Source organism: Brenneria sp. g21c3, from assembly GCF_040240345.1.
In the GTDB taxonomy this organism is placed as follows: Bacteria; Pseudomonadota; Gammaproteobacteria; order Enterobacterales; family Enterobacteriaceae; genus Brenneria.
Genome location: NZ_JBEIAB010000002.1, coordinates 403700 through 461370, shown reverse-complemented (window position 1 = coordinate 461370; position 57671 = coordinate 403700). Strand labels below are relative to the sequence as shown.

48 protein-coding genes and 2 pseudogenes (2 of these 50 running past the window's edge) are annotated in these 57671 nt (G+C 54.7%); 24 read left to right on the top strand and 26 right to left on the bottom strand.

The annotated features are described in order from the left end of the window. Both prfH and ABRZ28_RS04710 read right to left on the bottom strand, forming a co-directional pair. Nucleotides 1–454, bottom strand: the 5' portion of a protein-coding gene (prfH, locus tag ABRZ28_RS04715) for a peptide chain release factor H (RefSeq protein WP_330519619.1). The gene continues 164 nt to the left of window position 1, outside the view; 454 of the gene's 618 nt are visible here — the first part of the coding sequence; it begins with the start codon at nucleotides 452–454; the stop codon falls past the left edge of the window. Beyond that, nucleotides 454–1572, bottom strand: a complete 1119-nt coding sequence (locus ABRZ28_RS04710; RefSeq protein WP_330519618.1) for an RNA ligase RtcB family protein — start codon at nucleotides 1570–1572, stop codon at nucleotides 454–456. Before ABRZ28_RS04710 ends, prfH begins: the two co-directional genes overlap by 1 nt. Before the next feature lie 296 nt (nucleotides 1573–1868). On the opposite strand from ABRZ28_RS04710, the gene bsmA reads away from it, so the two are divergent. Next, nucleotides 1869–2171, top strand: a complete 303-nt coding sequence (bsmA, locus tag ABRZ28_RS04705) for a biofilm peroxide resistance protein BsmA (protein WP_330519617.1) — start codon at nucleotides 1869–1871, stop codon at nucleotides 2169–2171. Nucleotides 2172–2208: 37 nt separating this feature from the next. On the opposite strand, the gene ABRZ28_RS04700 is transcribed toward bsmA, so the two are convergent. From ABRZ28_RS04700 to nsrR, 4 genes are all read right to left on the bottom strand, one after another. Further along, on the bottom strand, nucleotides 2209–2607 hold the full coding sequence (locus tag ABRZ28_RS04700) for a DUF350 domain-containing protein (protein WP_319604489.1): 399 nt from the start codon (nucleotides 2605–2607) through the stop codon (nucleotides 2209–2211). A gap of 63 nt (nucleotides 2608–2670) precedes the next feature. Then, a complete protein-coding gene (rlmB, locus tag ABRZ28_RS04695; RefSeq protein ID WP_330519616.1) occupies nucleotides 2671–3402 on the bottom strand; it encodes a 23S rRNA (guanosine(2251)-2'-O)-methyltransferase RlmB in 732 nt (243 codons plus the stop codon). Between the two features lie 101 nt (nucleotides 3403–3503). Then, entirely contained in the window at nucleotides 3504–5960 is a 2457-nt protein-coding gene (gene rnr, locus ABRZ28_RS04690) for a ribonuclease R (protein WP_319604487.1), read from the bottom strand. A gap of 41 nt (nucleotides 5961–6001) precedes the next feature. Further along, nucleotides 6002–6427: a nitric oxide-sensing transcriptional repressor NsrR gene (nsrR, locus tag ABRZ28_RS04685; protein WP_319604486.1), complete on the bottom strand. Its 426-nt coding sequence runs from the start codon at nucleotides 6425–6427 to the stop codon at nucleotides 6002–6004. 754 nt (nucleotides 6428–7181) lie between these two features. Here nsrR and ABRZ28_RS04680 point away from each other — a divergent pair. Both ABRZ28_RS04680 and ABRZ28_RS04675 read left to right on the top strand, forming a co-directional pair. Then, a complete protein-coding gene (locus tag ABRZ28_RS04680) occupies nucleotides 7182–8738 on the top strand; it encodes a methyl-accepting chemotaxis protein (protein WP_319604485.1) in 1557 nt (518 codons plus the stop codon). Nucleotides 8739–9024: 286 nt separating this feature from the next. Continuing rightward, the gene (locus ABRZ28_RS04675) at nucleotides 9025–10572 is read left to right on the top strand and encodes a BglG family transcription antiterminator (RefSeq protein WP_319604484.1); all 1548 of its coding nucleotides are present in this window, start codon (nucleotides 9025–9027) and stop codon (nucleotides 10570–10572) included. Between the two features lie 92 nt (nucleotides 10573–10664). Here the strand turns inward: ABRZ28_RS04675 and ABRZ28_RS04670 are convergent, their stop codons facing one another. The 6 genes from ABRZ28_RS04670 to ABRZ28_RS04645 form a co-directional block, all read right to left on the bottom strand. Further along, entirely contained in the window at nucleotides 10665–12014 is a 1350-nt protein-coding gene (locus tag ABRZ28_RS04670) for a class-II fumarase/aspartase family protein (protein WP_330519615.1), read from the bottom strand. An 11-nt stretch (nucleotides 12015–12025) separates the two neighbouring features. Next, nucleotides 12026–13591, bottom strand: a complete 1566-nt coding sequence (locus ABRZ28_RS04665) for a PTS transporter subunit EIIC (RefSeq protein WP_330519614.1) — start codon at nucleotides 13589–13591, stop codon at nucleotides 12026–12028. 333 nt (nucleotides 13592–13924) lie between these two features. Next, the gene (locus tag ABRZ28_RS04660; protein WP_330519613.1) at nucleotides 13925–15079 is read right to left on the bottom strand and encodes a CdaR family transcriptional regulator; all 1155 of its coding nucleotides are present in this window, start codon (nucleotides 15077–15079) and stop codon (nucleotides 13925–13927) included. A 396-nt stretch (nucleotides 15080–15475) separates the two neighbouring features. After that, nucleotides 15476–16624: a glycerate kinase family protein gene (locus ABRZ28_RS04655; protein WP_319604480.1), complete on the bottom strand. Its 1149-nt coding sequence runs from the start codon at nucleotides 16622–16624 to the stop codon at nucleotides 15476–15478. Nucleotides 16625–16640: 16 nt separating this feature from the next. Continuing rightward, nucleotides 16641–17954, bottom strand: a complete 1314-nt coding sequence (locus ABRZ28_RS04650) for a GntP family permease (RefSeq protein ID WP_330519612.1) — start codon at nucleotides 17952–17954, stop codon at nucleotides 16641–16643. A 396-nt stretch (nucleotides 17955–18350) separates the two neighbouring features. Continuing rightward, a complete protein-coding gene (locus tag ABRZ28_RS04645) occupies nucleotides 18351–19346 on the bottom strand; it encodes a type IV pilus twitching motility protein PilT (RefSeq protein ID WP_330519611.1) in 996 nt (331 codons plus the stop codon). Nucleotides 19347–19366: 20 nt separating this feature from the next. Here ABRZ28_RS04645 and ABRZ28_RS04640 point away from each other — a divergent pair, with 20 nt between their 5' ends. The 8 genes and pseudogenes from ABRZ28_RS04640 (at nucleotide 19367) to ABRZ28_RS04605 (ending at nucleotide 24142) form a co-directional block, all read left to right on the top strand. Beyond that, on the top strand, nucleotides 19367–20080 hold the full coding sequence (locus tag ABRZ28_RS04640; RefSeq protein ID WP_330519610.1) for a YggS family pyridoxal phosphate-dependent enzyme: 714 nt from the start codon (nucleotides 19367–19369) through the stop codon (nucleotides 20078–20080). A gap of 68 nt (nucleotides 20081–20148) precedes the next feature. Then, on the top strand, nucleotides 20149–20970 hold the full coding sequence (gene proC, locus ABRZ28_RS04635) for a pyrroline-5-carboxylate reductase (protein ID WP_330519609.1): 822 nt from the start codon (nucleotides 20149–20151) through the stop codon (nucleotides 20968–20970). A 47-nt stretch (nucleotides 20971–21017) separates the two neighbouring features. After that, nucleotides 21018–21572 (top strand): YggT family protein, encoded by a 555-nt coding sequence (locus ABRZ28_RS04630; RefSeq protein ID WP_319604475.1) that lies wholly within the window; start codon nucleotides 21018–21020, stop codon nucleotides 21570–21572. Next, nucleotides 21569–21859 (top strand): DUF167 family protein YggU, encoded by a 291-nt coding sequence (yggU, locus tag ABRZ28_RS04625; protein ID WP_319604474.1) that lies wholly within the window; start codon nucleotides 21569–21571, stop codon nucleotides 21857–21859. Before ABRZ28_RS04630 ends, yggU begins: the two co-directional genes overlap by 4 nt. Nucleotides 21860–21876: 17 nt before the next feature. Next, a complete protein-coding gene (gene rdgB, locus ABRZ28_RS04620; RefSeq protein WP_319604473.1) occupies nucleotides 21877–22470 on the top strand; it encodes an RdgB/HAM1 family non-canonical purine NTP pyrophosphatase in 594 nt (197 codons plus the stop codon). Beyond that, nucleotides 22463–23605 carry a radical SAM family heme chaperone HemW gene (hemW, locus tag ABRZ28_RS04615; RefSeq protein WP_330519608.1) on the top strand — a complete coding sequence of 381 codons (1143 nt, stop codon included), beginning with the start codon at nucleotides 22463–22465 and terminating at the stop codon, nucleotides 23603–23605. Before rdgB ends, hemW begins: the two co-directional genes overlap by 8 nt. A gap of 16 nt (nucleotides 23606–23621) precedes the next feature. Beyond that, nucleotides 23622–23888 (top strand): annotated as a pseudogene (locus ABRZ28_RS04610) (type II toxin-antitoxin system ParD family antitoxin). Nucleotides 23889–24013: 125 nt separating this feature from the next. Beyond that, the gene (locus ABRZ28_RS04605; RefSeq protein ID WP_319604471.1) at nucleotides 24014–24142 is read left to right on the top strand and encodes an entericidin A/B family lipoprotein; all 129 of its coding nucleotides are present in this window, start codon (nucleotides 24014–24016) and stop codon (nucleotides 24140–24142) included. Nucleotides 24143–24247: 105 nt separating this feature from the next. Here the strand turns inward: ABRZ28_RS04605 and ABRZ28_RS04600 are convergent, their stop codons facing one another. From ABRZ28_RS04600 to ABRZ28_RS04590, 3 genes and pseudogenes are all read right to left on the bottom strand, one after another. Beyond that, complete coding sequence (locus tag ABRZ28_RS04600; RefSeq protein ID WP_319604575.1) at nucleotides 24248–24919, bottom strand: helix-turn-helix domain-containing protein; 672 nt, start codon at nucleotides 24917–24919, stop codon at nucleotides 24248–24250. A gap of 54 nt (nucleotides 24920–24973) precedes the next feature. After that, nucleotides 24974–25234, bottom strand: a pseudogene (locus tag ABRZ28_RS04595) (AraC family ligand binding domain-containing protein); the annotation flags it as partial. 202 nt (nucleotides 25235–25436) lie between these two features. After that, nucleotides 25437–26750: an MFS transporter gene (locus tag ABRZ28_RS04590; RefSeq protein WP_319604470.1), complete on the bottom strand. Its 1314-nt coding sequence runs from the start codon at nucleotides 26748–26750 to the stop codon at nucleotides 25437–25439. A 701-nt stretch (nucleotides 26751–27451) separates the two neighbouring features. On the opposite strand from ABRZ28_RS04590, the gene ABRZ28_RS04585 reads away from it, so the two are divergent. From ABRZ28_RS04585 to ABRZ28_RS04575, 3 genes are all read left to right on the top strand, one after another. Beyond that, complete coding sequence (locus ABRZ28_RS04585; RefSeq protein ID WP_319604469.1) at nucleotides 27452–28510, top strand: zinc-dependent alcohol dehydrogenase; 1059 nt, start codon at nucleotides 27452–27454, stop codon at nucleotides 28508–28510. A 109-nt stretch (nucleotides 28511–28619) separates the two neighbouring features. Continuing rightward, on the top strand, nucleotides 28620–29366 hold the full coding sequence (locus ABRZ28_RS04580) for an SDR family NAD(P)-dependent oxidoreductase (RefSeq protein ID WP_319604468.1): 747 nt from the start codon (nucleotides 28620–28622) through the stop codon (nucleotides 29364–29366). A 313-nt stretch (nucleotides 29367–29679) separates the two neighbouring features. Further along, nucleotides 29680–30855, top strand: coding sequence for a CaiB/BaiF CoA transferase family protein (locus ABRZ28_RS04575; RefSeq protein ID WP_319604467.1), 1176 nt, complete (start codon nucleotides 29680–29682; stop codon nucleotides 30853–30855). Between the two features lie 93 nt (nucleotides 30856–30948). Here ABRZ28_RS04575 and ABRZ28_RS04570 read toward each other — a convergent pair whose 3' ends face one another. The 3 genes from ABRZ28_RS04570 to ABRZ28_RS04560 all read right to left on the bottom strand — a co-directional run bounded on the left by ABRZ28_RS04570 (nucleotide 30949) and on the right by ABRZ28_RS04560 (nucleotide 35046). Next, complete coding sequence (locus ABRZ28_RS04570; protein ID WP_319604466.1) at nucleotides 30949–32232, bottom strand: MFS transporter; 1284 nt, start codon at nucleotides 32230–32232, stop codon at nucleotides 30949–30951. 163 nt (nucleotides 32233–32395) lie between these two features. Next, nucleotides 32396–33691: a CaiB/BaiF CoA transferase family protein gene (locus ABRZ28_RS04565; protein ID WP_330519607.1), complete on the bottom strand. Its 1296-nt coding sequence runs from the start codon at nucleotides 33689–33691 to the stop codon at nucleotides 32396–32398. Nucleotides 33692–33876: 185 nt separating this feature from the next. Further along, nucleotides 33877–35046, bottom strand: coding sequence for an acyl-CoA dehydrogenase family protein (locus ABRZ28_RS04560; RefSeq protein WP_319604464.1), 1170 nt, complete (start codon nucleotides 35044–35046; stop codon nucleotides 33877–33879). 684 nt (nucleotides 35047–35730) lie between these two features. Here ABRZ28_RS04560 and ABRZ28_RS04555 point away from each other — a divergent pair. From ABRZ28_RS04555 to ABRZ28_RS04525, 7 genes are all read left to right on the top strand, one after another. Then, a complete protein-coding gene (locus tag ABRZ28_RS04555) occupies nucleotides 35731–36879 on the top strand; it encodes an acyl-CoA dehydrogenase (RefSeq protein ID WP_330519606.1) in 1149 nt (382 codons plus the stop codon). Between the two features lie 8 nt (nucleotides 36880–36887). Next, on the top strand, nucleotides 36888–37652 hold the full coding sequence (locus ABRZ28_RS04550) for an electron transfer flavoprotein (protein WP_330519605.1): 765 nt from the start codon (nucleotides 36888–36890) through the stop codon (nucleotides 37650–37652). Between the two features lie 12 nt (nucleotides 37653–37664). Further along, nucleotides 37665–38624, top strand: a complete 960-nt coding sequence (locus tag ABRZ28_RS04545; RefSeq protein WP_319604461.1) for an electron transfer flavoprotein subunit alpha — start codon at nucleotides 37665–37667, stop codon at nucleotides 38622–38624. Between the two features lie 51 nt (nucleotides 38625–38675). Next, entirely contained in the window at nucleotides 38676–39965 is a 1290-nt protein-coding gene (locus ABRZ28_RS04540; protein WP_330519604.1) for an FAD-dependent oxidoreductase, read from the top strand. Continuing rightward, complete coding sequence (locus ABRZ28_RS04535) at nucleotides 39962–40246, top strand: ferredoxin family protein (RefSeq protein ID WP_319604459.1); 285 nt, start codon at nucleotides 39962–39964, stop codon at nucleotides 40244–40246. The genes ABRZ28_RS04540 and ABRZ28_RS04535 overlap by 4 nt, the downstream gene beginning before the upstream one ends. 78 nt (nucleotides 40247–40324) lie before the next feature. Next, complete coding sequence (fadK, locus tag ABRZ28_RS04530; protein WP_330519603.1) at nucleotides 40325–42007, top strand: medium-chain fatty-acid--CoA ligase; 1683 nt, start codon at nucleotides 40325–40327, stop codon at nucleotides 42005–42007. A gap of 13 nt (nucleotides 42008–42020) precedes the next feature. After that, a complete protein-coding gene (locus ABRZ28_RS04525; RefSeq protein WP_330519602.1) occupies nucleotides 42021–42575 on the top strand; it encodes a desulfoferrodoxin family protein in 555 nt (184 codons plus the stop codon). 47 nt (nucleotides 42576–42622) lie between these two features. On the opposite strand, the gene ABRZ28_RS04520 is transcribed toward ABRZ28_RS04525, so the two are convergent. From ABRZ28_RS04520 to licT, 7 genes are all read right to left on the bottom strand, one after another. Continuing rightward, on the bottom strand, nucleotides 42623–43078 hold the full coding sequence (locus tag ABRZ28_RS04520) for a GNAT family N-acetyltransferase (RefSeq protein ID WP_330519654.1): 456 nt from the start codon (nucleotides 43076–43078) through the stop codon (nucleotides 42623–42625). Nucleotides 43079–43585: 507 nt separating this feature from the next. Beyond that, nucleotides 43586–44794, bottom strand: coding sequence for a lysophospholipid transporter LplT (gene lplT / locus ABRZ28_RS04515; RefSeq protein WP_330519601.1), 1209 nt, complete (start codon nucleotides 44792–44794; stop codon nucleotides 43586–43588). Then, entirely contained in the window at nucleotides 44791–46950 is a 2160-nt protein-coding gene (gene aas, locus ABRZ28_RS04510) for a bifunctional acyl-ACP--phospholipid O-acyltransferase/long-chain-fatty-acid--ACP ligase (RefSeq protein ID WP_330519600.1), read from the bottom strand. Before aas ends, lplT begins: the two co-directional genes overlap by 4 nt. A gap of 329 nt (nucleotides 46951–47279) precedes the next feature. Beyond that, on the bottom strand, nucleotides 47280–48677 hold the full coding sequence (locus ABRZ28_RS04505) for a glycoside hydrolase family 1 protein (protein WP_330519599.1): 1398 nt from the start codon (nucleotides 48675–48677) through the stop codon (nucleotides 47280–47282). A gap of 75 nt (nucleotides 48678–48752) precedes the next feature. Beyond that, nucleotides 48753–50225, bottom strand: coding sequence for a glycoside hydrolase family 1 protein (locus tag ABRZ28_RS04500; protein WP_330519598.1), 1473 nt, complete (start codon nucleotides 50223–50225; stop codon nucleotides 48753–48755). 10 nt (nucleotides 50226–50235) lie between these two features. After that, nucleotides 50236–52149 (bottom strand): beta-glucoside-specific PTS transporter subunit IIABC, encoded by a 1914-nt coding sequence (locus tag ABRZ28_RS04495; RefSeq protein ID WP_330519597.1) that lies wholly within the window; start codon nucleotides 52147–52149, stop codon nucleotides 50236–50238. A gap of 113 nt (nucleotides 52150–52262) precedes the next feature. Then, on the bottom strand, nucleotides 52263–53108 hold the full coding sequence (licT, locus tag ABRZ28_RS04490) for a BglG family transcription antiterminator LicT (protein WP_319604451.1): 846 nt from the start codon (nucleotides 53106–53108) through the stop codon (nucleotides 52263–52265). An 802-nt stretch (nucleotides 53109–53910) separates the two neighbouring features. On the opposite strand from licT, the gene ABRZ28_RS04485 reads away from it, so the two are divergent. Further along, nucleotides 53911–54216 carry a hypothetical protein gene (locus ABRZ28_RS04485; RefSeq protein ID WP_330519595.1) on the top strand — a complete coding sequence of 102 codons (306 nt, stop codon included), beginning with the start codon at nucleotides 53911–53913 and terminating at the stop codon, nucleotides 54214–54216. A gap of 850 nt (nucleotides 54217–55066) precedes the next feature. Here the strand turns inward: ABRZ28_RS04485 and lysA are convergent. Next, a complete protein-coding gene (lysA, locus tag ABRZ28_RS04480; RefSeq protein WP_330519594.1) occupies nucleotides 55067–56329 on the bottom strand; it encodes a diaminopimelate decarboxylase in 1263 nt (420 codons plus the stop codon). 123 nt (nucleotides 56330–56452) lie between these two features. On the opposite strand from lysA, the gene ABRZ28_RS04475 reads away from it, so the two are divergent. Both ABRZ28_RS04475 and dusA read left to right on the top strand, forming a co-directional pair. Next, nucleotides 56453–57376, top strand: coding sequence for a LysR family transcriptional regulator (locus tag ABRZ28_RS04475; RefSeq protein WP_330519593.1), 924 nt, complete (start codon nucleotides 56453–56455; stop codon nucleotides 57374–57376). A 154-nt stretch (nucleotides 57377–57530) separates the two neighbouring features. Continuing rightward, nucleotides 57531–57671, top strand: partial view of a tRNA dihydrouridine(20/20a) synthase DusA gene (gene dusA, locus ABRZ28_RS04470; protein WP_330519592.1) — the start only. It continues 888 nt past the right edge of the window; the window shows 141 of its 1029 coding nt (coding positions 1–141); its start codon is at nucleotides 57531–57533; its stop codon lies off the right edge, out of view.

The window sequence follows — 57671 nt, the reverse complement described above, 5'->3', positions numbered from 1 at the left end:
CGTGCTGACTGCGTTCGCTTTGCACCTTCACGCTAATACCGCTGGCAATGTGCGTCGCCCGCACCGCCGATTCGGTCTTGTTAACGTGCTGACCGCCCGGCCCCGAGGCTTTGAGCGTGTCGAAGCGAATGTCGCCGGCCTGATGCAGAGGCTGAGAAGCGAAACGCGTCCCGCCGATAAACCAGTTTTTTCGCCCCGGCGTTTTCCGCCACGGACTGGGGCAAATCCACTGTATGGTGCCGCTCCATCGGTCAGCCAGTGCATCTGCGCCGGCCCCATTAAGGACGACCAGCGCGGAACGCAATGTGCCAGGTCGGCTGCCCGGCTCCGTTTCCACGACGTCAAGCGCCACATTCCGCTGCGCCGCCTCGCGGATAAGAAACTGCAACGCTTTCGCCGTCGCCAGCATACATTCGTCCGGCCCCTGCGCAGCGGAAAGTTGTAATAGCAACATTATTCTTCACCCCGCGTTTTGTAGGTCAACACCGGCTTTAAACGGGCGACCGGCTCGATAAGCCCGGCCGACACCATGGACGCTATCACGCTATCGATAGACTTATAGGCCTCCGGCGCTTCCTGAAAAATCAGCTGCTTATTCTGGCAAATCACCCGGCTGCCCAGCGCGGTGCGCGATAACGACCGCATATTGTCGCGCTGAGACAAGCGCGCTTTGCACGCCGAACGCATCCACTTGCGGCCGGCGCCATGTGCCAGAGAGTACAGGCTGACGGCATCGGATCGCGGCTGAACCAGGTAACTGTAATCGCCGCGCGAGCCCGGAATAATCACCATCCCCTGGTCGGCCGGCGTCGCGCCTTTACGGTGCAGCCAGCCGGCAATCCCGTCGATGGTCGCCGGCGCCACCAGATTATGGTTGACGTCCAACAGCGCTTCGCCGTCGGCGCGCCAACGGCTAAGCATACGTTGCGCTATGCAGTTGCGGTTAATACGGGCGAACGCCAACGCCTGCTGGTGCTGGTTCAGGTAATCACGCGCGTCCGGCGTATTTTCCTCCAGCCCCCAATGCCCGTGCTCGCGTAGCTGTTTTTCCAGAATGGACTGGCCTAAACCACGCGAGCCGCTGTGTACCAGCAATAACAGCGTCTTGCTGTCGGGCGTCAGGGTATTGAAGCGCGCCGGCTGATAAATCTGATCAACGCATTGCAATTCCGCAAAGTGATTTCCGCCGCCGATGGTGCCCAGCGAATGGCGAAACGCGGCAAACTCTTCGGGCAGATCCGCCACGTCATCCAACGGACCGTCAATATTGCCTAACTGTTTGTCGAGTTTATCCAGCGAAACTTTATTGGTTTTTAGGGTGGTGCGCCATAACGCCATGCCGCAGCCAATGTCATTCCCGACCAGCGCCGGATAAAAACGCCGACGAGAAAAAAATGCCGCCCCGATAGGATAACCGCGTCCGGGGTGTAAATCCGGCATACCGGAGACCCGAACCATATCAGGGAGTTGAGATGTGGTAATAAGTTGTTGGATTGCGTTGTCTTCAATCCAGGTATTTTCCGACGCGATGAGGTTCACCTGCGGCGAAATAAAACGAATGGCATTGCCCATAGATCAATCCTGCTGATCAATTTTAAAAAAAATGATGTGGCAGGCCAAAAACCGGGCTAAAACGCAAAAATGGAGTAGTGCGGAATTAATCCTGGCGTAGCCTGCAAAGTGCCAAAGAATAAGATTTCATCGTGACCTCCTTGCAGTCGTAGTGAGTGAGAATGGAAAAACGGCGGCATACTACCCCAGCGAACGGCTGTCCGCAACGATTTTTAACGCTCAATCTGCCGTTACTTTCGACAGGCAAAGCGCGTTACACTGAAAAGAAAGCTAACCATGAGGAAGCGGCTGTGACCATGTTGAAAACGTTTCTGAGCGTAATGTTGTCCTTGAGCCTTAGCGCATGCAGCCTGATTTCCGGCTCGCCGACGCCGCCTCCGCCGCCGGCAGAACAGGCGCAGCTTATTAACTACGCGCAAACCTCGACGCTGAAAAAAATCGGCACGGCATCGGTTACCGTATACGGCAGCCCGGATGACGCGGATCGGGCGATTCAGCGTCAGGCGGATGAAAAAGGGGCGCGTTACTACACCATTGTCATGAAGTCCGAAACCTCACACCCGGGAGTGTGGTTCTCCCGGGCGGTGCTGTACCGCTAACGAGCGTCAGCGGGAAGGTATTCGCCATAGCTGCGCGTTAGTAAGACATGCAGGCCGCATTCAGGATCCCGCCGCCCAACGAAGCGGTACACAGGAACACGCCCGAAGCGATTTCGTTATCCTGAATGTGTCGGCTCAGACCCGGCAGGTAAATACGCACGATGCCGTAAATCAGCAATTGCACCGCCAGCGCCACAATCCCCCAGGTGATGTAATCCAACAGACTCACCGAGTTGACCGCCGCGCTGGCCAGCGGAATAACATAGCCGATCAACGCGCCGGCGAAGCCGACCGCCGCCGCGCCATTGTTGGCTTTGATCAGCGTCCACTCATCATGAGGCGTGACGCGGGTGTAGATAAACAGGAATGCCAACACCATGACAAACCCAATGAAAAAATAAGAAGCAAAAGCCAATAATGCGTCAACAATAATCATGCCGTAACTTTCCTTTAGGTTGCCGTGATGCCGAATATCGCGTCGGCGCGGGTGACAGCGCCGTCAGCCGCGTTGACGCACCGCTTCAAACAGACAGATGCCGGTCGCGACGGACACGTTCAGCGAAGAGACGCTGCCCGCCATCGGGATGCTGATTAATTCATCGCAATGTTCGCGGGTCAGACGGCGCATCCCCTCGCCTTCCGCGCCCATCACCAACGCCAGCGGACCGTTCAGTTTGCTTTGATACAACGTATGGTCGGCTTCGCCCGCCGTACCGACGATCCAGACCTGATGCTCCTGTAATAAACGCATGGTACGCGCCAGATTGGTCACGCGAATCAACGGCACATTTTCCGCCGCGCCGCAGGCGACTTTTTTTGCCGTCGCATTCAGCTGCGCGGAACGATCGCGGGGGACGATCACCGCATGCACCCCGGCCGCATCGGCGCTGCGCAGGCAGGCGCCCAGATTGTGCGGATCGGTTACGCCGTCCAGCACCAGCAGGAACGGCTGCGCCAGCTCGTCCAGCAGCGCAGGCAAATCGTTCTCCTGATATTGCCGCCCTTCTTTCACTCTGGCGACAATCCCCTGATGGACGGCCCCTTCTACTTTGCTGTCCAGCCACTGGCGGTTGGCCACCTGAACCGTAATGCCCGTCGACTCCAGTTCAGTAATCAGCGGATGTAAACGGCGATCGTCGCGGCCTTTCAGGATAAACACTTCCAGAAAACGCTGGGGATCTCGGTCAAGCAATGCTTTAACCGCATGAATACCGTAAATAATTTCGCTCATTGATACTCTTTAAATAAAAATAGACGGGCGCTGTCCGCCCGTTGAAAATGAATGACAATCTCTTCCCCTCCCCTTCGCAGGAGAGGGAATGGCGGTGAATATTACTCGACCGACTTCTTCTTCGCGCGTTTGGCTTTGGTTGCGGCCGCAATCTTACGCGTTTTCTCGCCGTTCTTTTTGCCTTTGTCGGCGCTCTTTTTCGGCTTCGATTTGCCGCTAGCCGGTTTGGCTTTGCGCTCGCCCTCTTTTCGGAACGCGGCATCCGGCTCGAAATTGGCGGCCGGCTTAGCGGCGTTACGGCGGCGGCGAGCCGGCTTGGCCTCGCGGTTATCCGGTTTTTTCGCCCGATCGCGCGCCGTTTTGCCTTCGCCGCGCGGCTTGCGCGAACTGGAAACCAGCGCGAAATCGATATTGCGTTCGTCCATATGCACCGCCTCGACGCGAATCTCCACTTCATCGCCCAGACGATAAACCTGACCGCGCGACTCGCCAATCAGACGCTGGCCGATATTATCGTAGCGATAGTAGTCATTATCCAGCGTGGAGACATGCACCAGCCCGTCGATAAACAGATCGTTGAGACGCACAAAGAAACCAAAACCGGTGACGCTGGAGATGATCCCGGTGAACGCTTCGCCGACGTGATCCTGCATGAAGTCGCATTTCAGCCAGTCGGCTACGTCGCGGGTCGCCTCATCGGCGCGGCGTTCGGTCAGCGAGCAGTGCATGCCCAGTTGCAGCATTTCGTTAAGATCGCTGTGCCAGCCTCCGGTCGGCGTCCAGCGCGCTTTGCGGTCGCTCAGCAGATACTTGATGGAGCGGTGCAAGGCCAGGTCGGGATAACGGCGGATAGGCGAAGTAAAGTGACCATAGGACGCCAGCGCCAAACCAAAGTGGCCGCGGTTTTCCGGATCGTAGACCGCCTGTTTCATCGAACGCAGCAGCATGGTTTGCAGCATTTCGCTGTCGGGCCGATCCGCCACTTCCAACATCAGAGCGGCATAGTCTTTCGGCTGCGGCTTCATACCGCCTTTTAACGTTAGCCCCAGTTCGCCCAGCACGCTGCGCAGCGCCAGAACGTGATCTTCGCTGGGCCGATCGTGTACGCGGAAGAGCGACGGCTCTTCATTTTTCTCCACGAATTTCGCCGCGGAAATGTTCGCCAGAATCATGCACTCTTCAATCAGCTTGTGCGCGTCGTTGCGCACCACGGATTCGACCCGTTCAATGCGGCGCTCGGCGTTGAAGATAAATTTGGCTTCTTCCGTTTCAAAAGCGATGCCGCCGCGGATTTCGCGCGCCTGATCCAGGGCCTTGTACATCCGGTGCAGCTCTTCCAGACCGCCCACCAGCGGTTTATAGCGCTCGCGCAGTTCGGCGTCGCCCTGAAGAATACTCCATACCTTGGTATAGGTCAGACGGGCATGGGAGCTCATCAGCCCTTCATAGAATTTATACGAAGAGAGTTTCCCCTGCGCCGACACGGTCATCTCGCACACCATGCACAGACGGTCGACCTGCGGGTTAAGCGAACACAACCCGTTAGACAGCACTTCCGGCAGCATCGGCACCACCTGTGACGGGAAGTAAACCGATGTGCCGCGCGCGCGCGCTTCGTGATCCAACGGCGTATTCGGACGCACGTAGTAGCTGACGTCGGCAATCGCCACCCACAGACGCCAGCCGCCGCCGCGTTTCTTCTCGCAATAGACCGCATCGTCGAAATCGCGCGCGTCTTCGCCGTCAATGGTCACCAGCGGCAGCTTGCGTAAGTCGACGCGGCCTTTTTTCGCCTCTTCCGGCACCTCTTCCGCCAGGTCTTTGACCTGCTCTTCCACCTGCGGCGGCCAGGTATGCGGGATGTCGTGAGTGCGCAGGGCGATCTCTACGGCCAACCCGGTACCCATGTTATCGCCCAGCACTTCAACAATGTTGCCGATGGCTTTTGTCCGGCGCGTCGCGCGCTGCGTCAGTTCCACCACCACCACAAAGCCCATGCGGGCGCCGTTAACGTTTTCCTGCGGGATCAGAATATCGAAACTGAGGCGGCTATCGTCCGGGACGACAAAGCCGACGCCGGCATCAACAAAATAGCGGCCGACAATCTGACCGGTGCGCGGCTCCAGCACCCGCACGATACGGCCTTCGCGCCGTCCTTTGCGATCCGCGCCCATCGGCTGCGCCAGCACCACATCGCCGTGAATGGCGCGTTTCATCTCTTCCGCGGACAGATAAAGATCATCTTTGCGGCCTTCCACGCGCAGGAAGCCGTAGCCGTCGCGGTGGCCGATTACCGTGCCGCGCAGCAAATCCAGTTTTTCCGGTAAGGCGTAGCATTGACGACGGGTAAAGACTAACTGGCCGTCGCGCTCCATCGCCCGCAGGCGGCGGCGCAACGCTTCGAGCTGTTCTTCACTGGTGAGTTGCAGATCGGCCGCCAGTTCTTCCCGCTTGATCGGGGTATCTCGTTTGGCGATATGCGCCAGAATGTATTCGCGGCTGGGAATCGGGGATTCGTATTTTTCCGCTTCTCGTTCCAGAAAGGGATCTTGTGACATTGCGGTTCCTCCGTTGTCATCATCTGGAGGCTGAATATAGCTCATTCAACCAACAATAATTTGTAAAGTGGCGGGTTTTCTTTGACCAGGTCGGCCAGCGTATATTGGTCCAGTTCATGCAGAAAATGCCGGACCGCGTGTCGGAGTATCTGTTGCAGCCGACAGGCTGTTGTGATGTGACAAAAATCATGATGGCAGTTAACTAACGAGAGCGGTTCCAGCTCCCGCACCACATCGCCAATTCGGATCGTCTCCGCGGGCTTGCCTAACCGAATCCCGCCATTCTTCCCGCGCACGGCCATCACCAGCCCTGCCCGACTAAGTTGATTGATAATTTTGACCATATGATTACGCGATACGCCATACACTTCAGTCACTTCTGAAATGCTGGTCATTTGCCCGACGGGCAACGACGCCATATAAATCAGCGCCCGCAAGCCATAATCCGTAAAACTCGTTAACTGCACATGTACCTCTGATACCTCCGGGTATCGTTTTCCTGCGTGGCAAACGCCTGCCTGCTGACACCGCATTTTCGCTGCGGCTCGGTGTGGTTTGACATCCCCGCATTGGCGCGGATGACGGCCACAGGACGACGTTGTCATAAAACTCATGCGCGTTGAAAAAAGGAGCGGATGCGCCAGACTCCAGGTTTCAGATACGCCATATTGAAGATAATAAACCAGCCTCAAACGCTACGGCTAATTATTTAACGATAATACAGAGATATATGCCGACAATGTTCTAAACCCTTCGCGTTGAGGGACGGCGGCCGACGCATGTTGTCTTTCCCTGACGATCGTACCAAAACAGGTCATCGCTTTTATCGCATGATATTTCCAGCGCCGACGCCCGGGTGAAGCGCACGGCGTCACAGGTTTCCCAATAAAATGAAAATATCTGTCGCATGGCCCTAATGATTATCGTTTTTAAGCCGATTTTTAGTTAAGCAGAGCGTAAAAGACAAGCTAAAGCCCCGCGCCTGTCCGGCCAATCCGTTAACGGACAGATGATTTACCCGGTTATCCGGGTAGTCTGCGTGGTCGTATCTCACTCATTTTATTGTGGCTTTCCCGCTATCGGCTATGCTCGCGCCGCACTAACCCCGTAATTTCTGTGATGTTTTGTTTGATGAATGGCCTCGAAGGAAACTGAGGTTTAACGAGGCTGCAAGGTTTACGACGTTTGTCTCTGTATATCGCACACAAGGAAAAGGAAACAATGGGACTGAAAAACATCTCCATTCGCACCGGGTTATTGACGCTACTATTATTGACCACGCTATTACTGCTTATTGTTAGCGCTATGGGTATCCTGGCAATTAAAAAGGATAAAGAAGCGCTTCTGTCGCTGAATAAAATTCAGGGAATAGAATTAAGCAATCTGATGAGCGGCTATAACCTGACGCTGAGAGCCAGAGCATCGGCCGCGCTGGCGGTCAGAAAAATTGAAAGCGGGTTGCTTGACGACGGAACGCAAGCGACAAAAACGGTAGAAAACAATCTGCTCCAGTCTCAGCAGGAAATTACCCGCGTCATCGAGTCTGTCGATGCCAACACCCAGCGGCACCAGCTGGCCCTGGCGGTCGAGAAAACCTACCTGGCCTATCTCGAACAAGGCATGACGCCGATGCTCAGCGCCTTGCAAAAACAGTACACCGACGAATACTACGACGTACTCGAAAAACAGCTCGGCCCGCTAAGCGACGCATTTGATCAATCCATCCAGACGTTTCGCCAGTACGCGCAGCAGCTCTCTGAACAGAGACTGGCGTTATCCGAACGCAATGAACGCTTAATGCGGCTACTCATCATTTTTTCCTGTCTGCTGTCGATATCGCTGGTGGCGCTGGCCTGGGTCGCGCTGCGTCACATGCTGCTCAACCCGCTGAATTACGCCATTGAGCAACTGGAGCGCGTGGCGAAGGGCGATCTGACCTGCCGCGTGATGCAGGGCGGAAATAACGAACTCGGGCGGCTGAACGATGCGATAGGCCGGATGCAGGGCGCGCTGCTGGATTCCGTCAGACAGGTGCGTGACGCCAGTACCCAAATCGATCGCGGCAGCCGCGAACTGTTCGCCGAAAATAACCGTCTTTCCGAGCGGACGGAAGAGTCCGCCGCCTCGCTGGAACAAACGGCGGCCAGTATGGAGCAGCTCAGCGCAACGGTGAAAAATAACGCCGAACATGCGGAACAGGCGCGCCAGTTGGCCGACAGCGTGGCGGATACCAGCGGTCTGAGCAGTGAGTCGGTCTGTTATGTCATCGAGAAAATGCAGGAAATCGACTCCAGCGCCAAACGGATCAACGACATCCTCGGCGTGATTGACGGTATCGCCTTCCAGACCAATATTCTGGCGCTGAACGCCTCGGTTGAGTCGGCCCGGGCGGGCGAGCAAGGGCGCGGGTTTGCCGTGGTCGCCGGCGAGGTGCGCAATCTGGCGCACAACAGCGCGCAGGCGGCGAAAGAGATCCGCGCGCTGATCACCGATTCACAAACGCGCATTTCCGAAGGGCTGGAACTGGCTTCCCGCGCGGGCGAAACCATGGACGAAATGGATGGCGCGATCATGCGCATCACCCAGTTGATGAAAAATATCTCCAACGCCACGCAGGAACAGTACCGTGGCATTGAACAGGTCAATATCGCCTTCACGCAGATTGACAAGGCGGCGCAGCAAAACACCCAATTGGTGAAATCATTCTCTGAGACCACCCAATCGCTGGAACAACAGTCTCAGCAGTTGATCCGCTCCATGTCGACGTTTCAGGTGTAGCGATAACGATGCCTGAACAAACGCCATCGTGCGACGACGCGGTCGTCGCACGCTAGCCGCTATCCTCCCCGCAAACCCGCGCCGTAAATTCAACTCCCCGGAAAAGGGCCGAGTCATCAGTCAGCCCCCCGGCGACTTGAAAGATGAAGGCTCTATAGAAAAATGCAGACTGACCGGCAGTATGGTCGGCCATCGCCGTTGTAGAATCTCATAGGGTCTACACTCAGTTTTATGAGCCTGTTTTCGCTCAGCGCATAATTAAGTTAATCGTCCTCATGAGTACGCCATGAACCGTTTCGATCTTACCTTTCTGAAATACGTGCAGGAGCACAGCCCGCTGGCGATTGAAGAAGCCGTCGCAAAATTCGGCAAAACGCTGTCCACGCTTAAGCGCACCATGAAAGAGGTTAATGAACAGCTTCAGCCCGCCGCCCATCTGCATATTGATAATCAGTTCATTACAACGGCCATGCGCTATCGGGAATATATCAATTTCCTGGAACACATTCAGTTCAACCGCTATATCACCACGGCGGAAGAACGCATCAGAGATCTCAGCGTGGCGCTGTGTTTGCAGGATGTGGTGAATAAAAGCGAATATTACCGGAAATTCCACGTTAGCCCGACGACGCTGAAAAATGATAATCAGGCGCTGCTCGGCTTTTTACACGCCAACCACCTGACGATGACCAGCATCCCCAAGCAGGGATCGCGGCTGGATGGCGACGAGATTTCACTACGCATCGCTATCTGCTTGATTATTATAAAAACCGTGGAGATTGGGGAACACCACCGCCTGGTTCCCCACCGGGCGAATGAACCGATCAATAAATCCATTGCCGCCCAATTTTTAACGCAGTGCGCCGATGAAATAGAAACGGCCGCCGCCCTTTACCAGCAGCGCCTGGAACCGCTGATACAGTTGGGTTATAACGGCAAGAAATATTTCCTGGTCTATATGAGCATGGCGCTGCATCGCATCCGGCGCGGCCATACGATCGCCGATGGCCGACAGCTTGACTTTATCCAGTCGCTGGATTTTTCCCTGCTGGAACCGCGCCATGAGAATCAGTTTCTGAATTTGCTGATCTCGTCGCTCACCTTCACCCGCCGCCCTTTCAATGTGTACGATCCCGTGCTAATCCGGCATGTGCGGCAATTATGCGCCGCGCTGTCGCCTTTATTACGGGCGCGGATTCATAATACCCACGCGTTTTTCTCCGAGCTGTATCAGTTTATTTATTCGGCCATCGTGCAGAATAAATTCAATCTCTATTTTGATGATAAAAAATTGCACGATGTACAGACCCATTACAGCGCGTTATATGACGGCGTTTGTCAGGCTACCGCGCCGATTGAGCGACATTATCAAACCGCATTTTCGCCTATTCATCTGGCGACGCTGGTTTTGATTCTGAAAAAGTACGAGTTGCAAAATCGCCTCTATGACGAGCCGAAAAAACGCGTCGTCATCGTGACCAATTCATCAGAAAGCAAGGTCGGCTATTTCAAAGAGACGCTTAAATCGTATTTTCATATCGATATTATTGAATGCGTCAACATCAATGAGTTGCAGCGGCTGGAGCAATTACCCTGTGACTTATTAATTACCTTCACCAATAAAATATCCAATTATTTGAAATACTATCGCCTGGATTATATCAAAGTGAATTTTTACCTTACCCGTGATGATATCGCCTTATTGAGCAAGCAAGGGCTTTCCAGGGCGAAAAAGAAAATTCCCCTTGAGGCGTTTTTGCAGGAAACAGCGGAAATGGATCAACAACAGCGCCGTCAGTGGCTGGAGCAGCGCTACCCCGATTTTTTTATCTGATACTATTTTTATTCGATCAAACTCATTATTGAATAAAACAGGGGGCAACGACCGTTGCCCCCCTGATGTTTTGCGGGAAAAATCGTGCGAATTTACGCTATCCGCTTGAATACCTGCTCGGCCATCTCTTCCGCCAGTACCGCGCATAATCCGCTATAAGCCGCCGGATCCAGCAGTTCGGCGATCTCCTGCTGCGAGAAGTTCGCCGCAATCACCGGGTTGCTCGCCAGCGCCTCGCGGTAGGCGATATCGTCATGGGTGCTGCGCATCGCCACCTGATAAACCAGTTCATGGGCCGGATCCTTGCCCAGCTTATCCACCAGCTTCATCATGATTTTTTCGCTATTGATCAACCCATGCGTCAAATCCAGATTTTGCCGCATCCGCGCCTTGTTTATCACCAGCGTGCGGGTCAGTTCTTCCGCGCGCAGGATAATTTCCGCCATCAGCTCCATGCTTTCCTGAAGGTTGGCGTCAAAAATAAAGTAGGCGGAGCTATCCGCTTCAAACGGACGCGGACAGACATACAGCGACGAAGTCAGCACGGCATACAGTCTCTGCGCATTGGCGATAATGCCCTTCGCCAGCTTGGGATTAACCTTTTGCGGCATGGTGCTGCTGCCGACCGTTCCCCTGGCAAAGGCTTCGGACACCTCGCCGAACTCTTCGCTGGAGGTTTGGTACACCTCTTCGGCGATTTTATGCAGCGTGGTGGCCAACAGGCACAGATTCGAGATGTATTCAGCCCGATACACCCGCGCATTACGCGCAGGGACAGGCATCGAGTACATGCCTAGCGCCTCCGCCACCAGATCCTGCACCCGGCGACCGGGTTCTCCGGTGGCGTGGAACGCGCCGACCGCGCCGCCCATCATCACGGTAAAGACCCGTTTTTCCGCTTCCTGCATGCGCTCGACCGCGCCCAATAGTTCATAAATCCACACGGAAACCTTATAGCCATAGGTGATGGGCAACGCATGTTTACCGTGCGTGCGGCCCGCCATCAGCGTGTCTTTATGTTCCGTCGCCAGCCGGGCAAGATTAAGCAGCACGCCGTCCACAAACTGCATCAGCTGTTGATGGAACCGTTTGGCAAGATACAGATGCGCCGTTTGCTGAATATTCTGCGTCGTCACGCCATAATGCACATACTTGCCGCTTTCGGCGTCGCAGGCATTGACCAGCACTTTGATCACCGGAACAAAACCGTGGCCGATTTGTTGCAGCAGACGTTCGATCTCCGCCAAATCAATGCGTTCCAGCTTACAATTGGCGGCGATATTCTGCGCCGCCGCCTGCGGGATCATCCCCACTTTTGCCTGCGCCAGCGCCAGTTCGGCTTCAATATCCAGCCATGACTGCACCCTCGCCTCGTGAGTGAACAGATCTTTCATCCCTTTATGATCGATGGTTTTGCTTTTTGAATCGTACAGTGCGCGCATGTCAGGCCCTCTTAATCTTGTCTGGTTCCGGCTAAAGCGTCATCCACCGCGTTACGGACAAACTCCACATGCGGCCCGAATACAACATGAATATGGTTGCTGGACGGAATAAATGTTCCCATGGAACCGGCATCTTTAAGCAACGCCATTTGCAGCAGTTTCTGATTGTGCAGATCGACGCGGAGACGGGAAACACAGTTTTCCACCCGCTTGATATTGGCTTTTCCCCCCAGCCCTTCAATCACCAGCTGAGCCACTTTGTCATACTCTTTGTTATTTAACAGGGTGCTGTCCGCGATCTCGCTTTCACGGCCCGGCGTTTTTATATCGAATTTGCCGATTGCCCAGCGGAAGAAGAAATAAAACACCACAAAGTTGATACTGCCGAGCACGAGCAGATTGACCCAGTGGGTATTTTCATACATCAGGCCGAAAATACCGAAATCAAAAATCGTCCCGCGAATATAGCCGATGGAGACATCCAATATTTGCAGCGGTATGGTTAATAATCCGCACAATATCGAATAGACGATAAACAGTTTCGGCGCAATAAACAGGAAGGAGAACTCAAGCGGTTCGGTGATATTACCGAGGACGGCGGTAAGCACCACGGTCAAGATCATCCCTTTGGCGAATTTCTTATTCTTGAAATACGCCATGTGATACATCGCCAGGCCGATGGCAGGCACGCGGAATAAGGTGGTCAGCATTTGCGACGACGCCAGATAACTGGACAACGTCGGCATCAATTCATTCCATGCCGGATGGTTGGGACCTAACTCAAAAAGAATTTTGTTCATGGCCGGCAAAATACCGACATAAGTCTGACCGTCGATTAAATAGGTTCCGCCCGCCTCGGTAAAACGCACGGTGGAACTCAGGACATGATGCAAGCCAAACGGGATCAACAGCCGGTTCAGCGTCATATAGATCCCCGAACCAATATGAGGCGCCATCATCACGGTTGAAATACTCTTCATGCCCGCGGTAAATACATCCCAGATAAAAGGGATCAGCAACCCGACCGGGATAGTGAAGGCTATGGATAAAATCGCGACGGATTTTTTACCGCTGAAGAACGCAAAAGCCAGCGGCAACTGTAGGCGATAATAACGGTCAGTCACCTTAGCCGCCAGTAAACCGGCGATAATACCGCCCAGCGCCTCGATTTTCAGCGTCTGAATCCCCAGCACCATGCCCTGCCCGACAAAGGCCATATCCTCGCTGACTAATTGTCCCATCAGCTTTAAATGAACGTGCATGGAGATCAGCAGCGTCATATAAGCGATCACCGATGAGAAAACCGCGATTCCTTTTTCTTTTTTCGACATGCCGTAAGCGACGCCCATCGCGAACAGCAGCGGGATATTTTGAAAAACCACGCTACTGATTGAACCAACGGACGACAGAATAGCCTTGAAATAAGCATTACCTAAAAAAGGCAGCTTATCGATCATATAGGCCTGTCCCAACGCGCTGCAAATACCCATTAACATCCCGACGGGCGCTAATACGGCAATGGGTAACAATAGCGAGCGTCCAAATGTTTGTATTTCGTTTTTAAAATTGGCGTTCATAATAAGATCCCTGGTGTGGATTTACAGGTCTTATAGAACACTAACGACAATCCCGCCATCAAGGTCAAATAACGGCTGATTTAAAGCTCATCATTTGCCCCTGAAAAATAATGACGGCATTCACAATTTAAAAAGAATTCTGACTGAAGCACAGGAAAAGTCGCTGCGCTTAGCGTAATTAACTCAGGTTGTATATTCGAAATCATTCGAGTGGCATAACGCGGCAAGTAAAGGACAAACTCGTCGGGAACCCATCCGACCGGCCAGCGACCCCGAAAAAGAGAGGGCCGAATAACAAAGTCAACGCACTGGCAACTTGAAGTATGAAAACAACTACTCCTCGTCCAGCTGCGCGGCGACGTAAAGCAGGAAGCGATCCTCAAACAGCGACAGATTCAACCCGGTCAGTTCGGCGATGCGCCGTAACCGGTATTCCAGCGTATTTTTGTGAATAAAGAGGGCCTTGGCGGTTGCGCCCGCCTGTTGGTTGTGACGAATCCAGGTATGCAGGGTCTTTCTGAACACGCCATTGCCGTCCATCGCTTTTAACCGCTTCAAGGGGCTAACCAGTTCGGTCGCCTGCCAACCGTCGCGCAAACTATCCAGCAGAACGGGCAGTTTGATGTCCTGATAACAGTAGCACTGGACGTCTGGCATGCGCCGCTTGCCCACTTTTATCGTGGTTTTCGCCGTCTGGTAAGAGCGGGCGACGCCCCCTTCGCCAGGGAAAAACTTGCCCAGCGCCAGACGCCCCTTCAGCGGGCTTTCCTGTTGCAGACGCTGATGCAGCATCGCCATCCGGCGCTTGTGCTCCTCCGGCTCCCAGCGCTCCGCGTGCAGGTATGCCGGTTTCAGCACCACCATTTCGGTGAGCGAAACAATCGCCATCAGATCATCCTTGCCGGTTTCCATCAGCAACGACTGCAACTGTTGCAGTTCGCTCATGGCGGTACTCACGCCCAACTGCCCGCTGTCCAACTCCACCACCATGGCGACGCGCGGCTGTTGCAAATCGACCCCGAGACGTTGCGCCCACTCTTGCATCGTCAAGGAATAGACGTCGTTGCGTACCATGCTCAGCACCAGTTCTTCGCGCAGACGGCTGTTCTGCGCCAAGAGCTGCAACAAATGCGCCTGTTCCAGCATCATCTCCGCCGTCATGCAGACCAGTTCGCCAAATTGCAGCAACCCTTCCGGGTTCCCGGTCAAACCGATAACCCCCACAATCTGGTTGTTCAGGCGCAACGGCAAATTGATGCCCGGTTTCACGCCATGCAAGGTGTGCGTCGAGGCATCGTCAATCGATACGATCCGCTCTTGCGTCAGGGCCAGCAGCGCCCCCTCGTGAATTTCGCCGATACGATCTTGATCGCCGCTACCGATAATGCGGCCCTTGGCATCCATAACGTTGATATTACAGTCAATAATATCCATGGTTCGTTTGACGATCGAATAAGCTAATTTCGCGTCAAAATAGTAATCCGTCATTTATTATCCTCTGATGCGGCGAAAAAATAAAATAGCGCATATACCCAATAGATTTCGAGTTGCAGGACAAAACGCATAGTGTTTTGAACAGCGCTTGCGCTGGCCCCGTAGGGGCGAGTAACACAGCCAACGCACCGGCAACTTGAAAGATGACGGGTATAAATATACATGATGCCTAATGACGAAAACGCCATCTAATCCGCTATTATTTTTTGTAATTTAATAAAACATCCCTATTGATATTCCAAAGGGAATATCACTGCGCGTTATTAAATAAAACGCCATCTGGTTTATTTAAAAAACGCCTTATTCAGCAGCAATGAAAAGCCGCGGCGCGATCTCGTCACGCCACGGCAGGATCACGATTTTAACCATGATGTTTTTATACGCCGGGTATTATTTATACGCGGCTGTTTTCAGTAACCGGCCAATGTTCTCGCAGGCGCGCGCCATATTCACGGCGCCGTCTTTTAGCAAGGCGTCAATGCTATCGATATGCGGAATAATACCGAAAATAACATCGATGCCTTCGTCATAAAGCGTATCCACGCCATCGCCGATACAGCCGGAGACGGCAATCACGGGTACGCCCTGCGCTTTGGCGGTTCTGGCGACGCCATAAGGCGTTTTGCCGAACTTGGTCTGATAATCGATGCGCCCTTCGCCGGTAAAGCAGAAATCGGCGCCGGCCAGCTTATCGCGCAACCCGCTGAACTCCACCACAATATCAATGCCTTTGCGCAACGAGCAACGCGTAAAGGCCATCAAACCTGCGCCCAGCCCCCCGGCCGCGCCCGCGCCCGGTATGTCGGCGACGTCTTTATGCAACTGGCTGCGGATCGCCGCGGCATAGTGCGCCAGATTGGCGTCCAGTTGCGCCACCATGTCCGGCGTGGCGCCCTTCTGCGGCCCAAAAATCGCGGAAGCGCCCTGTTCGCCGCACAGCGGATTGGTCACATCGCAGGCGACCTGAATATCGACCTGCGCCAGACGGCTATCCAGCCCGGAGACATCGATGCGGTGCAGGCGTCCCAGCGCGCCGCCGCCGCATGGCAGGGGTTCGCCGGCGGCGTCATAGAAACGCGCGCCCAGCGCTTGCGCCATGCCGGCGCCGCCGTCGTTGGTGGCGCTGCCGCCGATGCCCAGAATGATCTTTTTAATGCCCCTATCCAGGCAAGCGCGGATCAGTTCGCCGGTGCCGTAGGTGGTGGTCGCCAGCGGATTTTTGGTGTCGCGGTCGACAAAATGGATGCCGCTGGCGGACGCCATCTCGATCACGGCGATCTCGCCGTCGCCCATGATGCCATAGCTGGCTTCCACCGGTTTACCCAACGGCCCGGTGACCGTCAGGGCATACAGGCTGCCCTGTGTGGCGTCGATTAATGACTGAGTGGTGCCTTCACCGCCATCGGCCATGGGAACATGAATGTAGTTCGCATCAGGAAAGACTTTTCTTAACCCTTTTTCCATGGCGTTACACACTTCTTTCGCCGTCATGCTCTCTTTGAAAGAATCGGGAGCTAAAACAAAGGTTTCTTTTTTCATTGTGGGTTGCCTCATCCTAAAAAATAAAGCCGTAAAGCGCGGTGGCGACAATCGTCATGGTTCCCCCGACAATCGCTTCATACGGCAGCAGGCACATACGCTGTCTGATGCTCATGTTCATGCTCTGCGCGGTAACGTGGAAATAGTTGCCCTGGGGTAAAGAGTCGATCACGGTCGCGCCGGTATGCACCATGACCGCAGAGGCGATAGGCGCGATGCCGATATTGGAAATCGCGTGACCGAAAGTGCTGGTGGCCAGAATGACGCCGGTAGAGGTCGACGCCGTCGCCGCCGCCATCAAAATGCCGGAGATCGGCGCCAGGAAGGTGCCGGAAATCCCCATAAGATTAATCAATTGCACGACCTGTACGGAGAGGTCGGAGGCGGCAATCAACCCGGCTATCGATCCGGCGCCGATCAGAATCAGCACGGTCGCCGTCATTTTTTCCAGCCCGGACGTGGTATAGGCGATGATCTTGTCTTTTTTCCCCATCGCGATCAGCCCGACGACGCCGGCAAGCGGCAGTACGTAGAGCGCATCAAGTTTGAAGGCGGACAGCGAACTGATGTGGAAGATGGAACCGATAGGGTTAACCATCAACAGGATAACGGCGACCGCAGGCGCGACAATCGCTTTCCCCAACGACGGATAACTTTTCTCGTTCTTCGCGTTTTGCGTTCCGTAGGCCGCCGCGGCTTCGCTTTCGCTGACCTTGATGCCTTTATTCTTCAGCAATGAGGCGACCATCACGGTCATCAGCAAACCGCAGAGGGCGGGAATAAAACCCGCGATCATCACGTCGCTTAAATTGAGGTGAAAACCATTCGCCGCCGCAATGGTATTGGGATTCGGAGAAATAATATTGCCCGCTTTACCGCCGCCGGAAAGCGCCAGCAATAACGCCAGCTTCGATATGCCCATTTTATTCCCCACCGATAATGCAATCGGCGCCACAATTAATACCGCGACGGGAATAAATACGCCGACGGCGGTAATAATCATGGTGGCTAACGCCAGGGCTAATATGGCTTTACTTTCGCCCATCTTTCTTACGATGGCCTGCGCGATGGTTTCCGCCGCCCCCGACTCCATCATCACGCCGGCCAGCACCCCGGCGGCCAGCACGCGGATAACGGTACCCATCAGGCTCTGCGTGCCGGAGGTTAATAACGCCAGCGTCTGATCCAGATTGGCGCCGCCGATAATCGCGCCGATAATCGCGCCAAGAAATAATGAATAAACGGGATTTATTTTCTTAAAAATAAGGACAATAGCAATAAAAAGACCGATTAACGCCCCGTACCATGCCAATGGTTCGATGGTATGCATAATAAAACCTCTTATATTTTCTACGTTATCGATAATAGGGTGCCGATACAAAGTTCCCTGGTGGAATTTGTATTAATTCGCGATCATTAAAAATATCGTTCTATCAAAAAACCATTGAGTCGATAAAAACTGCCTCTCATCTATTGGTTGGTCGTTATTTTATTACGCGCACCTAAAATGGCCTATGTGTCGCAACACGAAAAATCGGCCGTTTAAATAAAAATTTTTATGTTGCGGAACAAGAAAGCGAGAGGTTTATCACAATGCGCGCCAACAGGGTAAGACGGCGTTTGATGCCAGGCGCCAGGCGCCGGGAAAATCGAGGACTGCCGCCCATCCCCGCTCGCTCGCCCGTGAATGCCGTCAATCTGCGATATTTTTAAACCAAAAAGCTGCCTAACGCAGCAGCCCCTCCCGGATACGCTGCTGACGGCTTTGTTCAAACGTTTGCATGCCGGCCTGCCCGCCGCTCTGGATCAGGCTGGGCAACTGATGGCTTTTCCCCTCGCGGATCAGATTGCTGACCGCGGAGGTGGCCGTCAGCACTTCAAACAGGGCGACGCGCCCGCCTTGCGGCATCGGCAGCAGCCTTTGCGCAATCACCGCCTGCAAACACGCGGCGAGCTGACTGCGGACAAAGGTTTTTTCATCGCCGGGAAACACATCCACCAGCCGATCCACCGCCTGCGCCGCGCTGCGGGTATGCAGGGTGGACAGCACCAGATGCCCGGTTTCCGCCGCCGTTAACGCCAGGCGGATGGTCTCGGTATCGCGCAGTTCCCCCAACAAAATCACATCGGGATCTTCGCGCAGCGCAGCGCGCAGGGCATCTGCGAACGATTGGCAGTCCCGGCCGATTTCGCGCTGCTGGATCAGGCACTGCCGGCTGCTATGGATAAACTCGATCGGATCTTCCAGCGTGATCACATGCCGCCGGCTTCTCTGATTCAGCGCCGCTGTCATCGCCGCCAGCGTGGTCGATTTACCGCTGCCGGTGGCGCCGGTCAGTAAAATCAGGCCGTCGGGCTTCTCAAGCAGTTCAGACAGGATCGGCGGCGCGCGCAGCGTGGTTAACGCCGGATGGGCCGACGGAATGATGCGCAGCGCGGCGGATAACCCCAGACGCTGGCGAAACAGATTGACCCGCAGGCGCTGTCCGTCCGCCAGCACCAGGGCGCAGTCCAATTGACCGCAGCGTCGAAGCTGCCGTAGCTGGGGCGGCTCAAGCCAGTCGGCGCACCATTGTTCCAGCTGTTCCGGGCGCAAACGTGGTAAGGTATTTTCCATGCGCAGCAGACCGTCTACGCGCAACACCGGCGGATGTCCGCTACACAGGTGCAGATCCGAGGCATTATGCTTTACACTAAACGACACCCATTCATCCACATTCATCGATAATCTCCTGAATGACTATGACGACAATCCAGCAGAATCTACAGGACATCAGACAGCAGATCGTCGCTGCCGCACAACAGTGCGCGCGGGCGCCGGAAGAAGTAAAGCTGCTTGCAGTCAGCAAAACCAAGCCTGTAACCGCTATCGAAGAAGCGATCGACGCCGGGCAGCGGGCGTTTGGCGAAAACTATGTGCAGGAAGGCGTGGACAAAATCCATTACTTTCGGCAAAACCGGCCGGAACTCGATTTAGAATGGCACTTTATCGGTCCATTACAGTCGAATAAAAGTCGACTGGTCGCTGAAAATTTCGACTGGTTCCATACTGTGGATCGTCTGCGCATCGCGCATCGTTTAAGCGAACAACGCCCGACGACATTGCCGCCACTGAATGTGCTATTGCAAATTAATATCAGCAATGAAGCGAGCAAATCCGGCATTAAGATTGACGAATTATCGTCGCTGGCGGCCAGCGTGGCGGCATTGCCGAATCTGCGGCTGCGCGGGTTGATGGCGATCCCGGCCCCGGAAAACGACTATCAGCGCCAGCTTTCCGTATTCCGGCAAATGGATGATTTGTTTCAACAGTTGGCATTACACTACCCCCACATCGACACCTTATCGATGGGTATGACCGATGATATGCGCGCCGCCATCACCGCGGGCAGCACGCTGGTGCGAATCGGCACCGCCATTTTCGGCGCGCGGGATTACTCGACGTCGACGAAATAACCCAACGCGGCGACATCGCCGGCCACATCGACAACGGTTAACACAACAAGAAATCAGTGAGAGCTTAGATGCAACAACGTAAAATAGCATTTATCGGCGCAGGCAATATGGCGCAGGCCATTATTGCCGGGTTGATTGATGAGGGTTATCCCGCGCGAAATATCAGCGTGTGCGCGCCGTCCGGCACCCATCGCGACGCGCTGGCGGCCAAATACGGCGTGATCAGCAGCGCGGATAACGAGCAAAGCGCCAGAGAAGCAGACGTTATTGTGCTGGCGGTAAAACCGCAAATGATGGCGAGCGTGTGCCAACCTTTGCGTCAGCAGGTGGATTTCGCCGGCAAGCTGGTGCTGTCGATTGCCGCCGGCATCAGCATCCGCCGTTTTCAGGCCCTGCTGGGCGACGCGCTGAACATTGTACGCATCATGCCCAATACCCCTTCGCTGGTGGGAAAAGGGATGAGCGGATTGTATGCCCCCGCCGCCGTCAGCGCCGCCGATCGCGACTTTACCGCCGGGTTGATGAAAAGCGTGGGTAAAGTATGCTGGGTGGAAAACGAGCAGGATATTAACGCAGTGATTGCCGCCGCCGGCAGCGCGCCCGCGTATTTTTTCCTGTTTATGGAAGCGATGCAGCAGGAAGCCATCCGCCAGGGGTTTGATGCCGAGACCGCGCGTTTGCTGGTGCAGCAGTCCGCCTCCGGCGCCGCCGCGCTGGTGGAAGCCAGCCCGGAGACGCCGCTGTCGACCCTGCGCGAAAATGTGACGTCGAAAGGCGGCACCACGGCCGAAGCGTTACGGGTATTCAACGAACGCCAACTGACGCAAATCGTGTCGGAGGCCATGCAGGCCGCCGTCAAGCGCGCTCAGGAAATGGAAAAGCTGTTCTGAAGGCAACGTGAATAATCACCCCATTTTATTAAGGAACCGACGTACCTATGCTTACCCTGACTTTTCTGGTCAAAACGCTCATCGACCTCTACGTAATCGTTCTGCTGTTACGCATCTGGATGCAGTGGTCGCGCAGTGATTTTTATAACCCCCTTTCGCAATTCGTGGTGAAAATCACGCAGCCGGTTGTCGGGCCGCTGCGCCGGATCCTGCCTTCATTGGGGCCGATCGACAGCGCGTCGCTGCTGTTGGCGTTTATTCTGACCACCATCAAATATCCGCTGCTGCTGTTGATTCAGGTCGGCGCGCTGTCGCTCAGCCCGATGAACCTGCTGGTCGGTTTACTTTCCCTGGTCAAGTCCGCCGGTTATCTGATCTTCTGGATCGTGATTATTCGTTCCCTGATGAGCTGGATCAGCCAGGGCCGCAGCCCGATCGAATATCTGCTGCATCAGTTGACCGAGCCGCTTATGGCGCCGATTCGCCGGATCATTCCGGTGATGGGCGGCATCGATTTTTCAGCCATGGCGGTGATCCTGATCCTCTATCTGTTCAATTATCTGGGCATGGATCTGTTCCCGGGGCTGTGGTTCCTGCTGTGAGCGCCGTCACTCGCCAAGATGACGACCTGGTGATTCGGCTGTATATTCAGCCGAAAGCCAGCCGCGACCAGATTGTCGGGCTGCACGGCGACGAGCTGAAAGTCGCCGTGACCGCGCCGCCGGTCGACGGTCAGGCCAACGCCCATCTGACCAAATTCCTCGCCAAACAATTCCGGGTCGCCAAAAGCCTGGTCATTATTGAAAAAGGCGAACTGGGGCGGCATAAACAGATTAAAATCATCAATCCGCAACACATCCCGACGGAAGTCGCGGACCTCATTGAATAAACACGCAGGAAAAACATATGCAAAAAGTGGTTTTGGCTACCGGCAACCCCGGAAAAGTGCGCGAACTCGCCAGTCTGCTGGCGGATTTTGGCCTGGATATCGTGGCGCAAACTGAACTGGGCGTGGATTCCGCGGAAGAAACCGGCCTGACGTTTATCGAGAATGCGATTCTGAAAGCGCGTCACGCCGCAAAGTTAACCGGTCTGCCGGCGATTGCCGATGATTCCGGTCTGGCGGTGGATGCGCTGGGCGGCGCGCCGGGCATCTACTCTGCACGCTACGCCGGCGTTGACGCCAGCGACCGCCAGAATCTGGACAAACTGTTGCTCGCGCTGCAAGACGTTCCCGATGAACAACGCGGCGCCAGCTTCCATTGCGTACTGGTTTATCTGCGCCATGCCGAAGACCCGACCCCGCTGGTGTTCCACGGTAGCTGGAGCGGTGTACTGGCGCGCGAACCCGCCGGCGACGGGGGTTTTGGCTACGATCCGATCTTTATCGTGCCGGAATTGGGAAAAACGGCGGCGGAACTGACGCGCGAAGAAAAGCATGCCCGCTCCCATCGCGGTCAGGCGCTGCGTTTGCTGCTGGACGCCCTGCGCAATGCTTAAGCTGCCGCCGCTCAGCCTGTACATTCATATTCCCTGGTGCGTACAGAAGTGCCCCTACTGCGACTTCAACTCTCATGCGTTGAAAGGCGACGTGCCGCATCAGGAATATGTCGACCATCTGCTGGCCGATCTGGATGCCGACCTGCCGCTGGCGGATGGCCGGGCGCTGCACACCATTTTTATCGGCGGCGGAACGCCCAGCCTGCTGAGCGCGGATGCGATGCAATCCCTGCTGGACGGCGTGCGGGCGCGCCTTCCCCTTGACCCCGACGCCGAAATCACCATGGAGGCGAACCCCGGCACGGTGGAGGCCGATCGCTTCAGCGGCTATCAGCGCGCGGGCATCAACCGCATTTCGATCGGCGTACAAAGTTTCAATCAACAAAAGCTGACCCGGCTGGGACGCATTCACGGCCCGCTTGAAGCCAAACGCGCCGCGCAGCTGGCCGCCGGACTGGGATTACGCAGCTTTAACCTCGACCTGATGCACGGCCTGCCCGACCAGTCGCTGGCAGAGGCGCTGGACGACCTGCGTCAGGCGATTGCCCTCAACCCGCCGCATTTGTCGTGGTATCAGCTCACCATCGAACCCAATACGCTGTTCGGCTCGCGCCCGCCCAAACTGCCGGACGACGACGCGCTATGGGACATTTATGAGCAGGGTCACCGTTTGCTGAGCGCGGCCGGTTATCAGCAATATGAAACCTCGGCCTACGCCAAACCGGGCTATCAATGTCGGCACAACCTGAACTACTGGCGCTTTGGCGACTATCTGGGCATCGGCTGCGGCGCGCACGGCAAGCTGACGTTCCGCGACGGGCGTATTCTGCGCACGGTGAAAACCCGCCATCCGCGCGGCTATATGCGGGGCGACTATCTGGATAAACAGCACCAGGTCGCCGGCGAAGACCGCGCCTTCGAGTTCTTTATGAACCGTTTTCGCCTGCTGGAAGCCGCCCCGCGCGCCGACTTTACCGCCTACACCGGGCTGGATGAAAGCGTAATCCGCCCGCAACTGGAACAGGCGCTGGCGCAGGGTTACCTGGTTGAGACCGCCGCCCACTGGCAAATTACCGAGCACGGCAAGCTGTTTCTCAATTCGCTGCTGGAGCTGTTTCTGCCGGAAGCGGAATAAAGCCGGGCCGATAGTTATGGCCGGAACGATAACCATTGATCTTGGAGATGAACTGCGACACTACGTGGAGTCGCTGGTTGAGTCCGGTGATTAGCGAACACAGAGTGAAGTCATTCGGGAGGCAATCAGAATGCTGCGTGAAAAACAGGCTGAGTCCGACCTGCAAAAACTGCGTAATCTGATCGCCGACGGATTAAATAGCGGAGAGCCACAGGAATGGAATCGCGATGAGTTTCTGCAAAAAGTCAGGGATAAAGTGCAGGCGTCGACAAAAACGAATTAAGCTCACCCCACGGACATCCGGCTGACTATCCCGATAAATTTCCACTTTTTCAGCCTGTTCGAGATTGAATTTTTGCGCACGGTTATGACAAAGTGTAGGCATGTTGAAATCTGCTGGTGACGATAATGAAAGCTATAAAATTACTCATCGCATCGCTATTGATGGCGGCGGTATTGAGCGGTTGCAACACCGCGCGCGGTTTCGGTCAGGACGTGGAAAAACTGGGCAGTAAAATTTCCAGTTCGGCCAGTTAACACGCAACCTATTGAGCGCTGTTCACTGCGCAAAAACAACCCCGGAGGATATCCCTGCCGGGGTTGTTTTTAGTCGCTCAACCTGCAAGCGCTACCGCTGATGGGTTACACGACTTGCATTTCGTCATCCTCTTCTTCGCAATCATCGCGCTGAACCGGTTTATCCGGTGGCGCATCCGCCGTCGGCAACGACTCCGACAAGGTAATTTGCTGCACCGCCAGTTCGCGGAACTGTTTCGGACTCACGCCGGTGTGTTTATGAAAAAAGCGGGTAAAGTAGGCTTCATCGTTAAACCCCAGCGATGCCGCCAGTTGTTTGATGGTTTGCGCGGTGTACACCAGTTCGCACTGCGCCTCCTGAATCACCCGCATATTAATCACATCAAGACTCGACATCCCCAGAGCGATACGGCATAGCCGGGAAAGGTGGCCGGGCGACATGCCCATTTCACCGGCATAGTCGTTGACCGAAAGCCGCAACCTGAATTGCCGATCCACGCTACGCAGGAACTTATTAATCTGCGCCGCCTTGCGTGAACAGGCGGCCAGTTCCCGCTGCTCCGGCGACAGATCGCTAATGCGCGCCAGGTAAATAAAGAGCGAGGTAAACAGCGACATGCACATCGCCGTTTGATTCACCGTCGGCACGCGGAGTTCGCGCAACATGGCTTTGTAAAAATCCAGCACCCTTTTTTTATCCCCGGCCGCCTCATCCAGCGCAATGACGCACGGTTTGTGAATCAGCTTCATCAGGCCCGGCGCCAGCAGGTTTGCCATTGACTCCAGCGGTTTCTGAGAAGCGGTAATCGTCATCCCTTCGGTGTTTGGCGTGTAATGAAGAGCATGTACCGTTGTAGCCGGTATCAAAATCAGGCAGGGTGAATGGGCGAGCTGTTTTGAGCAATTTAGTGATACATCCACGCTGCCACGTTGTATAAACTGCAATTGAATGAGATTTTTATGTAAATGCGGTTCAATTTTCCAATCATATAGCCTGGATCGGTAAGGAATCCATTCCAAATTAAAAAAGATATCCCAGCTTAACTCGGGGCGTTCTTTATAAAGAGCATAGACGGGAATCGTCGTCGTCATGGCATTTCTCCCGTTTAATCTGATCCAATCTTTCGATTAATATTTGGAATACAAGCAGGATTAGCGATAAACCATTTCCACGGTAACGTGCTATAGCAGGCGAAAAGAATAAACCAACGTCCTCCAGGTAGTCAGTCGGTGCATCGCTGCGATTAATTCAGGCCGTGTCGCTATCTTGATTCACCGACTAGGTGGTGGCTGCCTACGCAACCGATTTTTTCTCAATGGGACGAATACGTATTATCGCGGCAAACAAAGCCCCTAAAATGGCGATGCCGGCCCCCAGGTACAGGCCATATTCATATTGGCCGGATGACAGGTCGATAATCCATCCGGTCAATACTGGCGCAAAAATACCGCCGATGGAACCGAACAGACTGCATAACCCGACAATAGTGCCGGTAAACTTCACGGAGAATTCCATGGGAATGGAGAAATACGCGCCCATGGTAAAACAGAGAAAGAAGTTTGATGTGGAAATCAAACTAACCGCCCCGGGCAAACTGGTTACCCGTATGGCGAGAATCAAAAACAACCCGGCCAGCAGCATACCGCAAATCACGGGGAGTTTTCGCCCAATACCCGGCCCCCAGCGATTGGAAAAGTAGTCCGCGGCCAAACCGCCGATCGGATAAGCGGCAATCGCGACAAGATAAGGCAACATGGAATAGATAGCGCTCAGTTTCAGATTGATGCCCCTGCCCAAAGCAAAATAAGTGGGCAGCCAACTCATAAACATGAAAAAGAGATAGAGGGCGCAAAAATAGGAGAGCGAGTACGCCCAGATGGATGGCGTTGAGAAGATATCCTTTTTGGTTAATTCGCTGGCCGCCGGCTCCGCAACCGCCGTTTGTTGCACGGGTTTAACTTGTCCGGCTTCTATATACATTAATTCCGCATGACTAATTTTGGTATCGATGCTGGGATGGGACGTTCCTTTCATTGGATACCACCAGATCAGGCACCACAAAATCCCCAACATGGAGAAGGAATAAAAAACGGCCTGCCAATTCCATATCTCAATGATATAAGCCGCCAGCCCCATGGAAATAGCAATTCCCAACGGGCATCCCGCCTGTCTGAAACCGCTCGCCAACCCCGCTTCCTTTTGCGGCACCCAACTGGCGACTATCGCACAGTCGGACGGCACCACGACCCCCTGCCCAATCCCCACCAGGATGCGAATCAAGATCATCAAACCCACAGTCGAACCGACCAACGGCGTCAGGAAAGTGAACACCGCCCACCATAATGTTCCGATTACCAGTACGATACTGCCGCCGTAACGATCGGACAAAATACCCGCCGGCATCATGGTGATGGCATAACCAATAAAAAAGGCGGTAGATATCCAGCCGAATTCGGTAGCGGTCCAGTTATACTCTTCCAGGAATATCGGGCCGCACATCGACATCCCGGTTCGGGCGATAAACATGGCGATATAATTAAGAAACAGGTAGGCAATGATCCCCCACCGACGATTACCGATTGAAGTGCTCATTGATGAAATGCTCATTCTGTGACTCCTTGGTAAAAACAGGAATGACTACATGGCGAGCAGCACTTTCCCCTAATTGAATGAACATCAGTTAACCTCCATTTAAATTATCATTTAAGCCTAAGGGGGTACCGTTATCCAATATATGTCGTTTTTAATATTTCATTAATTTTATTAAACTTATTACCCTATTTTTCATTCACCAAGTATAAGACCGGCGCATGTCAACAAGACATCGACATTTACAGCAATTAGCAGGACAAATCGTACATGGGGAATGGAATACGCCGGGAAATATTGGATTTATTTTTATAAAGCAATTATATAGAAACAACAAATCGGTTAACGAATTAAATTCTCGAAAAACATACGCTTTAAAAAATGTGAAAGAGATCAAGTTATGCCAATTGCAGCACACCCGATAAGTTCGATCACAGGATGAGAATTATGCGCCGGCGCACAATTATGTTTATTTTCCTCTTTAAAAAAGTAATAGCCCTGAGTATAAAATACCGCCAACTCACTGCTGAAATAGTATTATTCCTGCTATCAATAAGATTTTAATTAACAATTAATTATAAAAAATACAAATGCTCACTTTGTCCTGCTAATGGCTTGGATTGTCAATGTTTCATGATTGAAAGAAATATTATGCTTATAAAAATGACGTCATCATGTATCTGTGGACTATACCCTAAATAATTCGATGGGAGTTTATTATGCATAATAACACCATGAAAGCGCTGATTAAAACCAAAGGCGAGCCTTTCTGTATGGAGGTCGCGCAAATTCCTATTCCGGAAATCGATGCGACACAATGTTTAATTGAAGTAAAAGCCTGCGGCATTTGCGGGACCGATCATTCTCTATGGCACTGGAATGAAGCCATTGCTAAATCCTATCCCGGCATGAAATTCCCTATGGTCTTTGGTCATGAATTTTGCGGAGTCATCGCCGAAGTCGGGAAAGAAGTAAAAAATTGGCGGGTTGGCGATCGTGTCGTGGTTAATCCCGGCCTTCACTGTAACGCATGCCATTATTGTGCGGAAGGCGGACATGAAGTTTGCGATCATCGTCCGTTCATCGGGACCACTGTATTCGGCGCATTTGCAGAATATTGCGCCGTCAGAAGTGAAAATCTGCTGAAACTGGATGACAACATCAGTTTTAACGTCGGCGCCTTGTTGGAGCCGTTCTGCGTATCGTTGAATGCGATTGACCGAGTGAAACCTGATTTCGGAGACACGGCGGTCGTCATGGGTCCCGGCGCGATCGGCCTGCTCATGGTCATTATTCTGAAATCCATCGGCGTACAAAAAATCATCGTGACCGGTACCGACGCGGATGGCGACAGGCTGACGGTGGCGAAAAATTTTGGCGCCCACTATGTGATTAACGCCAGCAAAACGGATGCGGCCGCCGAAGTCATGGAACTGACCAACGGGCAAGGCGCGGAAGTCATTTACGACATGACCGGCTTTTTCGGCGCGGTTCCGCAGGCCGTGCAAATGGCGGCCAAGCGGGGAAGAATCGGCGTTACCGGTCTGCCGGCGAAACCGAGCGAAATCCCGATGACGACGATTGCCATGCGGGAAATCAGCATTATCGGCAACCGGGCCTATGGCAACAGCACATGGTTCAAAGCCCTCAATATGCTGGCTACCGGGCAAGTGAAGATTGACGATGTGGCAAGTTTCGTATTCCCTTTGAATGATTTTGAGCAAGCAATGAAATTACTCGACGAGAAAAAAGGTCTGCGCATTATTCTCGAACCCTAACTTAATTCTTAAATCACGGTGGGCGATCATCGCCGGAACACGCCGGGTAATTCAGCAAAATAGAGGCAGGGGGTAATAACGTCGCTATTTAAAATAAAGAGGATTTAAAATGTCTAAAATTTTCGCAGGTAAATATGCAGTTATAACTGGGGCCGCGCGTGGCATATTAAAAGATACCGCGCTGTGTCTGGCAGAACGCGGCGCGGCCGGGATCATTATTTCCGATTTATTATACGATGTGGCGCAAACCACCGCGCGCGAAATTGAGCAGGCGACCGGTTGTCATTGCCATGCTTTCAAGACCGATGTGTCCAAACCGGATAATATCGACGCCCTGTTTGCCTTCACTCTGGAAAAGTTCGGCACCGTTCATATTCTCATCAATGGCGCCGGCATATGCCCAACGACGCCGCTTGAAGAGGTTGACGCGGCGCAATGGGATCTGGTTCAGAACATCAATTTGCGCGGCGCCCATCTTTGCTGTCGCGAGGCGATCCGTATCATGCGGCGACAGCAATATGGCCGTATCGTCAACATCGCCTCAATGTCCATGCGGGTCGGCGCGATTGCCGCTTCAGCCAGTTATGCCGCGTCAAAAGGCGGCCTTGCCGCGGTATCGAAAACCTATGCGCGGCTGACGGCGAAAGACAATATAACGGTAAACGCCATTGCGCCGGGCCTTATTCTGACAGACATGACCCGCAATAATAATTACGGCACCGATAACATTCCGATGGGACGCCTTGGCGAGCCGCGGGATGTCTCGACGGTGATCGCCTTCCTCGCCAGCGATGATTCCCAATACATGACGGGTTGCACACTGGATGTGAACGGCGGAATGTACATGACGGCTTAAATCGGGGAGCAGGATTGCAGTGGCGGGAGGAAGACGAATGGCAAAGCCTATAACACGCCATTGTCATCCTCGGCTACGCCCAGTCATTCCAGCGGTTGCAGACGGGAATCTCCTACTGAAACCGTAAACCGCCATTAGCTGATTCCCGCCTTCGCGGAATGACGGCGTTGGGAAGGTTTGTCATCAACCTCAGCGCCACGAATGTGGCGCTCGGTATATCTGTTCGCCGCACGTTAAAAAGGCGTTCGCCAATCAATGACTCTGGCGCAGGGGCGTTGGCAACGACCGCGGCAAGACTCGGAGGATAATTAACATGGGAAAAAATGCATTTGCAGGATTGCGCGTTATTGACATGACAAGATATTTACCGGGAGGCTATGCGACTCAAGTGTTCGCCGATCTGGGCGCGGAAGTCATCAAAGTGGAAGAACAAAAAAAAGGAGACTTTTGTCGCGGCGACGAGCCTAAAATAAATGACGTCAGCTACTATTTTACCGCCCTGTGTCGCAATAAAAAAAGTTTGACGCTTAATTTAAAAGCGGAAAAAGGCCACGATATCTTTCTGCAACTGGCGCAAGAGGCGGATATTATTATTGAGAATTACCGCCCTGGGGTAACCAAAAGACTGGGCATTGATTACGACGCCATTAATAAAATCAATCCTCGCATTATTTATTGTTCATTATCCGGTTTTGGCCAGGAATCGCCGTTAAGTCTGGCAGCGCTTCACGATATTAATCTGCAAGCCATGAGCGGTTATTTATCGGTAAACGGCGGTAAATTAACCCCGTTTCATTTGTGCGATGTCGCATCGGCCATGACCGCCGCGCAAGGCATTGCCCTCGCCTTGTATGCGCGCGAGAAAACCGGCCGCGGCCAGTCAGTCGATATCCCCATGTTCGACAGCCTGCTTTGGTGGCTCAGTTTGATCACCAGCCGCTATCATTTCCAAAACAATCAGGTGTCCGCCGAAACGCTGGAATACCCGGCCCTTTGTTACAATGTCCTGAAGACCAAAGATGGCGGGTATCTGTCTCTGGGTATGGTCGAGGATAAGTTCTGGCGACAGTTCTGCATCGAAACGGGTAACGAAGATTTAATTCCCAAACAAATGTTACGTCGCCATGAAGCCCCCGGGGAATTTGAAAGAATAGAACAACTCATCGCCGGCAAGACCCTGATGGAATGGCGGGAATGGCTGAAAGGAAAGGATATCTGCATTGTCCCGGTGGTGAATGTAGGCGAAGCCGTAGAGGCTATCGTGGCCCAGAACAGCGGCATTATGCAATACGTGGACTATCCCGGCGTCGGAAAAGTGCTGCAAACAGATATACCCTATAAGTTTTCCGAGCTTTCCCATGATCTCCAATCCGCAACGCCGCCGCCGGTTTTGGGCGAGCATACGCGGGAAATACTGGCGCGACTTGGCTATAAGCAAGAAGAAATCGCCGCGCTGGTCAAAGACGGCGTGGTCACGGTTGCCTCTTGAAAGCGGATAAGCAATCACGGAGGCAGGCGGAAATATTCCGCCTGCCTCCGTGTCCGTCGGATGCTCAACGCGATTTGTCCCCCTCGTCAACATTCAATCGAGCTGGCGCTGAGCCGCTTTAGGTAAAATCGGTTTAACCTGGCTAGTCAATAAAATTACCGCCCCCAGAATGGACATCGCCGCCCCCAGATACAAAGCGTGTGTATAGCCATAGGCATCCACGACGACACCGGTAAGAAATGGCGCCGTAATGCCGCCTATTGTGGCGCAGGTGGCATAAAGACCGACGATCTTGCCGGCATTGTTGGGAGAAAAGATGATCGGCATGGAGTAGTATCCCCCCATCGTCAGGCATAACACCCCGTTGGAGGCCGATAACAACGTCACCGCGGCCAACGCGCTGTCGGCTTTTGAGCCATAGATCAACAAGACGCCCGCGCCGACCATCCCAAGGAGGGGGAATAACTTGCGTCCCATATTATCGCCCAATTTATCCGCAGCCCGATCGGCCAACCAGCCGCCAATCGGGTAGGTGAATGTCGCCACGATGTACGGCATCATGGTATAGATGGCGCTGGTGCTTAAATCCAGGCCGCGACCGTTGACAAAATAAGTCGGCAGCCATGTCATGAATAAATAAAAAAGATAGTTGGTGCAAAAAAATGAAATTGCGCCGGTCCACACGGATAGCGTCGAAAAAATATCTTTCGAGGTCAAGATCGCGGCTTGCCCCCCGCTATTCGGCGAACTGCCCTGGCCCGATCTGATATATTTTATTTCCTCTTCGGTGATTGTAGGATGTTGCTCCGGTTTATTTTTGCCGTATCGCCACCAAAGCAAAACCCAAATAGGGGCTAAGAAAGCAAAAGAATAAAACACGGTCTGCCAGTCCCAGACTTTTATGATCCAGGCCGACAGCGGCATGGTAATCGCAATCCCCAAGGCAACGCCCATAATGCTTAATCCTTGCGCCAGCCCGGATTCTTTTTTGGGTACCCACTGCGCGATAATTGAGGTCATCGCAGGCAAAGAAACCCCTTCGCCCATTCCCATCGCAACACGGATGAACAACATCAACCCCATGGTTGCGCCAAAAGGCGTAAGAAAGACGAACACAGACCACCATAAGGCGCCGATGACAACCACCTTGCCGCCGCCGAACCGGTCTGCCAGCCATCCTCCCGGAATCTGCGTACACACATAACCGATAAAAAACGCCGTCGAAACCAAACCAAACTGCGTCGCACTCCAATCAAAGTGCCTTATCATCTCCGGCCCGGCCATCGACATGCAGGATCTGTCCATATATAAAATCAGGTAGCAAAGCGTCAACAGAATAATAATCCGCCATCTTTTATTTCCTATTTTTGAAGTCATGATTATATTTCGCCATAACACGGCCTATGGAGATAGGCATCCACACAGCCATTGCCATTAAAGGGTTAATATCCGTGCCGGTTTAACCGGCTTTTGCGCAATCATCCATTGAGAAGAAATGTTGTTTCAGGACAGTCCTTTTCTTAACCGGGCGGCAGGAATATCAGCGTTTGATGGAGTCGATGCCAAAACTCGGGTTGAGTACGCTTTCCGGCGCCGGTTCTTCGGAATAACACAACACCTGGCCGTCGGTGGTCATGGCGTCAATCTGCTCATCGGAGTAACCATATTCACGCATCACTTCGCGCGTGTCGTAACCGATAGGCCGGGACCTGTAGAGCACCGGATCGCCTACGCTCTTGATACGGATCGGGGTGGTCGTAACGGTATATTCCCCGAGGGCGTCATAATGGATTTTCCTGAGTATATCGTTGTCAAACGCTTCCTGATCCTCAAGAATATCGTCCACGGTAAAACACTTCTGGAAAGGAATATCCCTTTCTTTGAACAACGTCTCCCAGTAGGCAAAATCCTGTTGCGCAAAGGCTTCTTCCATCCACTTGATAACCTGCCGGTACGCGCCGGTTTCACCGATAACCTCCAGCGTATCGTAATCCTTGTTGCCGACCAGATGATCCAGCCCCATGGTGGTCATGACCAGCTCGAAGTACTTGTTATAGTTGCCGAAGCAAATGATGAACCAAATGCCATCCCGGCTTTTATATGAATTGTTGGTGGGGCAAGGCGCATTCTTCCGATCTTTTGGATACTCGGCGCCCTGCTGACGGGCAACGACGGCGGAGGTCATGGCCCAGACAGCGCAATGGTAAAGATTGACCACCACCTTGTCGCCTTTGCCGCTTCTCAGTCTTCTTACCAACGCGGCAAGTACGCCGGCGGTCAATGCAACGCAGGCGTTCCAGTCGCCAATGGCGATGGGGGCATTACCCGGCTCAAAGTGTTCATTCGCCTGGGGAAAGGACATCACCAACCCGCCGCGGGCAGAATACGACGTGGCGTCAAAGCCTTTCGCGTCTCGTTCCGGCCCTCTTTCGCCATAACCTCGCATCTGTCCCCAGACGATGTGAGGAAACTTCCCGCTCAAGGTTTCGTAGTCCAGACCCAGCCGTTTAAGCGCGCCGTCCCGAAAACTGGTAATAACGATATCCGCATCGCCGATCAGCTTGTAGATCAGCGCTTGACCCTCCGGGCTTTTCAAATTGATACTGAGCCACTTCTTGTTCATGGAACTCATGTCGAACGCGGCATCATCAAACTTGGTCTTGTGATTCATCCCCCAACTTGCGCCCTGGGTACGCTGCTCGTCGCCGGTAAAGGGTTCTATCTTGTAAACCGTGGCGCCCATCTCCCCCAGAATGCGCGGACATGCCGGCCCCGCGACATAAGCCGTCAGATCCACCACCTTAATGCCTTCCAGCCCGATATTAGACATTTTCATGTTCTCCTCTATTACGACTGTCGGCGCATGGCCGCTATACATATTCAGCCATACATTGCTTTTACTGTTTATTTCACCCGCGACTGACGAGCCGTTTAGCCGCCTGTTCGCCGACGCCCCGGTAAAAGAGGAATGACCGCGCCATTCGGCGTAACCATTCCTCCCCGGTTATACGATGAGGCGCATTAAACAATCACGCCGCCGCTGGCAATCAAGGGACGCGCGATGGTCAGGCGTTGCACGGTACGCGGGCCTTCCTCGAACCATAGCGCTCTGGCATCGCGATACATTCTTTCCACCGGGCCATAGGGATTGTCTTCGAAATAGCCAATGCCGCCGAAGATTTCCAGGCAGCTATCCGATACGGTGCGTACGGTATCGATGCCGTGGAGCTTACACATCGACGACACCATTTCGATGCTTTCACCACGGTCAAACTTCCTGGCGCAGTCCTGTAGCATCAGGCGTAGCGCATGAACCTGAGTTCCCATATCGGCAATCGTTTGTTGTATCGCCTGCCGGGCGACCAGGGGTTTGCCGAATGTCACCCGGTCTTCGGCGCGTTTGATGGCCAGTTCAAGAAAACGCTGCGACAAGCCGAGGCAAGTGACGGCGACCATGGCGCGTGAATGCGCCAGCGCTTCCATAAAGATATCCAGCCCATCGCCCTCCTTACCCAGGATATTGTGGGCCGGCACTTCACAATTTTCGAAGCGTAAATCAGCATGGCCGGCGCCGCGACACCCCATCATGTGCGGCATCGGATCGGTGTAGTAACCCGGCGTATTGGTATCAACGATAAACGCCGTCAAACCGCCTTTCTTACGTTTTGTTTCGTCGGTTACGGCGATGACATAAGCGGCTTTGGCGATGTCGGTATGGGAAATCAGCGTTTTGGTGCCGTTCAGAATATACTTGTCGCCTTTTCTGACCGCGGTGGTGCGAATATCCGCGCCGGAACCGCTGTCGGCTTCAGTCAGCGCGAACAGGATATAAAAATCCCTTTCGTCGGCCAGTCGCGGCAACCACTCCGCTTTCAAATCCTCCGGGCCATGATCGCGCAAAATCCGCCAGCTAAGTCCGTTGGCGCAATGCAGGTTCATACGCATACCGCCCGGCCCCCGGCTGAATTCTTCCATAACGGCAAAAAACTGCTCGCAGTTAAGTCCCAGACCGCCATACTCCTCAGGCAGGCTCAGCCGAACCAGATCATTTTTAACGATGACATCGTAATAGGCATCGGGGAATACGTTGGTTCTTTCCGCCTCCTCCTGTAATTCTTCAAGTTCGTTCTCGGTCACGTTACGGATTTTTTTCTTCAGGGTTTCCAATTCTTGCTCTGATAGTATGGCCATATACTAACCTCTGTTTGTCATGGGGTTAAAATAATGGGCAGCGCACCTTACATTTCTATCGCCATAAATATTTGTTAATAAAAATGCGCGACCTCTGATAGAGCCAGTTTTAAAAATAGTATCCGGTTATGCAGATGGTGGGACATTATAAGAATATCGCATTGAATTTAAAAACCGACATTTACGACAAATAGTTGGATAAAACGCGCCAACATAATAAACAACAACAAACCACAATTAATAACCATTGAAAAAACAAAGCATTACAACCAGGAAAAACCATCAATAAACAGATTTTAAAAATAACAGTCTTTCTTGATTTGAGAGATAGGTCAACATTAAGGAAATATAATCATTTCCTGATAAAATGCACGAACACAAATAAGACAATAATAACCTTATGATTAATATCAATGTCCAATTTGTCCTGTTAATGGTTTTAATTGTCAATGTTTAATTCGCGCTAATTATCCTATGCTGACAGCGTTTTATAAATATACCCTGACAGGGTAAGCGAGACCTGGCGGAAAAAATAATAACTCGCCGTCAGCGTCGTTTAATATTTTCGGCGTACGGGGTAATCAAGCCAAACTTGCCTATATAGGGCCGCGGTGATTGCCACTGACTAACGAGGAGGCGTTATGGACTTCCAGGCCGGCGATAAAACAATCAACAGGGGGACATATGGATTTTAAATTAACGGAAGAACAAGAGCTGCTGCTGGCAAGCATCCGTGAATTGATTAACCGCGATTTCCCTGAGGAATACTTTAAAACCTGCGATGAATCGCACGCATTCCCCCATAAGTTTTTTATCGCCTTAGCCGAAAGCGGAATCGGTCTGCTGGGCATCCCGGAGGAGCTGGGCGGCGTGCCGGCGGATATGCTGACTCAGGTACTGGCGATAGAAGAGGTGGGACGCCTGGGCGCGCCGGCTTATAACATGACCAGCGGACTGTGTATGCATAATATGCTGCGTTTCGGCAGCCCGGAGCAGTTGCAGAAAAGCGCGGAGGCAAGTCTGAGCGGGCTCCCCGCCTACTCGCTGGCCTTTACCGAACCGCAGGCCGGTTCCGATAACAATCGCATCGCCACCACCTATACGCGAAAAAACGGCAAAGTGTATCTGAACGGACAAAAAACCTTTATCACCGGCGCAAAAGACTTTCCTTATATGCTGGTGCTGGCCCGCAATCCGCAGCCGGAAGACGCCAAACACTGCTTTACCCTCTGGTGGCTCGATCCCCATTCGCCAGGGGTGAAATGCAACGATCTGCATAAGGCCGGCTGGCATATGGTCAGCAACTGTGAAGTTTTCCTCGACAACGTTGAACTGGAAGAGAGCGCGATGGTAGGCCGCGAAGGCTACGGCTTTATCCATATGATGGAAAACTTTGAAATTGAACGCCTGGTTATCGCCGCACACTCGCTCGGGGTCGCCGAGTGCGCTTTTGAAGATGCCGCCCGCTACGCCAACCAGCGCGTTCAGTTCGGCAAACCCATCGGCCAGTTCCAGATGATCCAGCTCAAGCTCACCCAGATGGCCGTCAAGATTCAGAATATGAAGAACTTTGTCTACCGCGTGGCCTGGGAGTGCGACAACGAATTGTCGCTGCGCGCGTCCTCACCCATGTGCAAAGTCTATTGCACGCAGGCGGCCGGCGAAGTGGTTGACGACGCGCTGCAAATCCTGGGGGGACTGGGCTACACCGACGACAGCCGGATATCTCGTTTCTGGCGCGATATTCGCGTCAACCGCATTACCGGCGGCACCGATGAAATCATGGTGTATATCGCCGGCCGGCAGATCCTGAAACAGTATGAAAGCAGATAGGGGGAATAATGAAAATCATCACCTGTTGCAAGCTGGTGCAGGAAGAACAGGACATCGTGATCACGGCTGAAAGGACGCTGAATTTCGATCGCGCCGACGCCAAGATCAGCCAGTTCGATCTGAATGCGCTGGAAGCCGCCATCCAGCTAGCCGGCGAAGACGATGAGGTCGTGGCGCTCAGTATCGGCGGCAAACTGCTGGAAAACTCCAAAGTCCGCAAGGATCTTTTGTCGCGCGGCCCCGACGCGCTTTATCTGGTGCAGGACGAGCGTCTGGAACGCGCCCTGCCCTACGATACCGCGCAGGCGCTGGCCGCCGCCGCCAATAAGATCGGGTTCGATCTGCTGCTGTTCGGCGAAGGATCCGGCGATATCTATGCCCAACAGGTCGGCCTGCTGGTGGGGGAAATGCTTCAGTTGCCCACCCTGAACGCCGTCAGCGCGATCGCGGCGACGGGAGACCGCGTCAGGGTGGAGCGCTCGCTGGAAGATGAAGTGGAAGTGCTGGACATTTCCCTCCCTGCCGTACTGTGCGTCACCTCCGATATCAACGAGCCGAAGATCCCCTCGATGAAAGCCATTCTGGGCGCGGGGAAAAAGCCGGTGACGCAATGGCGCCCGGACGACATCGACTGGACGCCCGCCGCCCCGCACAGCGAACTGGTCAGCGTCTTTGCGCCGGCGCAGACCGAGCGTAAACACATCATCATGGAAGATGACTCACCCGCCAGCGTCAGCCAACTGGCCGACTATCTGAGTAAGGCGCTGAACTAAGAGGACGACATCATGAGCAAACTGACCAATGTATGGGTGTTCAGCGACAAGAACGATCGCTATGCCGAACTGCTGGCCGGCGCACGTCAGTTGGGAGAACGGGTGACGGCGCTGGCGACTCACGCCGATAGCGTCGAACATATTCAGCGACAGGGCGCGGATACGCTCTATCGGCTGGCCGAGCCGACGCCATTGCAGCGGATAGAAAATTACGCGGAAACCATTGCCGCCGCGATAAAGCATCAGGTTGAGCAAGCCAATGCGCAGACCGCCACGCTGATCCTGCTGGCGGCGACCAAACGCGGCAAAGCGCTGGCGGCCAGACTGAGTATCCAGCTCGATGCCGCGCTGGTTAACGACGCCACCGCCCTTAGCGTGGAAGACGACGCTATCTATGCCGAGCACCGCATGTACGGCGGTCTGGCTTTCGGCCGGGAAAAAATCAATACCCCGATTGCCGTCGTCACGCTGGCTGCCGGCGTATTCGAACCGCAGGCGGAAAGCGCGCCGCGCCCCTGCCAGGTGATACAAACGGACTACCTCACGCCCCGACGGGAAATGGTTTGCCAGGAACGCCGGGGCAAACCCGCCAGCAGCGTGGATCTGAGTAAAGCCAAACGCGTGGTGGGCATCGGCCGGGGTCTGGCGGCGCAGGACGATCTGCGCATGGTGCAGGAGTTGGCGGCGCTTCTTCAGGCCGAGGTGGGCTGTTCGCGGCCGATCGCCGAAGGCGAACACTGGATGGAGCGCGAGCGCTATATCGGCGTGTCCGGCGTATTGCTGAAATCCGATCTCTATCTGGCGCTCGGCATTTCCGGGCAGATCCAGCATATGGTCGGCGGCAACGGCGCCAAAACCATCGTCGCCGTCAACAAAGACAAGAACGCGCCTATTTTTCAATACGCCGACTACGGCCTGGTGGGGGATATCTATAAGGTGGTGCCGGCCCTGATTGAAGAACTAAATCGCTAATAATAAACGGCCCGCCCACCTAAAACGGACGCGGGCCGGGGAGCCGAAAGCATGTCGGAAGAAAAATTCGATGCCATCGTGGTCGGGGCGGGCGTCGCCGGATGCATCGCCGGTTACGTGATGGCCAAAGCCGGGCTGGATGTTCTGGTGATAGAACGCGGCAGCGCGCCCGGCAGTAAAAACATGACCGGCGGGCGTCTTTATGCCCACAGTCTGGAGAAAATCATGCCCGGCTTTGCGCAGGAAGCGCCGTTGGAAAGGAAAGTCACCCGGGAAAAAATTTCATTTTTAACCGAAGAAAGCGCCGTCACGCTGGACTTTCATACCGAGCAGTCAGACCAGCCGCGGCAACACTCCTATACGGTGTTGCGCGGCGCGTTTGACCCCTGGCTGATGGAAAAAGCGGAAGCCGCTGGCGCGCAGTTTATCGCCGGCGTCCGGGTCGACGCCCTGCTGAAAGAGGGCGCCAGGGTTACCGGCGTACAGGCGGGCGAGGATACGCTGGCGGCCAATATCGTCATTCTGGCCGATGGCGTTAATTCCCTGCTTGGCCGCGACATCGGCCTGGTTGCGCCGCCCTCGCCGCACCACTTCGCGGTTGGCGTCAAAGAGCTGATCTCGCTGCCGCAATCGCAACTGGAAGATCGCTTTAACCTGCCCCCCGGCGAAGGAGCGGCCTGGCTGTTCGCCGGCTCGCCGTCGGACGGGCTGTTGGGCGGCGGCTTTCTTTATACCAACCGCGACACGCTTTCTCTCGGGCTGGTTTGCGGACTGGGGGATATCGAAAAGGCGCGCAAAAGCGTGCCGCAAATGCTGGAGGATTTTAAGCGCCACCCCGCCATCCGGCCGCTTATTCAGGGAGGAACATTACAGGAATATTCGGCGCATATGGTGCCGGAAGGCGGGATGGCGATGCTGCCCCGGCTGGTCGGCAACGGCGTAATGATCGTCGGCGACGCCGCCGGTCTCTGCCTGAATCTGGGCTATACCGTGCGCGGTATGGATCTGGCTATCGCCTCGGCGGAAGCGGCCGCCATCACCGCCATCGAGGCAAAACAGACGCAAGATTTCAGCGCCGACGGTTTGATGGGCTACAGCCGGCAGTTGGAGCAGAGCTTCGTGTTGCAGGATATGCAGCGCTACCGCAAGCTGCCCGCCCTGATGGAAAACCCGCGTCTATTCAACCAATACCCGCGCATGGCCGCCGACCTGATGTCCGATTTATTTGTTATCGACGGTCAACCGAGCCGATCCGTTGCGGCGAAACTCTGGGCGCGCGGCAAACAGGTCGGCCTGATCAATCTACTGAAGGACGGATTCAACGGAGTACGCGCGCTATGAGCGAGGTCAATGTCGATATCAAGCTGGGGGTCAATAAGTTCCGGGTGGATGAAAGCAATCCGCATATCCTGCTGGTTGACGCGCCCGACCCGGTTCAATTCAGAAAACTGGTTATCGCCTGTCCCGCCGGTCTGTATAAACAGGACGCCGAAGGCAATATCCAATTCGACTACGCCGGCTGCCTGGAGTGCGGCACCTGCCGGGTGCTGTGCGGCGATACCATCCTGGAGAAGTGGGAATACCCGCAGGGTACGTTCGGCATCGAATACCGTTTTGGCTGACGGCCTTTACTGCCTACGCCGGCGATGTATATGAAAAAAATACGGCGACGGCGGATAACCCATAACCGGGGAATACCAATGAGCATCACAATCAAATTTAATGCGGCGCGCAGAACGCTGTATCGGAAAATGGGGTATTGGGGCGATGCGTCGCTGGCGGATTACTGGCATATGACGGCCATCGCCGCGCCGGAAAAATGCGCCGTCATCGATAACCACGGCGCGCACTATACCTATGCGCAACTGGATAACGCGGCGGCGCGCCTGGCCTCTTATCTGCTCGCCGCGGGCATCCGGCCCGGCGACAGAGTGGCGTTTCAACTCCCCGGCTGGTGCGAGTTCACGATGATTTATCTGGCCTGTCTGAAAGTCGGCGCGGTATCCGTGCCGCTACTTCCCGCCTATCGCGAATCGGAACTCACCTGGATACTCAACAAATGCCGGGCGCGTCTGTTATTTATGCCGACACGGTTTAAAAACGCCGAACCGACGTCCGTCATCGCCCCGCTGCGCGCCCAACTGCCTTACCTGCGGCAGGTGATTGCCGTCGATAAGCTGGCGCCCGCGACGTCAGAGCCGTCATTAAGCAAAATCCTGCGGGATTCGCCGGCGCTGGAACAGCCTATTCCGACCCAGGGCGACAGCCTGGCCGCCGTGTTATTTACCTCAGGCACCGAAGGGTTTCCCAAAGGGGTGATGCTGACGCACAACAATATCCTCGCCAGCGAACGCGCCTTCTACGCCACGCTGAATCTGACCTGGCAGGACAAGATTCTGATGCCCGCCCCGCTGGCGCACGCCACCGGTTTTTTGCATGGCGTCACCGCGCCTTTTCTTATCGGCGCCCGCAGCGTTCTGCTGGATATCTTCAACCCGACGCAATGTCTGACGCTGCTGGAACGAGAGCAATGCACCTGCATTATGGCCGCGACGCCCTTTCTGTATGACATCTTGTGCGCGTTGCAAAAGCAGCGCTACGATTTGTCTTCGCTGCGTTTTTTTCTCTGCGGCGGCACGGCGATACCGAAAAAAATCATCAAAGAGTGCTTGCAGGCGGGGATCCCGGTTTTCAGCGTCTACGGCGCAACGGAAAGCGCCCCTCACACCATGGTAAAACCCGATGCGCCGCGTTCGCGCATCATTAATACCGACGGGGCCGCCACGCCCGGCGTCGAAATTAAAGTCGTCGATAAGGCCCGGCAGCCGGTGCCGTGCGGAGAAGAAGGCGAAGAAGCCTCCCGCGGGCCAAACGTTTTTATGGGGTATCTGGATGAACCGGCATTAACCGCCGACGTACTGGACGACGAGGGCTGGTACTACAGCGGCGATTTGTGCCGCATGGATAAGGCAGGCTATATCAAGATCACCGGCCGGAAGAAAGACCTGATCATCCGGGGCGGGGAAAAAATCAGCAGCCTGGAACTGGAAGAGATCCTGCTGCAACACCCGCGGGTCAGGGAAGCCGCGGTGGTCGCCATGCCGGACGAGCGGCTGGGCGAACGCGCCTGCGCCTATGTAGTATTACAACATCCGTATCGCACGCTGACGCTGAGTGACGTCATTACGTTTTTCAGCCGCAAACGCGTGGCCAAATACAAATACCCCGAGCATGTGGTGATCGTCGATCGTTTGCCGCGCACCGCTTCGGGCAAGACCAAAAAATACCTGCTGCGGCGGGATATTGCTCATCGCCTCGGACTGGACGATCGCAACACGCCGGCGGAACACATCATTACCCCCCCGCCCTTTGTTGCAACATAGCGGAGGGCCGTCGATGGTATCCGCCAACAAAAGTACGGGAAGAACCGGCGCCGGACATAAAACCTCAACCCGGATAAAAAACAGCACGAAACCGACGTTCTCCGCCGCCGCGCCGCTCTTTTACCGTTGCGCCCGCTGCCGCCGGCTGGTGGTACAGCCATTCGCCGGGGACGGCGCGTTATCCCTCGCCTGCTGCGGCGAAGCGATGAGCGAGTTAACGCCGCGGTCGCCGACCGACGCCGAGGCCGAACAACATCTGCCCGCCATGGTGGTATCCGGCGGTTTTGACTCCAACGCCTTGTCCGTCACCGTCGGCCTACCGCCGCATCCGATGGAGAACGATCATCATCTGGAATGGATTTATCTCTATACGTTCCAGGGCGGACAAATCAAATTTATCGCGCCGGGCGACAGGGCCGCGGCCATCTTTTCACTCGCCGAAAAAGATGCCTACGTCTATTGCGACCGCACGATATGCAAGGGCAGCCAGTGCAAATTCAACTGCAAACGGGGATTCATCGCCTACGCGTATTGCAACCGGCACGGCCTGTGGAAGAACGCCTTTTAGACCGACGATGCGACGATCGGCGTTACCGGCCGTCGCCCGAATCGTCGTTAATGGGGGCGGCGCATCGCAATGTGGGGAATGCCGTCTTCGTCATACACGTCGCCGGTGGCGACAAAACCGAAGCCGGCGTAAAAATTCTGCAAGTGAGCCTGTGCGGAGAGGCAAAGCGGCTTTTGCGGCCAGTGGCGCGCGCAGGCCGTCAGCGCATGTTCCATCAGCAGATGTCCCAGTTGCCGCCCTCTGGCGGCGGGCGCCACAATCACCCGGCCGATGGTGACGGCATCATTGCCCGGACAGGGCGCCAGCAGCCGCGCATAGGCCACGATGCCGCCGTGGCGATAGGCGGCGATATGGCGATTGCCGTCCGCCAGATCGCGGCCGTCGATATCCTGATACGGACAGCGCTGCTCCACGATAAAAACCTGATTGCGTAACGCCAGAATATCATGCAGTGCGTTAACATTCAGATCGCCGACCTGCCAGTCATGCCATACCAGATTCATCCCCACCTCTATCCCGTCATTATTGCAATGCATTCACTTATCCTGCCAGATTGCTGACAACGTTCGAAATCTTACCTTTAATTACCCCCGCCCGGCCTCCCCCTTGTCAGCTGTCTCTTAGTCACATTTTTATGCGGACTCAGAGGCAGTTTCGTGCGCCACAATGCCGCCATTTCCATGCTACGTCGTAGCACGCGCCCGACATAGGGGGCTCAAGCGCCAGCCCCCTATGAACCCGGGCTTGCGGCTAAATTATGCCGCTGCGCGGTGCCATCGGTGTTCTTGACCGCTATTCGAGCCGCCAGTGACGCGTTCCCGACGCGGCACTAGCTTTCGCCGCATCCATGCGGCTCACTCGGCGGCCAAGTCCACCGCTGCATAATTTTTTACGCCGCGTAACAACCAACCCTGTCGGCGCTCCCGCATTTGTGTATAAGAGACAGCCCTTGTCAGGGGGAGGTGCCAACTCCCTCCCCTGCCAAGGGGAGGGTCGGGGTGGGGTGAAACTCATGACGCCCGCCGTTTAGCGGAAACCAGCCACAGCCACAATAGCCCAATGGCGCACGCGAATAACACGCCGAAGCCAATACCGATGGCGATCACCGATACCCCGAGCTTCACCACCAGCGAATAAAGCCCCAGCATCAGCAACATCGCCAGGTTTTCACCTAAATTCTGTACGGCGATGGCGTTACCGGCGCCGACGCTCTCTTTGCCCCGGTCCTGCAACAGCGCGTTGAGCGGAACAATGAAAAAGCCGCCCAGCGCGCCCAGCAAAACCAGCAATGCGTAAGCGCTGACCAGATTGTGCTGAAGGGTGAAAATCACCACCGCCACGCCAATCAGTACGCCGGCAGGCAAACAACGCCGCACCGTTTTCAGCGTCACCAGCTTAGCCGCCGCCCCGGCGCCCAGCACGATCCCCACCGCCACCATCGCATTCAGCAGCGTCGGCGTCGCGTTATCGGTAATACCCAGCGCCAGCGGCACCCACAGCACCAGCAGAAAACGCAGCGTCACCCCGGCGCCCCAGAACATACTGGTGCCAAGCAGCGAAAAACGGGTCTCGCCATCGCGCCATAACACCCGACAGGAGGCAAAGAAGCTCTGCGTCATACGGGTCGGATGCCAGGACTGCCCCGGACGCGCCGCCTTCAGCCGGGGGATCAGCATGTTGGCGCCCAACGCAATGCCGTAGGCCACCGCACAAATCGCCAGCGCCGCATGCAGGTTCCAGTCGGCCAGCACGCCGCCGGCCACCGATCCGGTGAGGATCGCGGCAATGGTCGAGGCCTCCATCAGACCGTTGGCTTTCACCAACTGTCCGCCGTGGGTAATCTCGCCCAAAATGCCGTACTTGGCCGGGGAATAGGCCGCCGCCCCCAGCCCCACCAGCGTATAGCCCGCGAACGGATTGCCGCCGAGGAAGATAACCAGCGCCCCGGCCAGCTTCAGGCTATTGGCCAGCATCATCACCCGGCCTTTGGAAAAGCTGTCCGCCACCTGGCCGACAAACGGCGCCAGAATGATGTAAGCGGCCACAAAGCCCATTTGCAAAAACGGCTGACTCCAGTCGGGATAGACCAGCACCTTGATCAGGGCCAGCGTGGCGAATAACAGCGCATTGTCGCCAAATGCGGAAAAAAACTGCGCAATAATCACCGCGCTCATATTGCGCGACAGCAGTCGCGTTTCGGGTTCCGGCATCGAATTCATGCTCCCTGCTCCGGTTGTTGTTCAGCCATCTCGCGCAACGTGACAAAATCGGTTTTGCCGCTGCCGAGTAACGGTAATGCTTTCACATAGCGAATATCGCGCGGCACCGCCAGTTCCGGTACGCCGCTGCTGCGCGCCTGCGCGGACAGTCGATCGCGGGTCAACTGGCCGTCGGTGGTAAACAGCACCAGCGCCTCGCCTTTACCGCTGTCGCTCCTGGCGCTGGCGGCGTGCTCCGCCCCCGGCGATACGCTTAACGCCAGTTGTTCGACGCTCTCCAGCGACACCATTTCGCCAGCGAGTTTGGCGAAACGTTTTACCCGGCCGACGATGGTGCAGAAGCCGTTCGCATCCAGATCGACAATATCGCCGGTGTCATACCAGCCGGCCTGCAATTCGCCCTCGGCGTTTTCCGCCGCCGGCGTTTCCAGCACCTCCGGATGTTCAACCCGCAGATAGCCTTTCATGATATTCGGCCCGCGCAGTTGCAAACGTCCGCCGCGCGCGATGCCCGGCACCGCAATCAGCCGGGATTCCATCTCCGGCAACAGTCGCCCGACGGTATGGATTTTCGCCGCCATCGGCACGTTAATCGCCACCACCGGCGCGCACTCCGTTACGCCATAGCCTTCCAGAATGCGAATGCCGAACTTATCCTGCCAGGTTTGACGCGTCGCCTCAGAGAGCTTTTCCGCCCCGGCCACCACATAACGCAAGCGCGCGAAATCATACGGATGAGCAAAACGCGCGTAGTGGCCCAGAAAGGTGGAGGTGCCGAACAGCACGGTACAGTTTTGGTCGTACACCAGTTCCGGCACGATGCGGTAATGCAGCGGGCTGGGATACAGAAACACTCTGGCGCCGGTCAACAGCGGCGTCAGCAGCCCCACGGTCAGGCCGAACGCATGGAACAGCGGCAGCGCGGACATAAAGCGGTCACGCGGCGTGAAGTCCGCCACTGTACGGATCTGTTCGACATTCGCCAGCAGGCTGTCATGCGAATGCACCACCCCTTTGGGATGACCTTCGGAACCGGAAGTAAACAGGATCATCGCCGCGTCGTCAGGCTTCTGCGCCAGCATCGCTTTAGCGGGGAATAGCAGATGCGACAGGATCCACAGCTTGTCGGCCAGCGTGACGCTATCTTTTAAATCTTCCAGATAAACCCAGTTGGCCTCGCTGACCTGCTGCGGCAACGCCGTCAGCTTGCCCTTTTCCAGAAACTGGCGGGAAGTCACAATGGTTTTGATGGTGGCGGCTTTCATGGCGCTTTGCAGCCCTTTCGCCCCGGCGGTGTAGTTCAGCATCGCCGGCACCCGATTGCGCATCGACGCGCCCAGAATCGCCGCGGCGGTAATCGTGGCGTTGGGCAGCAACAGCCCGACATGTTCATGCTCGCGGGTGAACCGCTGCAAGATGCGCGACACCCCCAGCGATTTTTTCAGTAATCCCTGATAGCTGTCCTCGTTGAAAGCGATATCGGCGATACAGGGGGAACGACGCCCGTAGCGGGTCTGCGCCGCGAGAAACGCCTGATACAGCGTATGTTGCGGCCGGGTCGCCATACGGGCATGCATCATAATCTGATGTAAATGTTCGCCCGCCAGAATACGGCGTTCTCTGGCGCTGTTCGCCTCCGGCATCGGCAGCGTGGTGGGCGGCAGATATTTTATCGTGATTTGCGGAAACCAGCGGCGTTTAAACACCCCGGACAGGCGGCCGAACGGGGTAAACTCGGCGCCGTCCAGCCGCACGGGGATAATGGTCGCGCCGGATTTCGCCGCCACAAAGGCCGCGCCGCTGTAAATTTTCATCAGCGAACCGGTGACGGTGATACGCCCCTCCGGGAATACCACCACCGGCTGACCGCGCTCAATCACTTTAATCAAGCCCTTGATCGCCAGCGGCTTGGTGGGATCCAGCGGCACAAAATCCACATAAGGTTTCAGCCAGCGCATAAACCAGCGCTCGGAAATCGTCGAATAAACGGCAAATACCGGCTTGATGGGTAAAAACAGCGCCAGCAGCGCGCCGTCAAGAAAAGAAATATGGTTAGGGGTAATTAGCAGTTTATCCTGCTGAAAATTATGGCCGTCGCCTTCGATCCTTATGCGATAAAGCCGCTTGAACACCCAGCGTAACAAGGTATAGATCATGTCTTCTCCTAATAGACAGATGATTTGCCGCGTTCAAAATACTATAGGGAACGGATCATCGCCAGAACAACCGAAATACGGCGATCGGCAGCGTAACTTATTAGGATAATTCGTATTTCGTCGCCAATAGGAGCTGACGGGAAGCGGCAACGCCGCGGCCTGAGGGATGGCGGCGGGCGGTTTCATGGGGCGATCCCCGCCGACTAACTGCGGGGATGACGAGTAATTGGTAGAAATGTCGGGGAATGGCGGGAATGCTTCCTTGCCATCCCCGCGCAGGCGGGAATGGCGGAAAGAAGGCGCCGGGTATGGAGCGACGTCGCCAGGCGTCAAAGAAGCTCGCCGTTGGAGGCGATGACCTGCTTATACCAGTCGAAACTCTTTTTCTTCGCGCGCGCCAGCGTGCCGTTGCCTGCGTTGTCTTTATCGACATAGATAAAGCCGTAGCGTTTTTTCATTTCCCCCGTGCCGGCGCTGACGATGTCAATCGGCCCCCACCAGGTGTACCCCATAATGTCGCAGCCGTCGGCAATCGCTTCCGCCACTTCCTGAAGATGCCGGCGGCCGTAGCTGATGCGCTCATCGTCCTCAATCGCGCCGTCGGCCGTTGGCGTATCTGCGCCGCCGTAGCCGTTTTCCACGATAAATAACGGCTTCTGATAACGATCGGTCAGCTCATTGCATACCAGCCGTAGTCCTTTGGCGTCAATCGGCCAGCCCCAGGCCGTTTTCTCCAGATAGGGATTCTCCAGCCCGCTGATGCCGCCGGTATCCGACAGCACCAGTTCGCCCGCCTTATGCGTGGCGCTGCGATAGTAGCTGAACCCCAGATAATCGGACGGATAGGCCGCCAGCAGTTCAATATCGCCCGGCGCCATCGTCAGTTGAATATCATAGTCGCGCCACATCCGCCGGCTGTAGGCCGGGTAAACGCCGCGCATCATCACGTCGGCATAAAACAGCGAGCGGCGGCGCAGCTGATAAGTCTCAAACACATCATCCGGGTGGCAGCGATAGGGATACACGGTGCTGAGCGACAGCATGCCGCCAATCACCGCATCGGGAATGATCTCATGACACAGTTTATTGGCGATGGCGTTAGCTACAAACATATGGTGGTTCGCCTGATAAACCGCCTGCAACAACCGATCTTTCGGCGGCCGTATCGCGCCGGCGGCGAACGGCATCCGGTTCATGTTGTTCTGTTCGTTGAAAGTCATCCAGAATTTCACCTTGTGCCGGTAGCGGCGGAATACCGTTTCGCAGTAACGGCTGAAAAAATCCACCAGTTTGCGGTTTTCCCAACCGCCGTAGCGCGTCGCCAGCGCCAGCGGCGTTTCATAGTGCGACAGGGTGATCACCGGCTGAATACCGTATTGCAGCAGTTCGTCGAACAGATCGTCGTAGAACCGGAGTCCCGCCTCATTCGGCGTGTCCTCATCCCCTTGCGGGAAGATTCGCGACCAGGCGATCGAGGTGCGGAAACATTTGAATCCCATCTCGGCGAACAGCGCCACGTCCTGCTTATAGCGGTGATAAAAATCGATCGCCTGATGGCTGGCATAGTAGAGGTTCGGGTCGATCGTTTCATCCGCCTGGCCGGCGATAATGCCGCCGCGCACCACATCGGCGATGGACGGCCCCTTGCCGTCTTCGTTCCATGCGCCCTCGGCCTGATTGGCCGCAATCGCCCCACCCCAAAGAAAATCATTTGGAAAACTTGGCATACCGATACCTCATCATTATTACATTCAGAATGTTGACTGCGGGCAGACGCCGCCGCCTGCCGCAGGTCGGTGTTCTCAATCCGCCAGTCGTTCGCCGTTGGAGGCGATAACCCGCTGATACCAGTGGAAACTTTTCTTGCGCGAACGACGCTGCGTGCCGTTGCCGTCATCATCCTGATCGACATGGATAAAGCCGTAGCGCTTCGAAATCTGCGCCGTTCCCGCGCTGATCACGTCGATCGGCCCCCACCAGGTGTAGCCAAACAGTTTGACGCCATCCCCCAACGCCTCTTTCATCTGCTCAATGTGCTGACGCAGGTAGTCAATGCGATAATCATCATCGATGGCGCCGTCAGGCTTGACGGTATCGACGGCGCCCAGCCCGTTCTCGGCAATAAACAACGGCTTCTGATAACGGTCGTAGAGTTGATTCAACGCCAGACGCAAGCCTTTGGGGTCGATCTGCCAGCCCCACTGACTGCTGGGCAGGTATGGGTTGCGGATGCCGCCGGTAATCAGGTTGCCGGTTACGCCTTCCAATGCCTCCGGGCGCGCGCTGACGGTGCTGGACATGTAATAGCTGAATGACACGAAATCGACCGGATACTGACGCAGGATCTCGTCATCGCCCTGCGCTTTCTCCAGCAGCACGCCCTTTTCCGCCAGCATGCGGTCGGTATAGGCCGGATAGTAGCCGCGCGCCTGCACATCGCTGAAAAACAGCGATACCCGCTGCTGCTCTTCACAGGCTTGCAGATCGCCCGGGTGACAGGTGTGGGGATACAGCATCTGATAGCTGATCATGCAGCCCACCTGCGCGCCGGGGATAATCTGATGGCAGGCTTTGGTGGCCAGCGCGCTGGCGACGAACTGGTGGTGCGCGCCCTGATATTTGTCCTGCTCCAGATGAGGATTATCTTCTTCAATCACGCCCACGCTGACATAAGGATGATGTTTCACGCAGTTGATCTCGTTAAAGGTCATCCAGTATTTCACCTTATGCCGGTAGCGTTCGAACACCGTCGTGGCAAAACGCAGGTAAAAATCCACCAGTTGGCGATTCGGCCAGCCGCCATATTCCGTCACCAGACACAGCGGCATTTCATAGTGCGAAAGCGAGACGATCGGCTGAATGTTATGCGCCAGCAAGGTATCCAGCACATCGTCATAAAACGCCAGCCCCTCTTCGTTCGGCTCGATTTCGTCGCCGCGGGGGAAAATGCGCGTCCAGGCAATCGACATGCGAAAACAGGTAAAGCCCATTTCGGCAAACAGCGCAATGTCCTCTTGGTAGCGGTGATAGAAATCGATGCCCTTACGTTTGGGATAATACTTCGTGCTGTTGGGATCCTGCGCTTCCGCCACCTGACGACGGGTCATAAACAGCCATTGGTCGAGCCAGCGCTCCTTTGGCGTTCTGCTGTCAAAGGTATACACATCGGAAACGGAAAGCCCTTTGCCGCCTACATCCCAGGCGCCTTCCAATTGGTTGGCCGCCGTCGCCCCGCCCCAGAGAAAATCAGCGGGAAATTGCTTGGAAAATGTCATGTTGTCTGCCTTATGCCGCGAGCGCGGTCAGTTTCAGAAACGCCTGGCGTGAATGGACGTCGCCCTCGATCAATGAGCTGACCGCGCCGTAACATTCGGTGTTGGTGACGACCACAATCACGCTGGGATCGATTTGTTCCGCCAGCAGCGCCGGCAGATCGAAGCTCACCAGCGGATCGCCGACTTCCACCACCTGCCCCGGCTGAACATGGCAGGCGAAGTGACGCCCGCCGAGTTTGACGGTATCAATGCCGATATGAATCAATATTTCCGCGCCGGTATCGCTTTTCAGCGCCAGGGCGTGGCGGGTTGCAAACACCGACTCCACCCGCCCGTTGATCGGCGACACCAGTTCGCCGTTGGTGGGATAAACCGCAATGCCTTTGCCGAACATCTCGTCGGCGAAAATGGGATCGCTCAACTGGACGAGCGACATCATGCGCCCGTCGATGGGAGCAAAGAGTTGCTCTTCTCGCTGGCCGAGCGGCGCCGGTTTGACACTGCCGACGGTTTGCCCCGCCAGCACCGGTCTGCCGGTCGATACCGACCCAACCTCGGCATTGATCGGCTGCGCCTGTTGTTCGACCGGATCGTCGAATCCCAACAGGCAGGTGACGACCGCCGCCACGCTAAAGGAAATGACCAGACTGGCCAGGGCATACAGAAAGGTGGGGCCGACCAGCGCGGGCAGACCGGGCAAGCCGCTCAACGCAAAGGCATAGGTTTTTACGCCGAAGAACATGGCGAAGGCCCCGCCGCAGGCGCCGCCGATTAACGCGGCGGCAAACGGGCGTTTGAAGCGGATGTTGATGCCGTACATCGCCGGTTCGGTAATGCCCATCGCCGCCGTAAGGCTGGTGGATAACGCCAGGGATTTCACCTTCTTATTGCGCGAACGCAGGAACACGCCGAAGGCGGCCCCGGCCTGCCCCAGATTGGCGACATAGAAGATGATTTTCAACGGATCGAACCCCATCCTGCTGATGTTGTTGATCACGATGGGGATCAGCACATAGTGCATGCCGGTGATGATAATCAGGGAAAGCGTGCCGCCCAGAATCAGCCCGGCGAGCAGCCCCATGTTCTCCACCAGCCAGACCACCCCTGACGAGAGGTAGTTACCGGCGAAAATCCCCAGCGGGCCAATCGCTATCAGCATGATCGGCGCGACGATCAGCAGCGTAAACAGCGGGACAAACATCGTCTTAAGCATACCCGGCATCACGCGGTCGATGGCGCGCTCGACATATGACATCAGCCATACCGCCAGCAGAATCGGGATCACCGACGACGCATAGGACACCGGCGACACCGGCAGCCCGATAAATGAAATCGCATCGCCCTGCGAAAACAGCTTCAGCAACGTGGGATGAAACAGGGTGGCGGCCAGCGCCACCGCGACATAAGGGTTGCAACCCAGTTTATTGGCCGCGCTGAACGCCAACACCAGCGGGATGAAAAAGAACACGCCGTCGCTGATGGCGGAGAGGATCAAATAGGTTTGGTTGGTCGGCGATATCCACTGTAGCGCGATAAACAGCGACAACACCCCTTTCAGAATACCGGCGCCGGCAATCGCCGGAATAATCGGTGAAAATATGCTGGATAACGACTCCAACATGGTGGAAATCAGATTGCGTTTTCCCCCCGCCTGCGGGTTATCCGCTTTCTGAGATAACGCGGGATAGCATTGCATAAGGGTGCGATAAACATCCGCGACCTCATTGCCGATAATGACCTGAAACTGATCGCCGGCCACATTAATGCCTATCACGCCATCAAGCTGTTGCAGCGCGGCTTTATCGGCCAGAGCCATATCCTGTAGATGAAAACGTAAACGGGTAATACAATGGAAAACGTGCTGAATATTTTTTTCTCCGCCGACCAATGCAGCGATCTGTTTTGCCGTATCCTGGTAATTCATGGTTATTCCTCTTTCCAGAAAGAAATCGCAAGATTTCCTCAACAACCGCACGGTCATTATTCACCGCGACGCTTTGTTTCCTCTGGGGTTTGCCTGATTTAACAGTAACAAGCCTATTTGGAATGATGTAAACAGTGGATCATATTATCGATATGGATAGTCAGATACAGTTTCTCCGAATTACTCATGTTGTGTTGATAATTTTTACTAATAAATGCGTTGATATACTCAACGCAACCCAATGTTTTTTGATAACGCTGTTGCACCATATTAAATAAGTCGCCATCGTCATTCTCCAACGTGGTGCCTTCAATCACCCGCTGGGCAAAAAATTTAACATGGGTAATAAAACGGTGATAATTCGAACCAGACTCATCCAGAGAAATGCGAAAATAATATTTAACGATATTCTGCACCTGATAAATCAACTGGGTAATCTGTTTCATATTGCCGATATTGTCGTTCAATTCGGCATTAACAATATGCAGCGCAATACTACATGCCTCGGATTCCGGCAATACCACATGCAGTTTTTCAAAGACTAACTCCAGCGCTTTTTCCGCCACCGCGTACTCTTCTTTATAAAAATGACGCACCTCCCATTGCAACGGATTCTGGATCGTGACGCCGTTTAGCTGACATTGCAGCGCAAAATTCAGATGGTCGGACAACGTGACATAAATACCTTCACTCAGTTTTTGCTGCAACTGCGCTTTTGCCATCTCGACAATATCGTCGGTGAGCTGCAATACGTCCAGCGACACCTCATCAACCAGATCTTTAAAACGCGCGGAGATGGCGTTGTCCTGTAAGTGAAATATTTTTTCAATGCGTGATTCATCCACCTGCTGGCCGTTCCTGGAATTAAAACCCAGCCCGCAACCGGTTAAGATCAGCTCTTGACCCTGAGTGTCTAAAACGCTGACAACATTATTATTCAGGATCTGCTTTATCTTCATCACCCTTGTCCCCTATAAAGAAAAACGGGCAAAACTAAAATACAGAACCAGGCTGGATGTAAGACAAGATGTAATACATACGCCAGATTTCTGCACTTAAGTTTTGCCCGCCGAACGGTAACAAGCCTTATGCATGGGAAGAAATTAGCACCAGCTAATTAAACGGTCAATTGCATGGCAATAGGGAAAACAGGTTTATTTTCCATTTGTGATGTAAGTAATGTTTTACCCGACGATGAAAATTAACGCCGCCGACGCTCCGTAAAACGGCCGATGAAAACCTTCCGCACAATAAACAGAGAAATAGCTTAAGCCGCGCTAACGCAAAAGATAAAATCGCAGGCAAAAAAAACCTACGCATCCGCGTAGGTTGGTGTAATCAAATGCTTCAATGTACAGAGCACATTGATATATCACCAATCAATACCTCTGGGACTTGATACTCTAAAGAGGGCGGACGAAAGAAACCAGCGCAGAATCGAAAGAGTTCTGCTCCAAATGCAACCAACTGTAAATTTTTTAGGCGGCATGTAATAAAAGGGTGTTACCGATATTTATTGCAACGTTTGATGGCATAAGCGCACTGAAAAATCCGGCCATTCCAGTGCGTCGCCAATATCGCGCTCTCCTGTTTTCCATCATCACCGCCATACGCGCCATAACGCGATCACCGCAAGAATCCTTCAGTGCATAACACGCCATTTAATAAAAAAAAGTTAACTGTTTAGCTAATGACATATTATTTTTTCCTCATTACCATGGCTCGCATTTTATTGGCTTCATCGCTATGAGAAGGGCGAAGATGGATATTACTAATCACTTTAATAAAGACCTCAGCTCGCATGCACGCTATCATCTCAAACTGGAAAACACGACCGTCCCACTGTCCGTATTGCATTTCTCCGCACAGGAACAATTAAGCCAGCCTTATAATTACCAAATTACCTTTACCTGTGAGGCCGACGATCTCAGTGCCGCACAAATACTTAATCGCACGGCGGCAGCGCAGAAAAATGACTATAACAGTGCATGTCTGGGACAAAACCGGACTGAAAGAGTGATATCCTGTTTGCAATTAGATGAATACCGCAAGGAAAGGGAATCATGATCGATTGCTTACTCGATTTCGACCAGATTTCAACCGACAGGAAGAAGCTTTAATCTACAATGCCCAGGCATCGGCGCTTTTGAAGTTTTCAGTGGCGACATGCCGTTTACCAACCGTGCGGAATGTTCGTTCATAGACCACTCAGCTATTCCTAATGGTCGATACTGGATTGTCTCTCGTCCCGAAGGGCCGTGGAATTCCCGTTTGCTGACATGAGCAAACGATTTTGCAACGGGAAACGATCACCGCACAGGTTTGCTCTATACAAGGATGATGGAAACATTGACGATCTACCTTTATCAGCGGTGTCCAACGCTCAAACTTCAGGATTCATCCGCTAAAGCCGGATGGCTCAGGTACATCATGGGCTGTGTCACCCTCTTCCGTAGTACCGAATTCACGTCATTTCGTCATTCCTTATTCAGGGTACAAAAGCGCAAGATTAATGGCACTAACCTGATGGCGTATGGAACGGTGGCGGTAAAAGGTTCGGTGACGGGGCCATGCTATGTCAGGTAAAAAAATCTTCTATCCGCTTCTGTTTATCGTTATCACCATCTGTTTGGTCAGAAGCCGGATCTTGTTAAACGTGGCCGATAGCATTCTTATGTCCCTTGATCGGACGTGCCGGGCATCATCCATTCAATGTACTGGCAATGATTACGATTTCGCGTTGCTGATAACGGCCTTAGCCGTTAACGGTGCGGTGGCGTTGGTCTTTGTTTTCATCATTAAGAAGATTGTTCATGCCATACGGAAAGCATCATGAGGGATGATGATCCCCGATCTTTCGGGGGGATCATCATCGCGGCAAACCGGTGAACATTGCGCCGGTTCGCCGCGATAGCGGTTAAACCTGTTCCAGCGCCAGCAGCTCTTCCAGCGTCTGACGGCGGCGGATCAACCGCGGCCGGCCTTGTTCGAACAACACCTCCGGCAACAGCGGACGGCTATTGTAATTCGACGACATGGACGCGCCATAAGCGCCGGTGTCGTGGAACACCAGATAGTCGCCCACTTGCGCATCCGGCAGCGCGATGGTTTCCACCCCGCCGCCCGCCTGTTGGGTAAAGACATCGCCTGATTCGCACAGCGGCCCGGCGACCACGCTGTCGCGCAGCGGCGTCTTGCTGATATCGCGGTTATCGCCCGGCAGCAGCGAAATATGGTGATAGCTGCCGTACATCGCCGGACGCATCAGATCGTTGAAACCGGCGTCCACCAGCACGAAGTGGCGGCTGCCCATCTCCTTCACCGCCCGCACTTCCGCCACCAGCACGCCGGCTTCCGCCACCAGGAAACGTCCCGGCTCGATTTCCAGCGTCACCGGATGCCCCAGATGGGCCGCGATCCTTTCACGCGCCTGATTCCACAAACCATAGTAGTGCTCGGTGTTGATGGCTTCCTCATCGTCGCGGTAAGGAATCGATAAGCCGCCGCCGGCCGAGATCGCCTCTATATCATGGCCCAGCGTAATCACCTGTTGCACCATCGCCTCGCAGACCTGCGCCAGATGCTCATAATCCACGCCGGAACCGATATGCATATGAATGCCCACCAGTTTCAAGCGATAACGCTGGATTTGCGCCAGCGCCTGCGGCAAGTCGCCGTACCAGATGCCGTGTTTGCTGTTTTCGCCGCCGGTATTGGTTTTCTGGCTGTGACCGTGACCAAACCCCGGATTGACGCGCAGCCACACCGGATGCCCCGGCGCGTGTTCGCCAAGTTGCGTCAGCATATCCACCGATCCGGCGTTAACCGGAATATTCAGTTCCGTCACCCGCAGTAGCGTTGGCCGATCCAACAGATCGGCGGTAAACACGATTTGATGATCGTCGGTTCCCGGCTCAAACCCGGCGGCCAGCGCGCGCTCGATTTCCCCCAGCGATACCGAATCCACTTTGACGCCCTGTTGATGCATCAGGCGCAGAATATGGGTATTGGAGCAGGACTTCTGCGCAAAACGGATGGTATCGAACCGGCGCAGTTTGGCGATGTTGTCGATGATGGTTTGCGCGTCATACGCCCAGACCGGACAGCCGAAACGGGCGGGCAGTTCGCGCAGGTTTTGCGCATTCAGCGCGTGGGTGTTGTCATTCAAATCGTGCGGCATCGGGTTACCCAATACATAATTAAGTGATGATGGCAGTATGCCGGCGAGGGATTTGGTAATAAAATATCAATATATCGACACTCTATTCATTTTTGATATGGAAATTTAACCAACAGGTGCGCCATGGCTGCGGTATCGCTGCGACATATTGAAATTTTCCATGCGGTAATGACCACCGGCAATCTGACGGAGGCCGCCGCGCTGCTGAACACTTCGCAGCCGACGGTCAGCCGCGAACTGGCGCGCTTTGAAAAACTGGTTCAGATGACGCTGTTTGAACGCCTGCGCGGACGGCTTTATCCCACCGCTCAGGGCTTGCAGCTGTTTGAAGAAGTGCAGCGCTCCTATTACGGATTGGACAGGATTATCAACGCCGCCGACGATATCCGCCGTTTTCAGCAGGCCCAGCTTTCCGTTGCCTGCCTGCCGGTATTCTCGCAGTCGCTGCTGCCTGAAGTCTGTAAACCGCTGCTGACCCGTTATCCGTCGCTCAACCTGCATATTATTCCGCAGGAGTCGCCGCTGCTGGAGGAGTGGCTCTCCGCCCAGCGCCACGATCTGGGACTAACGGAAAATAGCGCCACGCCGGCGGGTACGGAACGTCAGACCCTGATGATGCTCAATGAAGTCTGCGTGCTGCCCGCCCGCCATCCTCTGGCGGCTAAAAGGGTGCTCACCCCGGCCGATTTCGCCGCGCAACCTTTTATCAGCCTGTCGAGCGCCGATAGCTATCGTCAATTGTTGGATAAGTTGTTTCAGGAGGAAGGCGTCGCTCGTCAAATGGTGCTGGAAACCCACAGCGCGGCGTCGGTGTGCGCGATGGTGCGCGCCGGCGTGGGCCTTTCGATCGTTAATCCGCTGACCGCGCTGGACTACGCGGCTTCCGGCGTCGTGGTGCGTCCTTTCAGTATCGATGTGCCTTTTACCGTCAGCCTGATTCGTCCGCTGCACCGCCCGGCCTCGGCGCTGGTGGAGACCTTTATCGCCGAGCTGCAACAGTACGCGCAAAGCGTGCCTGAGCGCTTGCGGCAGGCGTTGCGGCTTTAGCCGGGGTTATGACGGGCCGAACAATCACGTTGTTTGTTCATCCCGCGCCCGCCGCCTGTAGCAAAAAACGCTTCTGTGATATATTACCGCTATCCGCTTTCATCCCATTTTCCCGTAGCGGGGAACTGACGTAATCACAGACCCGATAATATTCATGCCACAACATATCCAGCCTGCCGTCCACCATAACGATAAACCAAGCCCGGCTTTTCCCCTGGCCCGCTTCTCCGTCGCGCCGATGCTCGACTGGACGGATCGTCATTGCCGCTATTTTCTGCGCCAGCTGACCCGCAAC

Bases quoted from the DNA above. Each gene is read 5' to 3' on its own strand.
- ABRZ28_RS04605 (WP_319604471.1), top strand. From the start codon at position 24,014: ATGAAAGCTATAAAATTACTCATCGCATCGCTATTGATGGCGGCGGTA.
- ABRZ28_RS04570 (WP_319604466.1), bottom strand. From the start codon at position 32,232: ATGACTTCAAAAATAGGAAATAAAAGATGGCGGATTATTATTCTGTTG.
- ABRZ28_RS04590 (WP_319604470.1), bottom strand. From the start codon at position 26,750: ATGAGCATTTCATCAATGAGCACTTCAATCGGTAATCGTCGGTGGGGG.
- aas (WP_330519600.1), bottom strand. From the start codon at position 46,950: ATGATCTATACCTTGTTACGCTGGGTGTTCAAGCGGCTTTATCGCATA.
- ABRZ28_RS04565 (WP_330519607.1), bottom strand. From the start codon at position 33,691: ATGAAAATGTCTAATATCGGGCTGGAAGGCATTAAGGTGGTGGATCTG.
- ABRZ28_RS04580 (WP_319604468.1), top strand. From the start codon at position 28,620: ATGTCTAAAATTTTCGCAGGTAAATATGCAGTTATAACTGGGGCCGCG.
- ABRZ28_RS04540 (WP_330519604.1), top strand. From the start codon at position 38,676: ATGTCGGAAGAAAAATTCGATGCCATCGTGGTCGGGGCGGGCGTCGCC.
- ABRZ28_RS04545 (WP_319604461.1), top strand. From the start codon at position 37,665: ATGAGCAAACTGACCAATGTATGGGTGTTCAGCGACAAGAACGATCGC.
- ABRZ28_RS04630 (WP_319604475.1), top strand. From the start codon at position 21,018: ATGCTTACCCTGACTTTTCTGGTCAAAACGCTCATCGACCTCTACGTA.
- rdgB (WP_319604473.1), top strand. From the start codon at position 21,877: ATGCAAAAAGTGGTTTTGGCTACCGGCAACCCCGGAAAAGTGCGCGAA.
- lysA (WP_330519594.1), bottom strand. From the start codon at position 56,329: ATGCCGCACGATTTGAATGACAACACCCACGCGCTGAATGCGCAAAAC.
- ABRZ28_RS04505 (WP_330519599.1), bottom strand. From the start codon at position 48,677: ATGCCAAGTTTTCCAAATGATTTTCTTTGGGGTGGGGCGATTGCGGCC.
- ABRZ28_RS04660 (WP_330519613.1), bottom strand. From the start codon at position 15,079: ATGACGGATTACTATTTTGACGCGAAATTAGCTTATTCGATCGTCAAA.
- ABRZ28_RS04680 (WP_319604485.1), top strand. From the start codon at position 7,182: ATGGGACTGAAAAACATCTCCATTCGCACCGGGTTATTGACGCTACTA.
- ABRZ28_RS04495 (WP_330519597.1), bottom strand. From the start codon at position 52,149: ATGAATTACCAGGATACGGCAAAACAGATCGCTGCATTGGTCGGCGGA.
- ABRZ28_RS04560 (WP_319604464.1), bottom strand. From the start codon at position 35,046: ATGGCCATACTATCAGAGCAAGAATTGGAAACCCTGAAGAAAAAAATC.
- fadK (WP_330519603.1), top strand. From the start codon at position 40,325: ATGAGCATCACAATCAAATTTAATGCGGCGCGCAGAACGCTGTATCGG.
- ABRZ28_RS04485 (WP_330519595.1), top strand. From the start codon at position 53,911: ATGGATATTACTAATCACTTTAATAAAGACCTCAGCTCGCATGCACGC.
- ABRZ28_RS04710 (WP_330519618.1), bottom strand. From the start codon at position 1,572: ATGGGCAATGCCATTCGTTTTATTTCGCCGCAGGTGAACCTCATCGCG.
- ABRZ28_RS04675 (WP_319604484.1), top strand. From the start codon at position 9,025: ATGAACCGTTTCGATCTTACCTTTCTGAAATACGTGCAGGAGCACAGC.
- proC (WP_330519609.1), top strand. From the start codon at position 20,149: ATGCAACAACGTAAAATAGCATTTATCGGCGCAGGCAATATGGCGCAG.
- ABRZ28_RS04665 (WP_330519614.1), bottom strand. From the start codon at position 13,591: ATGAACGCCAATTTTAAAAACGAAATACAAACATTTGGACGCTCGCTA.
- ABRZ28_RS04535 (WP_319604459.1), top strand. From the start codon at position 39,962: ATGAGCGAGGTCAATGTCGATATCAAGCTGGGGGTCAATAAGTTCCGG.
- ABRZ28_RS04475 (WP_330519593.1), top strand. From the start codon at position 56,453: ATGGCTGCGGTATCGCTGCGACATATTGAAATTTTCCATGCGGTAATG.
- ABRZ28_RS04555 (WP_330519606.1), top strand. From the start codon at position 35,731: ATGGATTTTAAATTAACGGAAGAACAAGAGCTGCTGCTGGCAAGCATC.
- hemW (WP_330519608.1), top strand. From the start codon at position 22,463: ATGCTTAAGCTGCCGCCGCTCAGCCTGTACATTCATATTCCCTGGTGC.
- ABRZ28_RS04520 (WP_330519654.1), bottom strand. From the start codon at position 43,078: ATGAATCTGGTATGGCATGACTGGCAGGTCGGCGATCTGAATGTTAAC.
- ABRZ28_RS04575 (WP_319604467.1), top strand. From the start codon at position 29,680: ATGGGAAAAAATGCATTTGCAGGATTGCGCGTTATTGACATGACAAGA.
- ABRZ28_RS04550 (WP_330519605.1), top strand. From the start codon at position 36,888: ATGAAAATCATCACCTGTTGCAAGCTGGTGCAGGAAGAACAGGACATC.
- ABRZ28_RS04670 (WP_330519615.1), bottom strand. From the start codon at position 12,014: ATGCGCGCACTGTACGATTCAAAAAGCAAAACCATCGATCATAAAGGG.
- ABRZ28_RS04525 (WP_330519602.1), top strand. From the start codon at position 42,021: ATGGTATCCGCCAACAAAAGTACGGGAAGAACCGGCGCCGGACATAAA.
- lplT (WP_330519601.1), bottom strand. From the start codon at position 44,794: ATGAATTCGATGCCGGAACCCGAAACGCGACTGCTGTCGCGCAATATG.
- ABRZ28_RS04650 (WP_330519612.1), bottom strand. From the start codon at position 17,954: ATGCATACCATCGAACCATTGGCATGGTACGGGGCGTTAATCGGTCTT.
- rlmB (WP_330519616.1), bottom strand. From the start codon at position 3,402: ATGAGCGAAATTATTTACGGTATTCATGCGGTTAAAGCATTGCTTGAC.
- ABRZ28_RS04585 (WP_319604469.1), top strand. From the start codon at position 27,452: ATGCATAATAACACCATGAAAGCGCTGATTAAAACCAAAGGCGAGCCT.
- bsmA (WP_330519617.1), top strand. From the start codon at position 1,869: ATGTTGAAAACGTTTCTGAGCGTAATGTTGTCCTTGAGCCTTAGCGCA.
- licT (WP_319604451.1), bottom strand. From the start codon at position 53,108: ATGAAGATAAAGCAGATCCTGAATAATAATGTTGTCAGCGTTTTAGAC.
- rnr (WP_319604487.1), bottom strand. From the start codon at position 5,960: ATGTCACAAGATCCCTTTCTGGAACGAGAAGCGGAAAAATACGAATCC.
- ABRZ28_RS04500 (WP_330519598.1), bottom strand. From the start codon at position 50,225: ATGACATTTTCCAAGCAATTTCCCGCTGATTTTCTCTGGGGCGGGGCG.
- ABRZ28_RS04600 (WP_319604575.1), bottom strand. From the start codon at position 24,919: ATGGCAAACCTGCTGGCGCCGGGCCTGATGAAGCTGATTCACAAACCG.
- ABRZ28_RS04640 (WP_330519610.1), top strand. From the start codon at position 19,367: ATGACGACAATCCAGCAGAATCTACAGGACATCAGACAGCAGATCGTC.
- ABRZ28_RS04700 (WP_319604489.1), bottom strand. From the start codon at position 2,607: ATGATTATTGTTGACGCATTATTGGCTTTTGCTTCTTATTTTTTCATT.
- ABRZ28_RS04655 (WP_319604480.1), bottom strand. From the start codon at position 16,624: ATGAAAAAAGAAACCTTTGTTTTAGCTCCCGATTCTTTCAAAGAGAGC.
- ABRZ28_RS04645 (WP_330519611.1), bottom strand. From the start codon at position 19,346: ATGAATGTGGATGAATGGGTGTCGTTTAGTGTAAAGCATAATGCCTCG.